Raw genomic sequence first — 57671 nt, 5'->3', positions numbered from 1 at the left:
CGACCGCGTCATCACGTTGGTGAATTCGGAGTTTCACGACGAAAATGCGCTCGATCGCTTCAACGCCGCGGCAAAAAAAGAAATCGAAAGCGCGGCACCCGCGCTGTCCACGACGGGTTCCACGGCCCGCGTGGATGCGGCTATCGAAACGGCGCTGGCCAGCCTGCAAGCCTCCCACAATGGCCGTTTCAAATCGGACACGATTGCGTACTTCGAGTTGAGCGACATCTTCCGCTTCGCTATCCGTGATGACCTGCGTCGGTTGTTTCCGCCCGATGGAGAAGTGAGCTACGCCGGCATCGGCATGGTCACGCAGTTAGGCGATGCCCGGTTCGTGACCGATGTCTATGATGGTTCTCCGGCAGCAAAGGCCGGGATCGTCATGGGCGACGAGATCCTTGCCGTCGATGGTAAGCCCTATCGCGAGATCGCCTCCTTTCAAGGCAAGGTCGGGCAATCGGTTGACATCCGTCTCCGCCGCAGGGCCGATGCGGCGCCGATAGGCGTCAAGGTTGCGGTCGAACGGCTGCGTCCGCTCCCAACATTCGAAAAGGCGATCGAAAACAGCGTCGCAGTGAGCGAACGGGACGGGCAAAAGATCGGCTATGTGAGGTTCTGGACCCTCTCGACGCGCGATGGGCTTGATATCGTGGAGCGCGAGCTTTCGACCGGTCGCCTGAGCAATGTCGACGGGGTGATCGTCGACCTCCGCGGGCGTTGGGGCGGTGGCGCTGCGGACGCCGCCGAACTGTTCGTCGGCGACACGCCGTCGTTCCGATTGATCCCGCGGCGCGGAAAGGACACGCTGGCAAATGTTCGCTGGCGCGGGCCGGTGGTGGCGCTGGTCGATGAGGGCACGCGCAGCGGGCTCGAGCTTTTCGCCTACGCGCTGAAGATCAATGGCATTCCGCTTGTGGGCGAGCGAACCGCTGGCGCGCTGTTGGCTGGCCGCGCCTATACATTGCCCGACAACAGCCTCCTTGAAATTGCCGTTTCCGATGCGGTCATCGACGACAATGTTCGGCTGGAAGGAAACGGGATCGCCCCGGACATTCGCGTCGCCCTGCCCCTCGCCTATGCCGCCGGCCGAGATCCGCAACGGGAAGCCGCAGTCTCGGAGATGCTTCGGCTTCTCGCCGACGGCACCTCGGACCGCATCGTCACGCCACGTCAACCGTCGCTGACGCGGTGACAACGAACGTGACACCCTGGGGTTTGCGGGCCATTCAGGCAGCTGCGCTCGCCCGGACGATTTCCCGGCCAAGCCGGACGACCTCGTCGACGAGCAACTTCAAGTCCTGGCGTCTGGTGCGGTGATTGTTGATCGCGACCCTCAGACAGTGTTCTCCATGCACGGTCGTGTCTGAAAGCCCCGCCGTGGTCCTCGTCCGCCTTTATCTTCGTGTTCCCGTGACAATCGTCGCAGTAGAACGTAACTCGACCTTGTTGCCGCGCATGGACTGACGCGCCAAATCAAGAACCTCATTTTTGATCGCCTCATGCGTCGCGGCGTCCGCCTGAGCCAGCCCCGCGACCACGGGCGCCGCTATTTCGGTCATGAAGGTCCAATACCGTTCAGGAGACTCGTGCACCATCATCGTTGAGATCTCCCGCTCATCGACATCTTGCAAACCTGCGTCGGCGAATGCCGCCGACATCATGCCCGCGGCTGCGCAACGAAACAGGCCGGGCGCGCCGGGCATCGGCGCGGGCAAAGTCACGTGCCGCGCGATCGTTGCCATTATTGTCGTCGCCCAGGGATTTTTTTCAGGCCCGCTCCAAACAGCAGCACAAACACGCGCGCCAGGTTTCGCGACACGACTGAATTGTCGCGCCGCCGCGCCGACATCCGGGAAAAACATGAACCCGAACCGGCATAGTACTGCGTCGAAGGATTTATCGGTAAAAGGCAGACTGCCGGCGTCGCATATCTCGGTCGTGAAATTGCTGAGACCGCGATGTCGGGCATTCTCGGCGGCCACCTGGAGCATGCGCTCGGACAGGTCTGTTACCGTCACTCGACCATTCGGGACCAAAGCGGCAGCCGTTAACCCCGGTTCGCCGGTGCCAGCCGCGACATCGAGAACATGGTCACCATCCCTAAGCTTGGCCTGGTGGATCATTGCATCGCCGAACGGAGCGAGCCAGCCCAGAACCAGTTCGTCCCATTTCTGCCAGCCGGTTGAAAACCGGTCCCAGAGATCCTTCTGCTGCTCACGGATGTGGTCGAGATTGTTGGACATGCACGTTCCTCCCGTGGATGCGCTCTCGTGTCTCATCGATCGGAACTATGAACCCTCTTTATATGGATACAATCAGTTTCATGCCTTTTGGGGCGCGTGCCGCACTGTCGTCCAGCTCCTTGTTGAATTGAGTTTTGCAGCCCGAATGCTGTTGCTTGGGCAACAGGGGCCACCCAAATTGCCTTCTGCTGATTTGGATAACGACAATCGGCGCTAGGGAGACCGGGCTCGGCAGGCTATATTTCCCCTGTGGAGATCGTGACGGAGAGATTCGCATCGATGCCGAACCCAACAAACGGCAAGAACAATGGTCGGGTAGAGGCCAACGACGAACAACCCCTTAGCGCCCAGTTACGGATGATGCATGCAGCCTTCATGGCTTCGCCACTCCGAAACCGGATCATCTGGCTCGCCCTTGGTATCCTGACCGTCATCGTCACCACTGCCTTCGGTCAGATCATCCTCAATCGATGGTACAAGCCGTTCTACGACACGCTGGAAAGACGTGACCTCCCGGCCTTCCTGCACCAGCTCGTTGTCTTCGCCCAGATCGCCGGAGCTTTGCTCGTTCTCAATGTTCTGCAGACATGGCTCGGCCAGCTTGTTCGGCTGAAGCTCCGCGAAGGCCTGACACTCGATCTCATCCACGAATGGATGAAGCCGGCGCGCGCGTTCCGGCTGGCGAATGCAGGCGCCATCGGCATCAATCCAGACCAGCGCATACACGAGGATGCACGCCATCTGTCAGATCTCTCCGCCGGGCTGACGATTGGGCTGATCCAATCCGGCATCCTGCTCGCCGGCTTCATCGGCGTGCTCTGGTCGCTGTCGGACGGCTTCGTCTTTCACATCTCGGGCATGGCCATCAACATCCCCGGTTACATGGTCTGGGCTGCCATTCTCTACGCGGGCACGGCGTCATGGCTGAGCTGGCTCGTCGGGCGGCCATTGGTCAAGCTCAACGGTGAACACTACGCACGCGAGGCGTCGCTGCGCTTCTCGCTGATGCGCATCAACGAACACATCGAGGCGGTCTCGCTGTCATCGGGCGAGACGAACGAGAAACGCCGGTTGCAGGCAGATCTCGCGTCCGTTCTGGAGATCAGCCAGAGCCTGCTGCTCGCCGTTACGCGGCTGACCTGGGTGACGGCCGGTTATGGCTGGATCACTGTTGTCGCACCGATCGTCATCGCCTCGCCGGTCTATTTTGCCGGCGATCTCAGCTTCGGCGGCCTGATGATGGCCGTGGGCGCCTTCAACCAGGTGCACGCATCGCTGCGCTGGTTCGTCGACAACATCGGTGCCATTGCCGACTGGCGCGCGACATTGATGCGCGTCGCCGCGTTCCGCTCAGCCCTGCTCGTCGTCGACGACCGGCATGAAGGCGACAAGCGCATCGAGTTCGTTACGGCTGATGGACCGCAGATGATGTTCGATCATATCGAGATTGTCTCGGCCGCCGGCTGTATCAAGCTTTCGGAGCCCAATGTCACCATCAATCCTGGTGAACGCGTGCTTGTCACCGGTGCGGCGGAGGTGGAAAAAGCGCCCTTCTTCCGCGCCATTGCAGGTCTCTGGCCCTGGGGGCATGGCCGCATCTCGCTGCCGATCGATGATGGCCTCGCCTTCGTTCCCCGCTCGCCGTATTTTGCGCCGGGCACGCTGGAAGAGGTGCTTGCCTACCCGAAGACGCCAGACAGCTTCAAGAACGGCGAACTTAGCGGCGTGCTTTCCAAGGTCGGCCTTGGCCGCCTCGCCGATCGTCTCGACCAGGACATGCGCAAGAAGCTCAATCTGAGCGAGGTCGAGATGCGTCTTCTGGCGATCGCCCGCCTTGGTCTGCACAAACCGCGGTGGCTGATCATCGACGAGGCGTTGGATACACTGGAAGACGATGCCTATCGCAAGGTGATGACGTTCCTCGACCAGGAAATGGGCAAGGCGGCAATCGTCAACATCGGGCGCAGGGAACGCGCCAACGGCTTCTTCACCCGCGTGCTGGAACTCGAAAAGGACGCCGCCGGCGGTTCGTTGCGTCTGATCCGGCCAAAGAGCCTGCGCCCCACCAATCCACAACTTGTCGATTGACAGCGCTCGCGCTGAAGGCGGGAGCGATTCCGGTAGGGGGCGAAACCCTAAGCGCCATGGCGACGCTCACACGACGGGGATATGGCCGGTTTCGCCACACAACAGTCGTTGGAAAAGCACCTTTCAGACGGCAGAGTGCAACCCTTTGCTGCCCCTCAGTCGTACCGTCCTGTACGTCGGGATCGCGCCCACGGCCTTTTCTCATGGGGTCGGGATCTCCGTTGAAGCCCCCCAAAAAAACGTCGCAAAATCGCCAGCCTGGTTGCCGTCCACCTTAGATGCCTCCTGGAATTTAGATGTTCCTTGAGATCAGTGCATTTTTTCCTCACAGGCTGGGCACTGGCACATCGAACGTTCGTCCTATATCTTTCATTCACCGGTTGCAGGCCACCGCGCCGGCGCCAATTGGAGCCATCCGAGCCGCGTTCGATTCCATAACCCGCAGGGACGATAAGTATGCCGACACGTGCCACACTGAAAGAACCGCGCGCTGAAGGGAGACGTAAAGACTCCCGGCTCGAAACATTGCTGTTCCGTCTGGAGGCTCAGCACATCTGCCTCGAATGGGCCTTCCGAGAAATAGCCGACCGTCCGGGCATTGTGTTCGAGATGGGGCTGGGTCACGGTCGTACCTACGACCACTTGCGCATCCATCTCCCGGAGCGCGAGATCTATGTTCTGGATCGCGAGATCGACTGTTTCGCCGACTGCACGCCGCCAGAGAACTATTTGCTGCTCGGCGACATCGAGGATACGCTTGGTGCCGCTGCCACCCGCTTTGACAGACAGGTCATCCTGGCGCATGCGGATATGGGTTCGTATGTCAACGCGAACAATATTGCGACAAGCGCCAAGCTGAGCCGATGCCTCCCGGCAGTCCTTGCGCCGCATGCCATCGTCCTGTCCGATTTGCCGCTCGAACTGGCGGGGACGCGTTCGCTACCGCTTCCGCCGGGCGCGCCCAAAGACAAGTATTTTCTCTACGTCAATGGACCATGGTGATCCGCTGGCGTGCCGCTACGGGAAAACTTTGACTGCGCCGGCCGCAACGAGGACGAGAGTCAGGTGCGAGATCGCGCTTTTGTCCTCCTGACCGGCGAATATTTTCGGCCCGTGAGGCAAAAGCTTGGCCCTCACCGACCCAAGGCGGCACATTAAATTGCTAACGCATCCCTTTGATTAAAAAGAAACAGCGCCTTCTTGGAAGGCGCTGTTTCGGTAGGACAATGTTGCCGCGGATCTTAGCGCGGGCGCAATTTCATGTGACGGTTGACGTCCTTGTAGAGCAGATAGCGGAACTTGCCGGGGCCGCCGGCGTAGCAGGCCTGCGGGCAGAATGCGCGAAGCCACATATAGTCGCCGGCTTCGACCTCGACCCAATCCTGGTTAAGCCGGTAGACGGCCTTACCCTCGAGCACGTAGAGGCCATGCTCCATCACGTGGGTTTCGGCAAAGGGAATGATCGCGCCCGGCTCGAAGGTCACGATGGTCATGTGCATGTCGTGCCGCAGATCGGTCGGGTCGACGAAACGCGTCGTTGCCCACTTGCCTTCAGTGCCGGGCATGGCGGACGGTGTGATGTCAGCCTCGTTGGTGAAGAAGGCTTCGGGAGCAGGAAGGCCGTCGACGTATTCATAGGCCTTGCGGACCCAATGGAAGCGAACGGGAGATTCGCTTCTGTTATGCGCCGCCCAGTTGCTGGCCGGCGGAATGAAAGCAAAGCCGCCGGGCTGCATGCGGTGCTCCTTGCCATCAAGCGTGACGGTCAGTTCACCCTCGACGACGAACAGCGCACCCTCAGCGCCCTCATCGAGTTCCGGCCGGTCGCTGCCGCCGCCTGGAGCGATTTCCATGATGTACTGCGAAAATGTTTCAGCAAAACCGGACAAAGGTCGCGACAATATCCACAGGCGGGTTTTGTCCCAGAACGGTAGATAGCTGGTGACGATGTCCATCATCACGCCCCTCGGAATCACCGCATAGGCTTCGGTGAAGACCGCACGGTCGGTCAGGAGCTGCGTTTGTTCCGGAGCGCCGCCATGGGGCGCATAGTAATTACGACCAGTCATTTCCGTCCTTCAGTTCTCAAAACAGGCACCGCCTCCTCACAAGAGCGGTGCGGTTGGGTTATTGCCAATGGAATGTCAAAGCAGTGCTGCACGCAGGTCGCGCGGCTGATCCTTCTCTTCGTCGAGATCCAGTTCCGCCTCGACGTGATGCAGATGTTCGGCCATCTCACGGATTGCCGTGTCCACATCCCTCGCCGCGATGCGGTCGACGACCGCCATATGCTCGTCCGGCCCGCAATTGTGCAGGTGTTTCGAACGGTACATGGCGGTGATCAGCGATGTGCGCGAAACCAGGTCGCGCAGGATGCCGAAAAGGAAGGCAGAGCCGGAGAGCTCCGCCAAAAGCAGGTGGAATCCGCCGGAAAGACGAACGATTGCAGAGAGATCGCCTGCCCTACCCGCAACCCGTTCCTCGTCGATATGGGAGCGCATACGCTCGATGTCTTCCACCGTCGCCCGCTCGCACAAGCGCTCGACCACCCGCTGCTCGATCGCCCTTCTCGTCACGAAGACGTCGCGCGCCTCATCCACCGACGGCTCGGATACGAAGGCGCCCCGGTTCGGCATGATCGTAACCAGCCCATCCCGTTCGAGCGCGGTCAGCGCCTGGCGGATACGGGCGCGACTGACGGAGAAAATCTCGGCAAGCTGCTCTTCCTTGAGGCGGGTGCCTGGGCGCAGGCGCCGCTCCGCAATGGCAAGCCAGATCTTCTCACAAATGATAGCCGTCGGCGCTCCGGCGGTCTCGTCCGCATTGTACATGAAATCTCCCATAGCCGTTCGCATACTCTCGTCGGCCAGCGTTCAAAGTCAATTCCACTCACTGCAGTTTGATATTGACTACAAAATTGTAGACAATATTGTGTACCGTAACTTGATATGCTGTGGCAACCACTTAAACGACGGCCATCGACCGGTGTGACAACCGACCGCGCTGACCTGAGAGCTCATTGATGGACTTTGACTTCACCGAACTGCCAAACAACTACATCACCTCCGATCGTCAGTTCGAGATGCGGACACCCGACATCGCGTCCTTTGCCGCCCTCAAAACGAAAACGAACTGATCCATGCGCATCCTTCTCGTCAACCCGAACTCCACTGCCTCGATGACCGAACAGGCGCACCGCAGCGCTGAGCGGGTTGCAGCCGCCCCGACGCTGGTCGAGTCCGTCAACCCGACCACAAGTCCCGCCAGCATCGAGGGCCATGCGGACGAAGCCATGGCGGTGCCGGCGATGCTTGCCGAAATCCGCGCCGGAGAGGCGCGCGGGGTCGATGCCTATGTCATTGCCTGCTTCGACGACCCCGGCCTTGGCGCTGCACGTGAGATCGCCCGCGGACCGGTCATCGGCATTTGCCAGGCCGCCATCCAAGTGGCGATGAATATCGCCACGCGCTTCTCCATCATCACGACATTGCCGCGCTCTGTGCCGATCATCGAGGACCTGGTCGACGCCTATGGTGCGGGCCACCGCTGTCGCAAGGTGCGCTCTGTCGATATGCCGGTGCTGGCGCTGGAGGAAGACCTCGCCCACACGGAGGAAATGCTCGTACAGGAAATCCTGCGCGCCAAGCATGAGGATGGCGCTGAGGCGATCATTCTCGGCTGTGCCGGAATGTCGGAACTGTGCGACCGGCTTAAGCTTAGAACGGGCATGCCGGTGATCGACGGCGTGACCGCTGCAATCAAGCTCGCCGAAGCACTGGTTGGCGCGGGTTATACCACCTCCAAGGTGGGCGCCTATGACTATCCGCGGGTTAAGTCTGCGGCCGTCACCCGCCTTGTGGATACGGTAGCTTAACAAACAGCTGCAACTGACTGAAAACAAAAAGCTCCGGAGGAAACTACCTCCGGAGCTTTTTCATTCTGTGCTGACGCTTGGGCTAGGCTGCCTGCGTCGGCTTTGCCATTGACGCGACAGCTTCCTCGACGCGGTGGCATGCCGCGCGGGAACCATCGGCAAAGCTTCTCATTGCCGGACGTTCGCTCTTGCAGCGGGCATCAGCCAGCGGACAACGCGGGTGAAAAGTGCAGCCCGACGGCGGATTGAGCGGGCTCGGCACTTCACTGGCCGTGATGCTGCGCTGGCGCTTCGGTTCGGCGATATCGGGGATCGTTTCCAGCAGCAGCCGCGTATAGGGATGGCGCGGATTGGCGAAAAGCGTTTCCGTGTCCGCCTCCTCGACGATGCGGCCGAGATACATCACTGCAATCCGGTCCGACATATGGCGGACGACGCTCATGTCGTGGCTGATGAAGAGATAGGTTAGCCCCATCTCATCCTGCAGTTTGCGCATCAGATTGAGGATCTGCGCCTGTACCGATACGTCGAGTGCCGAGGTTGGTTCGTCGCAGACAAGGAATTCCGGCTCACCGGCAAGCGCACGCGCAATCGAAATGCGCTGTCGCTGGCCGCCGGAAAACTCGTGCGGAAACTTCGAACCATCAGAAGGCGCAAGTCCGACGATGCGCAGCAATTCGCCGACGCGCTCCATCACCTCTGCTTCCGAATTGCGCAGCTTCAGCTCGCGCAGCGGCTCGGCGATGATGTTTTTCACCCGCCAGCGCGGATTGAGGCTGGCGAAAGGATCCTGAAAGATCATCTGGGCGGAAAGGGGCTCGCCGGAGCGACCCGGCGCAAAACGAACCTCACCCTCCGAGGCGCGATAGAGGCCGGTGACAAGCCGGGCGACGGTCGACTTGCCGCAGCCGGATTCGCCCACCAGACTAAGGCAGCCGCCCATCGGCACGGAAAAGCTGATGTCGTCCACCGCGCGCACGAACTGGCGCGGCTTGCGCTCTAGGACCCGGTTCAGCCAGGGGGCCGATACATCGAAATTGCACGTCAGATCATTGACGGTCAGGGCGTCACTCATAGAACTCCTCCTGCATTGAGCCAGCAAGCACTGACGCCCAGGCCGACCGGGGTCGGCTCCGGACGATCTTCACGGCAACGCGGTCCCGCCTCGGGACAACGTGGATTGAAGGCGCAGCCGCGCGGGATGGCGTTCAGGCGCGGCATGGAGCCGTCGATCTGGTTCAGCCGCTCGACACGGCGCCCGAGCGCGGGGATCGAGCCCATCAGCCCGCGCGTATAGGGATGGCGCGCATTACGGAGCACCTCTTCGACCGGGCCAATCTCGACCAGGCGACCGGCATACATTACCGCAACCCGATCAGCGGTCTCGGCAATCACGCCCATATCGTGCGTCACCAGCATCACGGATGTGCCGTGGTCGTCGCAGAGACGACGCAGCAGAGAGGTGATCTGCGCCTGGATCGAAACATCCAGCGCCGTCGTCGGTTCGTCGGCGATGATCAGCTTCGGCTCCGCCGCAAGCGCAAGCGCAATGACCACACGCTGCCGCATGCCGCCCGAGAACTGGTGCGGATAGTGATCGAAACGTGCCTCAGGTGCGGGAATACCCACTTCCTTCAGGAGGTGGATAGCCCGTTCCTTGGCACCCTGCTTCGACAGCTTCAGGTGAAGGCGGATCGTCTCGACCAGTTGCGCGCCGACGGTAAAGAGCGGGTTGAGCGATGTCAGCGGATCCTGGAAGATCGCGCCGATCTGTCGGCCGCGCACGCCCTGCATTTCCCTGTCGGAAAGCTGGTCGATGCGGCGACCCGAAAGCCAGACCTCACCGCCGGATATCCGTCCCGGCGGTTCGAGCAGACCCTGGACGGCAAGGCCGGTCATCGACTTGCCGGCGCCGGATTCGCCGACCACACCCAGGATCTCGCCCGGCCGTATGCTGAGCGAGACGTCGGACAATGCCGCCACGGTGCCGTGCCGTCCGGGAAACTCGACGCAAAGTCCGCGCACGTCGAGAACCGGCGAAGTTACGAGCTCACTCATGCCGCAGGTCCTCCAAGGGATAGCTGGGTGGGAAGATTTCGCTGACGGGTGGATGGGCCCAGCTGCGTTCGGGGTATTTGGCGATCAGCCCGTCAAACTGCTTTTGTGCCTGCCGGCGTGCCGCATCCATGTCGATGCCGGCGACCTTGCCTTCGTGCATGGAGAGACGGCCATCGACGAAGACTGTCTTGGTGACACGCCCCGAGCCACCGACAACCAGCGTCGTGATCGGGTCGATCGCCGGCGCCATGTGGTGATCCATCAGGTCGAAGACCGCGATGTCAGCCCGGGCGCCTGCTTCGAGCCGCCCGAGATCGCTGCGTCCCAGAGCTTTCGCACCGCCCAGCGTGGCGGCGTCGAAGAGATCGGCGCAGCTGACGGCTGCGGTGTCGCCCTCGACGACGCGGCAGGTGATGAGGCCGACCAGAAGGTTCATCAGCATGTCCGGCGGCGCAGTGTCGGTGCCCATGGCGATGTTGATGCCGCGTTCCTTGACCGAGCGGAAGGAGTTGAGCGTGCTGCCGCCGCGTGCCGAGACCATTGGGCAATGGACGATGCTGACGCCGTTGTCGGCATAGAGCTTGAGATCGTTGGCCGTTGCCTGCGTGGCATGCGGGGCGATCAACCGCGAACTCAGGAAGCCGAGGCTCGCCATCCACTCCGGCGCCGTCTTGCCGTGAAGACGACGGACCGTATCGACCTCCATCGTGCCCTGTGCGGCGTGCAGCCGGATCGAGCAATCGAGATCGCGCGCGGCATCCGCCGTTCTCCTCAGCAGCGCCTCGGTGCAGGTCTCGACGCGATCAGGGGCCAGAAGCCCGCGAACCAGGCCGCCATGACGGCCATCGTGATCGCGGATGAAGCCGATGGCGTCGTCGAGGCCTTGCAGGCCTCTCGCCTCATCGAAGACGGCCTCGAGCTGTCCCGGCGCCTCCAGCACCATGCCGCCGGAGCGGTAGGCAGGGCTCAGATAGACGCGCAGGCCGAGATCGCCGGCGGCATCCGAGGCGGCTGCAAACTCCTCGACCGTTTCGCCCCACTCGCGATAGAACAGCGACGCGATCGGTGCCGCGGTGGTGATCCCGTTGAGCAGAAGCTGAGCGAAGGAGAAGCGTTTCTGGAACGCCAGTTCCTCCTGCGTATACATTTCATAAGGCCCGCGCTCGACGTAGGAGCGCGGCCAGACCCGGCCCTTGGCCCAGCCTGGCTGATGGTCGATGGAAAGGATCGTCGTGTCGAGATCCGAGAGGGCATCGAGATCGATCAGGCCGGGGCTGATCATCGCCGCGCCGAAATCCACCATGCGTGCGACCTCGCCCTCGAAGTGCTGCCCGACATAAAGCAGGCTGCCGCCTTCGATGACCACTTCGCCGTTTGGGATGAGACGGTGACTGCCGTCGCGGTGGCCGAGAACCCATTGCGCCGTCAACAGTGTGCGGCCTTCGGCACGCGTGCCGAGTTTCAAATCCTTGAGGTCGATCATGGGATGGCTACCTCCGCGACACCGTTACGGGCAACGACACGGCCGCGCTTGACGACCAGCGGACGTGGTGCGACTTCGACGACTGCATGGGCAAGCGTTTCGCCGACGAGCAGGGTAAAATCGGCATTGCAGCCAACTTCCAGGCCGTAGCCGGCAATGTCCATGACGTCAGCGCCACCGGTGGAGCAGACATGAAGCGCATGCTCCAGGTCGACGTCGCGGCGCAGGCCGTTCTTCATGCCGAGGATGCGAACGCGGTCCATCATATCCGGCTGGCCCCACGGGCCCCAGGTGTCGCGAATGCCATCGCAACCTGCGGCCACCTTCACGCCAGCCTCCTTGAGGCGCAGGATCGACGGTACCGTCGACGACGGCGAGCCCGTCGTGACGATGCGCACATCGAGCTCGGCGATCTGCTCGATCAGGCCGGCGACCCGCAGGTAATCCGGAGCGCCGAGCGCAAAGGCGTGGCTGATCGCAACCTTTCCCTGCATGCCAAGCGCGCGAATGCGCTCGAACATCATCTCCATGCTGAAGGCGCCGAGTTCACCGGCTTCATGCAGATGAATATCGATCGGCTTGCCATGTTTTTCCGCAAGGCCGAAGACGGCATCGAGATGCCCCTTCGGGTCACGGTCGATGCCGCAAGGATCAATTCCGCCAAGGACTTCCGCGCCGTTGCTAAGAGCCTGGTCGAGAAGTTCTGTTGTGCCCGGGCGGGTCACCAGGCCCGACTGCGGGAAGGCGACGATCTCGATGTCGATGATGCCGTCAAGCGCCTCTCGCGTTTCGATGATGCCATCCATCAGGCGCAGGCCGTGCGTCGTGTCGATATCGACATGGCTGCGAATATGGCTGGCGCCGTTCGCGGCCAGCATGATCGCCTGGCGCATGGACTGGCGATGCGGATCGATGCCGATCTCAAGCCGCTTCTCGCGCTCGAAATCGATGCGTCCGCGCAGCGTCGCGACCTTGGCGTTTTCATGCCAGGGCATGCCCCAGACGGACTTGTCGAGATGGGTATGGGCTTCGACCAGGCCGGGAATGGCGATGTGGCCACGGCCATCCTCGATCGCCACGCCATCGGCCTGAAGGTTCTGGCCGATCGCTTCGATCTTGCCGTTACGGATCAGGATATCCGTCAGCGCCCCGCCGTGGGGACGGACGTTACGGATCAAAAGATTGGACATCATTCACCTCAGTTTCGGATTGAGTGCGTCGCGCAGCCAGTCACCGAGAAGGTTGACTGAGACGACAAGTAGGCAAAGCTGCAACACCGGGAACAGGACGACCCACCAGACACCGGAGAACAGGAACTGGTTCCCGAGCCGAATGAGTGTTCCGAGGCTGGGCTGGCTCGGTGGCATGCCGATGCCGAGGAAGGAGAGCGTCGCTTCCGTGAGGATCGCCATGCCGAAGTTCAGCGTGGCTGCGACCATGATCGGCGTTAGCGTGTTTGGCAGGATGTGGTTGAGCATGATCCGCCGCGCCGGCGTCTTCAGGAGGCGGGCAGCCTGGACATATTCCTTGCCGCGCTCGACGATCGTCTGGGCGCGGACGGTACGGGCATATTGAACCCAGGCGCTGAGCGTGATCGCCAGTACGAGGACAGCTGCCGATCCGACGTCGCGCAGCTCCGGCGGCAGCATCTGGCGGGCAACGGCACTGACGAGAATGGCGATCAGGATCGTCGGAATGGAGAGCAGAACGTCACCGATGCGCATCAGGATGTTGTCGACAATGCCGCCGAAATAGCCGGCGATGAGACCGAGGCTGAGGCCGACCGTCAGCGAGAAGATCACCGAGCAGACCCCGATCAGGATCGAAATGCGCGAGCCGTAGAGAATAGCCGAGAGCATGTCGCGGCCCTGGGTGTCGGTGCCGAGAATGAAGGGCCATTGGCCATCGGCCTGCCAGATCGGCGGCAGCTCCGAGTTCCAGAGATCGAGCTGCGCCGGATCGAACGGGTTCTGCGGCGCGATCAACGGCGCGGCAAAAGCCGCGGCGATGAGCACGAGCAGGATCAGCGCGCCGGCGATTGCCGACGGACTGCGGGTAAAGGACCACCAGAGATCGCTCTGACGCCAGCGCGCGAGCCGGCCGATCTTGGCTGTCGAGGTTGTTTCCTGAGCCTGGTCAGTCATGGGGCGGCCTCAGCGTGTGGCATCGCGAAGACGGGGATCGATGACCGCATAGGCGATATCGACAAGCGTGTTCAGCGTGACGAAGATGAAGGAGACGATGCACAGGTAGCCTGCCATCACCGGGATATCGAGGAAGGTCACCGCCTGAATGAACAGCATGCCCATTCCCGGCCACTGGAACACGGTTTCGGTGATCAGTGCGAAGGCGATCAGCGAGCCGACGTTCATCGCCGTCATGGTGACAACAGGCATCAGACAGTTGCGAAGCGCATGGCGGAAATTGATGCGCCACCGCGGCACGCCGCGGGCACGGGCAAACTTCACGAAATCAGAACGCAGCACTTCCATCATCTCGGCGCGCACGAGCCGCATGACGAGCGTGATCTGGTAGAGGGCAAGCGCAAAGGACGGCAGAAGCAGGGACGCACGCCCGGATGCGGTCAAGAGGCCCGTGCTCCACCAGCCGATCTGGACGACGTCGCCGCGGCCGAAGGCCGGCACTACGCCGAGCGAGACGGCAAAGACAAGGATCAGCAGGATGCCAACGACAAAGCTCGGCAGGGAAACGCCGATAATGCTGACGAATTGTAAGCCTTCCGAATACCAGCGGCCTCGATGGATCGCCGTCAGCACGCCGAGCGGAATGCCGACCAGCAGCGACAGGACGGTGGCGACCAGAGCCAGTTCGATGGTCGCCGGGAAGCGTTCGGCGATCAGCGTCATCACGTCCTGACCGTTTCGGTAGCTGATGCCGAAATCGCCCTGGGCCGCGTTGACGACGAAGCGCACATACTGGGTCAGGAACGGATCGTTCAGCCCGAGCTTTTCGCGCAGTTCGAGCCGATCGGCCTGCGACATCTGTTCGTTGGCCATCAGTTCGACCGGATCGCCGGCGAAACGAAAGATCATGAAGGCCATCAGCGCGACGGCGAGCATGACCATCACGGCATTAGCCAGCCGCTTGATCAGAAAGACAATCATTGGGTTTCCCGCTCAATGAGAAACCCCGACAGAGCAGGCTCTGCCGGGGCAATGTGGGGTCAATCGCCGATACGGGTCAGCCAGTGGCGCGGCTTGTTGTCGGCGCGGATGGTGACGTCGGTCACTTCCTTCGACATCGCCCATGCCATCGGCTGCTGATGCAAGGGGATCATGATGACCTGATCCTTGGCAAACTTCAGCGCTTCGGTCTCGATCGCCAATCGCTTGTCGCGATCCATTTCGACTGCGGCCTTCTTCACCATGGCGTCGAGTTCGGGATAGGACCAGCCGCCATAGTTGGCGACGCCGGCAGCACCTTCGCGGGTCGAAAGCACCTGGATCAGGATCGAGTAGGCATCGAGCGTCGGCTCGTTGGCCCAGCCGATCATAAAGGCATCGGACTTGCCGCCGGCGCGCTTCGGCGCCTGCACGGCGCGCGGACCAATGTCGAGCGTCGGCTTGAGCCCGACACGCGACAGCATCGACACGAGCGCACTGCAGACGTCTTCTTCGTTGACGCTTTCGTCGTTCATGCAGACGAGCGTGAACTCGGTGCCGACGGCGCCTGCTTCTTCCAGGAGCTTCTTAGACAGTTCCGGATCGTAGGTGGTCGGCACATCCAGTTCGGCGCTGTAGCCCGGGATCTCAGGCGCAACCATGGTACCGGCGACATGCGACTTGCCGCGCATGACGCGCTTGAAGATCAGCTGACGGTCGATTGCATGATCGATCGCCTGGCGGACCTTGATGTCATTGAAGAAGTTTTCGCGGCCGTCGTTGAGCTTGTCCTTGCGGTTGAAGACCAGGTGGATCGTGCGCAGGTCGGAGCGCTCGACGACCTTGATGTTCGGATCGCTCTTCAGCCGGTCGAGATCCTGCACGGGCGCACCGTCGGTCAGGTCGATCTCGCCCGACAGGAGGGCCGCGACGCGAGTAGCCGCCGACGTGATCGGGGTGAATTCGATGCGGTCGAGATTGTGCTTCGGGGTATCCCACCAGCCGTTATTCTTGACGAGCACGGTCTTGCTGTCAGGCACGCGCGACTCAACGATGAACGGCCCGGTGCCGTTGGTGTGATAGGTGGTGTAACCCTCGACCTTGCCGCCGACATCGGTCGGCAATTCGGACTTGTTCTCGATCAGCCAGTCCTTGTCGAACATGAAGATGTTGGTCATGTCGTTCAGGAACAGCGGGCTTGGCGAATTCACCTCGATATCGACCGTGTAGTCGTCCACCTTCGTGGTGGAGACATAGGCAGGAATGTTGCCACGCAGCGGCGACGTCGGGTGGCTGACGCGAGCCATCGAGGCCATCACGTCGTCGGCGTTGAAATCCGCGCCGTTCTGGAACTTCACACCCTTGCGCAGGTGGAAACGCCAAACCTTTTCGGAGACCAGCTCCCACTTGGTGGCGAGTGCCGGCTCAACGACGAAATCTGGCGTGTAGCGCGTCAGTCCCTCATAGACGTGATTGAGGAAGGCGAGGTTCGACGTGCTGCCGTAGGAATACGGGTCGAGCGAGAAGATATCCCGCGGGCTGCCCCAGCGCAGCGTTTCGGCCTGTGCCGTCGAGGCGAGAAAGGCGAATGCCAACCCCGCAAGGAGATGCTTTCTCAGTTTCATGTGGTTCCCTCTGTTTTTGCCATTCGTCGCCGTGCCGTGCCGACCCGGTCGGTCCGCGATCCCTCGATCACTGGATGGCTGACAGCGCTAGATTTGAAGTTGTTGGCGCTAATGTCAACTATTTTGTCGACAATTATGTTGGCAAGAATTAGCGATTCCGGTTTTACGGAGAAAAACCGTGCGAATTCAGCGACTTTGAAGCGGCGGCTACTTGCAATCGTGACGTGATAAACTGGGCAACAGCCCACTTTTCAAGGTGGATTGCTGTTGAGGGAGACACAATGAGCCGGCGGCAGCATGATCTTAGCAGGCCGCATGCAGGCAGAAATCTGCCGGGCTGTTGCTGCATCATTGCGCCCCGAACACCAAAACAGCCCGCCCCGTCACGGTCGGATGACCGGATGGAACGGACTGCTTTCGTTAGCAATGGCCGGCGGATTGCGAATCGACGGTTGGCTCAGCTCTCTCGGAAAGCGCGGCTGACCTGATCCATCAGCGGCTTGACGAAATAAGAAGCAACGCTTCGTTCGCCGGTCGTAATGAACGTCTCCACCGGCATGCCCGGCATCAGCGAGACATTGCCAAGCCGCTGGATCTCTGCCGGCGTGATCGCGATGCGCGCGATGTAGAAGCTCGCACCCGTCCGCTGATCGACCGACACGTCGGCGGACACCCGCTCGACGGCGCCGACAATCTCCGGCGTCGTCTTCTGGCTGAAGGCGGAGAAACGTAGGATCGCCTTCTGTCCGGAATAGATCTGGTCGATGTCCTGCGGCGCGACCTTGGCCTCCACGACGAGTTTGTCGATATCCGGCACGATCATCATGATCGGCTCGCCCGGAGCGACCACGCCACCGACCGTATGGACGGCGAGTTGGTGCACGATGCCGTTCTGTGGCGCGACGATATCGACGCGCTTCAGCTGGTCTTCGGCTGCAACCTTGCGCTCGACATATTCGCCGATGCGGGCATCCATTTCGCGCAGGTCGGTTCCGACTTCCTCGGCCCATTGCTCGTCGACCTGAATGATCTGAAGCGATGTCTCGGCGATCTTTTCGTGCACGCCGGCGACGCCGGCCAGCAGCCTGCCCATCTCGCCATCGATATCGGTTGCCTGGCGCTCGAGTGCGCTGAGGCGGCTTTTCTCCATCAGCCCCTTGTCATGCAGGAAGGTGTAGCGGCCAAGCTCCTCCTTGATCAGGATCCGCTCGCGGCTACTGGCGGTGCGCTCGGCATCCATGCCGCGGATCTCGTCGTTCAGCTGCTCCACCCGCCGCTCCAGTTGCCGCTTCTTGCTCTCGCGCACATCCCTGCGGCTTTCGTAAAGGCGTTGCTCGGCATGCATCATTGCAGCCACATCAGGATCCTCGGCCCGCGAAAGGAGCGTTTGCGGGAAGACGACCCGCTCGGAACGGTCGCGCTCGCTCTCCAGCCGCGCCTTGCGGGCGGCGAACTGGTCCAGGCTCTTGAGAATGATCGCCAGATTGGCCTTCGTCATCGTCGCGTCGATGCGCATGACGACATCCCCCGCCTTCACGTGGTCGCCGTCGCGCACCATGAGTTCGCTGACCACGCCACCCACGGGGTGCTGCACCTTCTTCAGGCTGCTTTCGACAACCACGGATCCTTGAGCGATCACCGCCCCGACGATTTCCGTACTGATCGCCCAACCGCCGAAGAGCCCGACCAGCGTCGCAAATCCGAGCACGCCGACGATCAGGTGGGTGCGGATCGAACGTCTGAGTGTCTGCCAATCATCCATGTTCATGCCTTTGCTGCTTCTGCTGATTGCACCACCTTGAGCGCACCCGGATTGGCGGTTGTCTGCCTTAGAACCTTCGAGAGAACTTCGTCCTTCGGGCCGAAAGCCTGCTGGCGGCCCGCGGCAAGCATCAGCACCTTGTCGACCGCAAGCAGCGCGCTGGGGCGGTGGGCAATGACGATGACGATGCCGCCGCGTTCACGGATCCCGAGGATCGCCGACGTCAGAGCTTCCTCTCCTTCGGAATCGAGGTTTGAATTCGGCTCGTCGAGGATGACGACGAAGGGATCCCGGTAAAGGGCCCTTGCAAGCGCGATGCGTTGCTTCTGGCCGGCGGAAAGCGGCCGGCCATTTTCCCCGACTTCGGTGGAATAGCCTTCCGGCAGGCTGACGATCAGATCGTGAACCCTTGCTGCGCGGGCAGCGGCGATGATGTCGTCGGACCCAGCGTCGGGGTCGAAGGAGGCAATGTTCTCGGCGATGGTGCCGTCGAGCAACTCGATCGATTGCGGCATGTAGCCGATATGGCGGGCAAGCGCTGCGGCCGGCCATTGGTCCGGCGTGGCGCCATCGAGCCGGATCGCGCCGCGCGCCGGGTGCCAGATGCCCACGAGCAGACGTGCAAGCGAGCTCTTGCCTGAGCCGCTCGCACCGATGACGCCGAGCCCCGCGCCAGCCTCCAGTGTGAAGGTGACATCCTGCAAGACGACGTCTGTCGTTTCCGGCGGAAGAGCGCTGACGCGTTCGACAGACAGTGCACGGCTCGGTGCCGGCAAATCCATGCGATCAGGCGCATCGGGCAAAAGCGCCAGCGTCTTTTGCAGGCGTCGGCGGCTTTGGCGGGCACCGATGAAGCCCTTCCAGTTGGCGATCGCCAGATCGACTGGCGCCAGTGCCCGGGCGGACAGGATCGAGCCAGCGATGATAATGCCGGGCGTTGCCTGCTCGTTAATCACGAGCCAGGCGCCGACCGCAAGGATGCCGGACTGCAGCATCATGCGCAGCACCTTGCTCAACACGCCGAACCCCGAGGAAACATCGCTTGCGCGGCGCTGCTCACGCGTAAACGCGCGGTTCTCATCCTGCCAGCGGCGCCTCAGATGCGGGCCCATGCCCATCACCGTGATCACATCGGCATTGCGGCGGCCGCTCTCGGCCATGCGATTGCGCTTGGAAGAATGGCGCGCAGCCTCCTCGACCGGCCGCTGCGAAACGAGTTCCGTCAACAGGGTAATCGCCGCCAGAATGACAGCGCCTGCGAGTGCCGTGACACCCAGCCAGAAATGGAAGGCAAAGCAGATGGCGATATAGAACGGAAGCCAGGGGAGATCGAAGAGCGCGGTCGGCCCGCTGCCCGAGAGAAAGGCCCTGATGGTATCGAGATCGCGCAACGGCTGGGCGTAGCGACCGCTGATCGGCACCTGCAACTGCAGACCGACGATCGCATCGTAGATCCTTGGTGAAAGCGCCTGGTCGAGCCGATCGGCTATGCGCACCAATAATCGGCCACGCAGCGCGTCGAACAGGCCCTGAAACGCGTATAGCACGACAACGATGGCGAGAAGCGCAACAAGCGTCGGCAGGCTTCTGCTCGGAAGCACCCGGTCGTAGACCTCCATCATGAAGAGCGATCCGGTGAGGTAGAGCACGTTGACGACGGCACTCATCAGGCCAATGCCGACGAAGGCACTCGCACAGCCCGCAAACACACCCTTGAACTGGCTGGAATTTCTGTTGGAAGAACTGTCGCGCATGGTCCCTGATCCGTTGAGATCGCGGCGGTAGCAGGCAGGCAACACAAGGCGATGACATGCCTGAAGTGATTGAAGCCTACGCCGCGCGAAAAAGGGGCGCACCGGATGGCGCGCCCCTCGCTTTGGTTAGGCGAAGCGGAAGTCGTCGATGACGAAGTTTTCCGTTTTCACACCGTTGAAGGTGATGGACGACCCATCGTCGAACGCGATCTGTGCACCGGCGTCACCATCGGTGAAGGCACCGGAGGACAGAAGCTCCTGGTAGTCGGCGAACATGTCCTTCGAAAGCACGACCACGTCGTCGCCCTGTGCACCCGCCTGGAAGTCCAGGACCACGTCGCGACCGTCGCCGGAGGCGAAGACGAAGGTGTCGGCACCCGCACCGCCGGTCAGCACGTCATTGCCCGTGCCGCCGTTCAGCGTGTCATTGCCGGTACCACCGTTGAGCTGGTCATTGCCGGCACTGCCGCTCAGCGCGTCATTGCCAGCGCCGCCCATAAGCACGTCGTTGCCAGCACCACCCTCGACCACATCGTTGCCGTCTCCGGCGACAACGCGGTCATTGCCTGCCCCGGCATCGACCATGTCGTTGCCATCGCCCGCCAGCACCGTGTCGTTGCCGTTGCCGGCCTCGATCATGTCCTTGCGGTCAGTGGCAACCAGCGTGTCGTTGCCGTCGGTGCCTTCGACGACGTTGTACTCGGTGTAGCCGTCGATCTTGATCGAGGCGGTGCCGGTCGATTCCCCACCCTGGGCGTCACGCACGGTGTAGGTGACGGTGACCATGGCGTTCTGCTCGTCTTCCAGAGCCATAAAGGCAGAAGACGGATCGGCGACGAGCTTGCCATCGACGATCGAGAAGGCTGTAGCAGCCTGAGCATTCGTCAGTGTCAGACCGGTCACCGCCGTGACCGCAAAACCGACGAGCGTCAGCCGGTCGCCTTCGATATCGGTATCGTTGGCAACGAGGTCGAAGGTGGCGGTCTCGTTCTCGGCAACGCCGCCGGTATCGGCAACAGCCACCGGTGCATCATTGACCGGCTTGATCGTCACACTGACGGTGCTCTCGCTGCTGCCACCCTTGCCGTCGGACACAACGACGATGAAGCTGTCCGATCCGTTGACATTGGCATTCGGATCGTAGGTCCAGGCGCCGGTTCTGCCATCGAGTGCGACGCTGCCATTGGCGGGCCCAGCGCCCGTCTTGACGGCATAGCTCAGCGTATCGCCATCGATATCGGTTGCCGTGATCGTGCCGCTGATCGACGTATCCTCGTTCGTCTCAATGGTCAGCGACGATGCAACAGGCGCGTCGTTGACCGGCTTGACGACGAAGGTGGCGCCGGCTTCGCTCGAGCCGCCGCGACCGTCGGAGATCTGATAGTGGAAGGAGGCTTCGCCATTGAAGTTCGCGGCAGGCGTGAAGCGAATGCCACCCTCCTCGACGGTGGCGGTACCACCGACGACCGAAGTGACGCCAGTCACCTTCAACTGATCGAGATCGGCATCGCTGTCGTTGGCGAGCAGGCTCGCAAACGGGATGACGAAGGATGGCGCATCCTCATCGATCGGGGCAAGCGTGTCGCTGGCGGCAACCGGACCACGGTTGACGAGGCTGTTGGCGATCGACGCGCGGTTCATGACCGTGCCATCGGCGAAGGTAACGAGTTCGACACCGCCGCCTGCCAGTTGGCCGTTGAGGGTCAGTTTTTCGCCATTGGTGAATTCGACCTCGACGGCTTCACCGTATTTATGCAGGACGGCTTCGCCGCGGGCGATGTCGTGCAGGACGAGAACGTCGCTATCAGCAGATGCAGCGGCCGTTTCGACGATTTCGTCGGAGCCTTCGCCACGTCCGTAGACGTAAGTATCAGAACCGTCACCGCCGATCAGCACGTCGTTGCCGGCACCACCTTCGATCAGGTCGTCGCCGAGACCGCCGGCAATAATGTCGGCACCCTCGCCGCCCATCAGCACATCGTTGCCCTTGCCGCCGACAAGCCCGTCACGTCCGGCACCACCCATCAGCGTATCGTCGCCGTCGCCGCCATCGACGCGATCGTCGCCGCCGTTGCCAATGAGGGTGTCGTTGCCACCAAGACCGTAAATCGTCTCGCCGGCTTCACCGCCGACCAGCATGTCACGGGTATTGGTGCCGTTGATCACCTGGCCGCCTTCAAGGCCCGATTTCAGATCGACAACCGTGAGATCGTCGAAGGATAATCCGGCATTGCCCCAGGAATAGAGGCCGAAGGTACCGGCGTCGAGACCACGGTCGCCGACCGGATAGGCAAAGAGGGCCTCATCGTTGAGGAAGGCGGTGATCTTGTCGCCGACGACTTCGACGCGCAGCTTCATTGCCTGACCCGGCTCGTACTTGCCGGGAACCTGGGCAAGAATTTCCTCGACCCCGTTCTTCATGCGCACGAGGTTGAAGATGCTGCCGGCGCCATTGCCGGGGCTGCGGTCGAGGATGCCATCGGCATCGAGTTCGAGCTTGTAATAGTTCTTGTTGTCCTTGTAGCGGAACAGGAAGCCGAGGCCGTCCTTGTCAGGCGTCTGGATCGTTGCCTCAACCGCATAGTCGGTCCAAGCAAGTGCTACCGGATCCTTGAACAAGGCATAGGTGCCGAGACGAAGGACGTTGACGCCGTCGCCAAGCGGGCTCCAACCACGCTTCCACAGATCCGCGGCAGTTGCCCCGCTCCAAGTCAGTTCGCGGCTAGCAAGCCCCGTCGTCTGCACCAGCTTTCCGTCGGCAAGCAGCCATTCGGATGCCTTTCCAACAGGTCCGATGCCGCCAAGCTCGCCCTCATCGACGATGTTGAAGCGCGACAGGGACTGCGGCGACGAGAAGTCTTCGGCAACGAGTATCTTGGTGCGGTCGACAACGGTGATATCGACACGATCGGTCGAGACCGAACCGTCCACAGCCGTCACCTTGAGCAGCAGTTTGTTGACGCCGGTGTCGAGATTGACGTTGGCGGTCTTGCCATTGGCAATGACGTTGCCGGCGAGGTCCGTCCAGACGTAGTCGAGCAACTGCTTCGGACCAAACGAGCCGGAGGCGTCGAGCTTGACGGAAGCCTTGCCGTCGCCGTCGATGTCGTAGGTCCGCTGGTCGATGCCGGCCTTTGCCGTTGTGTCCGCCTTGGTGACGACGATATCATCGAAGACAGAAGCGCGCTGGCCGCTTGAATAAAGGCCGACGGTACCGCCGCTAAGCGGCGCATTGGCGTCAGTGACCGGTCCGGCAAAGACATTCTTGTCGCCGAGGAAGATGTTGATCGCGCCGCCGGTGACAGCCACGGTCAACGGGATTTCCATATTGTAGGGCGAACCTTCGTTCACCGATGCCAATATGGTCTCGACGCCGTTGGCCACCTTGACCAGTTGGCGACGGTTGGTCTCGCCATCGAGCGTGAAGCGGTAGTGATTGTTGGCGTCCTTGTAGTAGAAGAGAACGCCGATCGCGTCGTTGTCGAGCTGGGTCAACGACGCTTCGAATACGTAGTCCGTCCAGGTAGACGAGCCCTCACCGACGAAGACCAGCTTGTTGCGGGCGGCATCGCTTTGGTCGAAGAGCGCGGCCTCAGGTGCTGCAAGGCCGGCTGCTCCGGTCGGACGCGAGAAGACCGTTCCCTTCAACAGGAAGTTTCCGGTATTGCCGTTGGCCGCACCGATATCGGTTGCCCAGCCGTTGGCATTGCCGTCGTTGAAGGTTTCGACCAACAGAGTGCGATCGCCACGGACAATTACGTCAACGGTGTCGCTGGTCTTGATGCCGTTGAAATCGGTGGTGGTCAGCGTCAGCTTGTGCTTGCCAAGCTCGAGCTCGGCCTTAGCGTCCTTGCCTTCAGCCACCACGTCGCCGTTCTCGTTGGTCCAGACCCAGCTCTTGACGCTTGCCGGCAGCAGCGACTTGGCACCGGAAAGCGCGACATTGGCGGACGAGGCACCCGCAGAAGCGTCAGCGATGATGTCGTCACCGGCTTCAGCCATGGCGCGTGCATTGCCGCCGCTGACGTCAATGTTCTCGAACACTTCCTGGTGGCCACGATAGTAGCCGGTCAGGCCGTCGCGATCGAGTTCCGGCTTGGTGCGGAAGCCGTCTAGGTAGTCGTCGAACCCGGTGAAGTAGGTCTCGGTGGAAATGCGGTTGTTGTCGGGATCGATGGTGATCAGGCGGATGGCGCCGTTGCCGCCATTGTTGCCTTTCGCTTCGTTGCCGTTGCCGGTGATCTCGCGCGACACACCATTCTGGTAGTTGACCAGGAACTGGAAGACCGGCTCGCCGTACTGATTGTAGGTGATGTCGGTTTCAGCGCCATCGCCGAAGATGTGACCGGAGAAGGTCATGACGATGTTCGGATAGCGGGCGAGCAGTTCGCGCGAAACATATTCGCCGTCGTTGGCGCCGCGCTGGTCGGTGCGCATGCCGTAGTCGTAGCCTGCACCTTCGTCGTAGAGCGGCAGGGCCAGATTGTCCTGGCGGCCGGCATAGCTCGTCAGCGAGTGGGTGGCGAGCATGACGCGATAATCGGGATGGGCCTCGATGACGTCGCCTGCCCAACGGATCACGTCGTCGCGCGGACCGAACTCGAGCGAGATCGACAGCCACTTGGTGCCATCGGGGGCCGTGAACGTGCTGTAGGTGTTGCGGGCGCTCATCAGCTCCTGATCGTAGGCGCCGCCAAAGGTGCCCGGGCTGGTTTCTGCCTGCTTGTCCGGCGAGAAACGCTGGTCGAGATAGATCGACGAGTGGTCGGCAGCACTGCCGCCATTGGCCTGGTCATGGTTGCCCGGAAGCAGGGCGTAGGGGATCTTGCCGTCGAGCTTGCGAAGGGCAGCTTCGGCGATGTCCCACTGGCCGGACAGGTTGTTCTGGGTGATGTCGCCGACATGGGTCATGAAGACGATGTTGTGGCTCTGGCGATTGTCCAGCAGCCACTGCGTCATGTCGCCGAAGAAGTGCTTGATGCCATCGTTGGACGTGTAGTCCTGCGTATCCGGGAAGACGGCGATCGTATAGGCATTCGCACCGGCGACGCGGACGCGGAAATCATCGCTGACCGCATGGCCGGCGGCGTCGGTTGCCGTCACGCGGACGTCGGAGTGACCGAACGCTGCGAAGTCCAGCACCAGCTTGTTGCCATTGGTGAGGACGGCATTCAGCACCTCGCCCTTGCTGTTCTGGACGGTGAAGGTCAGGTTTTCACCGGAGAAATGCTGCGACAGGTCGATCGTCACATCGGCCGCATCCGGCGTGACCATCATGTCCTTGATGGCGGTGGTCTTGACGACGGAGCCCGGGTTCGGCGTCGTGTCCTGGCCGACGGCCGGAATGCCGGCCGTTGCCGGCGTCGTCGTCGACACGGTGGTGCCTTGGCCGCTCAAGGAACCCTGGCCGAAGGCCGGCGTGGTCGAGCCTTCGCCGAAACGGAACTCGGTGCCGTTGGACGACAGCGCATCAGTCTTCAGCGCATCCGGAACGATGCCCTCCGGCTTGGCATTGCCGAGCGCCGACAGTTCCGTACCGGTCAGAACCTTTTCGATGAAGAGGAAGTTGCTGAGATAGCCGGAAGACGTCTCGCCGTCTTCGTCGGCGAAGATCAGGAAGCCCTTGGCCTTGTCGATGGTGAAGCGGGCGGCAAGCGTGCCGGTCATCTTCTGTTCGGCGACGAACTCGCCGTTGATGTATTTCTTCATCGAGACGCCGCCGCTGGCGTCCTTGTCGATCGTCAGGCCAATTCGGTTCCAGGCATCGAGCTTGGCCGCGCCGCGATAGTCGCTGTTGATGCCGAGGCCGAAGCTCTCGCCGCCAACCTTGCCGAAGATATCGCCATCAGACGTGTTGGTGACGTCCGTCTGCAGGAACGGGATCCAGCCGCTGGAGCCAGCCGATGGGAAGTAGACGTCATAGACTAGACTGTAGGACGAAGCATTGCCGGTGCCGCCCGGCGACACGAGAATGCCCTGCTGGGCCTGCACACGCGGGATATTCAGGAGCCAATCGGACGAAGATTGGATCGGAGTCGCTAGCGAATTGGGGGAGGAAGTCATGTCGGCTTTCTCTCTAAAGGTGAACGGGATCGGCTCTTGGCCGTGCGTCACCGTTATCCGCCACCCTTACCGCGCAGATGACAGTTGCTTAACAAAACGTAAAGCGGCCATAGCGTTTTCCGATGGCTGCCATCGGTTTCGCCCACCTCTTAGTGGACCGATCGGTGCGGTCACCGCCGGTGTCATGTGCCTGTCAGCTTTTGCGACAATGATACGCGCGCGGATCCAACAGGCCATGCCCGCAGGCAACAGAACCGGAAGCAATGTCGATCACTCAATTGAAAGCGTTTCACATCGTCGCCCAGTCCGGCGGCTTCTCCCAGGCCGCCCGAGACATGGCGATCAGCCAGTCCACCCTATCGCAGCACGTGCGGGAACTGGAGGCATTATGCGGGCAGAACCTGCTTGATCGAAAGGCGCGCGGCGTCAGCCTCAGCGCCCATGGCGAGCGCCTGTTCGAAATCACCTCGCGCCTGTTTCAAGCAGAGAAGGAAGCCAACGCCTTCCTGCGCGGCGAGGCAGGCACAACTGGCGGTCATCTGCGTGTTGCCGCCGACGGCCCCATCCTGGCGCTACCGATCCTCTCGCGGTTGAAGATCGATCGACCAAAACTGACATTCTCCCTAGCCGTCGATAATTCCGCCCGTGTGATCGACCAGATCATCGACTATCGCGCCGATGTCGCAATCACCGCGCAGATCCCCGACGACCCGCGCCTCCATGGCGTCCGTTTTCTGAGCATGCGCCTCGGCCTCTGCGTGCCGGCATCCCATCCGCTGGCATCGCGCGACGGCGTCACCATGAAAGAACTCGAAGGTCTCTCCTTCGTCATGCGCGAGCGCGGCTCGCGCACCCGCGAGATCTTCGAGAAGAATCTCGCCGACCACTCCATCTCGATCCATCAGATCGTCGAGATTTCCTCGCGCGAGGGCGTGCGCGAGGCAATCGCCAATGGCGTCGGCTGTGGCGTCGTCGCCGATCTCGAATTCGGCCATGACAACAGGCTCTCGTTCGTGCCGATCGACGACGCGAGAGAGATCATCGACGAGTACGCGATCTGCCTGGCGGAGCGCCGTCATCTGCCGCTGATCCGCGGCTTCCTCGATGAGGCGAGCCGCCTGTTGCCCGAAGTGGGCGACACGTTCAGAACGTCATTGCCTTTGCAGAAAGCGACAACAAAAACAATAATTTCTGCGTCGTTCCTAACACAATAGATTATAGCTTCAGTTCGTTGACGTAACGGCAGCCTCAGAGCTTGGCCGTCGCGCCGAAGCCCGTGAGGAAAGACGTCAGATTGTCGGACAGCGCATCGCAGAGATAGCCGCCCTCCTGAACGATGGCCGTCGGCAAGCCCAAACCGGCGATCGCCGCGCCGATCCTTGCGAAGCCTGATGTCGAGACCGACAAGCCACCGAAGGGATCGCCCTCGAACGCATCGAGCCCGAGCGCCACGACAAGCGCGTCCGGCGCGTAGGCGCGGATCCGGCGGAAGGCGACGTCGATGGCTGCGAGGAAATCGGCGTCGCCGGACTTGCGCTCGAGCGGCAGATTGAGGTTGTAGCCAAGGCCCGGCCCCTCGCCGCGTTCGTCCGCATGTCCCCAGAAAAAGGGATAGAAGCGCACCGGATCCGCATGGATCGAGACCGTCAGCACATCGGAGCGCTGATAGAAGATGCCCTGCGTGCCGTTGCCGTGATGCAGATCGATATCGAGGATCACGACGCGCGCCGCGTTCGACAGAAAACGCTGCGCCGCAACGGCGGAGTTATTGAGGAAGCAGAAACCGCCAGCAACGTCTGCAAAGGCATGATGACCGGGTGGGCGGCAGAGCGCATAGGCGGCGGGATCCCCAGCCAGCACCGCATCTGCCGCATCGACCGCGCTCCAGGCGCTCCAGCGCACGCTCTCCCAGGTTTCGCCGGAGATCGGGCATGCGGTGTCTGCCATGTGATATCCGGCCTGCCCTACTGCGGAAGCCGGGTATCGGCCATCGCGGGCCAGCGGGTGGATGTTCGGTATCACCTCGTCCGAGGCTTCGGCGATGCGCTGCCAGCGCGCGTAGATATGCTCGAGAAAGTCGAGATATTCGGGCGTGTGCACGGCGGCAATCGGGGCGAGCCCGTGGTCGCGCGGCCGATCGACGGAGCATCCGGCGTCACGGGCGCCGATCAGGAGCCTTTCAACCCGTTCGGGCTGCTCCGGGTTCGGCTGCGGCGCCCCGCTCGAAAGGAAAGCCTTCGGGTCGTGTCGCTTCTGTTCCTGTGCGTAGAAGGCTTTCATGCTCTCTCCCGTTCCTGCATCGTCAAGCTTTCAGTCCCTCGGTGAGAGCCACAAAGGCCTCGCCATAGGCGGCATGAGCGCGGTCTTTCGTCTGCCAGGTAATGCCAAGCCGCTGGTAAAGGCGCTGCGCCGGCTCGTTCTCCACATCGACTTCCAGCCGCAGGTAGTCCCCGCCCCGCGCCCTCGACCACGAGGCCACTTCGCGCAGCAGGCGCTCGCCGATACCGAGGCCGCGGAAGCGATCGCCGACATACAGATCCTGCACGAAGACGCCGGGCCGGCCGCGCCAGGTCGAGAAGATCGGAAAGAACAGGCAAAGGCCGGCAAATTCTCCCTCAACCTCAGCAATCAGACTGCCGAAGCCGGCATCGGGGCCGAAACCGAAACGACGGTAGTCATCGACCGTGCAGGTGACCTTGCCGGCCATATCGAGCCCGCGGCCCATAGCCTGGATCGCGCCGTGCATCGCCCCGGCGTCCTCAACCTCACCGGGGCGAATGCGGATGCCCGCGATCTTTCTTTGCGTTGTCGTCACTTCCGTCCCCTTTGCTGCCGATGAGCCGATGGCATCGATGACGCGCCTCTTGCCAGCGGCGTCAGAATGCCACCTGATCTCCGCCTTTGAGGCCGAGAAGATCACGTGCTTCCTTAGGGGTGGCAACCTCCAGCGACAAGGCGTCGAGAACGGTGCGGATGCGCAGAACCTGTTCGGCATTGCTGGTCGCAAGTTGCCCGCGGCCATTGTAAAGGCTGTCCTCCAGCCCCACCCGCACATTGCCGCCCATCGCAGCCGCCATAGTGATCATCGGCATCTGGTGCCGGCCGGCGGCCAGCACCGAGAACGAATAGTCGTCACCGAAAAGCTTGTCGGCGATGCGCTTCATATGCGTCAGGTTCTCCGGATCGGCGCCGATGCCGCCGAGAATGCCAAAGACGAACTGAATGAACAGATGACCGGAGACCAGACCGCGGTCGCGGAAATGCGCCAGCGAATAGAGATGGCCGACATCGTAACATTCGAATTCGAACCGTGTGCCGCATCCCTGACCGAGTCGGGTGAGGATGAACTCCATGTCGGCAAAGGTGTTCTTGAAGATCGAACTGCGCGTCGCCTCCAGCAGCTCCGGCTCCCACTCGTGTTTCCACGCCACTGGCTTGTCGAGCGCCGGAAACAGGGCGAAGTTCATGGACCCCATGTTCAGCGAGCACATTTCCGGCTCGGCCCGCAAGGACGCCGCCAGGCGGTCCTCCAGCGCCATCAGCGACGAGCCGCCGGTCGATATGTTGACGATGGCGTCGGTCGACTGCTTGATCCGCGGCAGGAACTGCATGAACAGCGAGGGGTCGGCGGAAGGCCGGCCGTCTACGGGATTTCGCGCATGCAGGTGCAGGATCGAGGCGCCGGCCTCCGCCGCAGCGATTGCTTCCGAAGCGATCTGGTCCGGCGTGATCGGCAAATGGGGCGACATGGTCGGCGTGTGCACCGAGCCCGTCACCGCACAGGTGATGATGACCTTCCTGCGCGACGTCTTGGTTTTCGTCATGATGTCGATCTCAACGGTTGACGGGAAGAGTGAGCTCAGCGGCAAGCTGCTCGAGGACATCGCCGAGGATGGCGACGATCTCGCCGATCTGCTCTCTGGTGATGATCATCGGCGGGCAGACCAGAAAATGATCGCCTTCGACGCCGCCGCGTGTCCGCCGCGAATAGATGATCAGTCCACGCTCATAGGCGAGATCAACGACCCGCTGATGTGCGTTCAATTCCTTCGGCAAGGGCTTCATCGTCTCAGGATCAGAAACGAACTCGGCGGCAAGCAACAGACCCTTGCCGCGCACATCGCCAATAAACGGGAACCGTTCGGAAAGCGCGACCAGTTCGGCCTTGAGCGCACCACCCATGACAGCTGCATTGTCGATCAGGCCCAGGCGATCGATCTCGTCGAGCACCGCAAGGCCGGCAGCGCAGGCGAGCGGATTGCCGGCATAGGTGAAACCATGCTGGAAACCACCGGCGTCGAGCACCGGCTGCACCAGCCTCGATGGTGCTGCCATGGCGCCCAGCGGGCAATAACCTGAGGCAAAGCCTTTCGACAGCGCGATCAGGTCCGGCTTGCAATCCCAATGGTCGCCGCCAAGGAATTTTCCGGTACGACCGGCTCCGCTCATGACCTCGTCATGGATCAAGAGGATACCGTACTTGTCGCAGATTTCGCGGATGCGCTTGTAATAGCTGTCGGGTGCGACCAGGGCGCCGGTCGAGGCGCCGCCGATCGGCTCCATGATGAAGGCAAGCACGCTATCAGGGCCTTCGGACTGGATCCTGTCCTCCAGCATGTCGGCATATTTGATGCCGCGTTGCTCCATCGAGAGATTGTCGCGGTCGAGATAGGCTGTTGGAGCCGGCACTTTCGGCATTTCCCGCATCATCGGCGAGAACGGATCGGAGAGCGCCGCATAACCGGTGACCGCCAGAGCGCCGAGCGTGCCGCCGTGGTAGGACGGAAACCGCGAAATCACCTTCCAACGGTCCTTCTGGCCGGTCGCAACCGCCCATTGGCGGGCGAGCTTCAGGCAGGATTCGACCGCTTCGGACCCGCCGGAGACGAAGAAGATCTTGTCCATGCCTTCGGGCAGCTTTTCGGCGGCGCGGCGGGCCAATTCTTCCGCCGGTTCGTTTTCGAAGTGGAGACGATAGGCAAACGTCACGCGATCCATCTGCCGCTTCATCGCCTCGAGCACGTTGCGATTGCCGTGGCCGATATTGACCACCATCGCACCGCTCGAACCGTCGATCACCCGGCGGCCATCCTGATCCCAGAGATAGATGCCCTCGGCCCGGTCGACCAGCGGCCGGCGAAGACGCGACTGGTAGAACAGGTGTGAAGCGGGCCGTTCGTTGGAAGCTGTCGTCTTGAGCATGTCGGGTCTCTGTCAGCGTTTGAGGTAACGGTTAAGAATATTGGCGGTGACGCGTTCGACCATCGCGTCGCCGCGCATCAGGGCGGCAACCCATTCGCAGCTGCCGGCGTGGAACACCTCGCCCTTGCCGCGTGGGAAATTGACGATCATGCCACAGCCGCGCTTGACGCGATCGACTGCCGCCTCTCCGGTATCGCCGATCAGTGTTTCCGCCACGAACTTAGCGTCCGCGTCGGAGAGGAACTGATCGTCGGCGGGTATATCGGCGCTCTCTTCCTTCAGCGATGACATGCCGAGCGCCAGGATTTCCAGACCATCCGGGGCGCCGCTGTCTTGCGTCGGCTCCGGCAGACCGCCGCGGATGATGTAGTCGAGGCCGTCGACCTCATAACCGAAGGCATGACCTTCGGCGCCGAGGATGTCGCCATAGTAGATACCGGTTCCGGCAAATGCCCAATGCTCCGGACGATAGACCGGAAACCCGCGGGCGCCGCGCGGGGCACAACCGCCCCAGCCGACATAGAGCCCGCGCGTGGCATTGAGCCCGAAGGTCGAAGCGCCGGGGCGGCCGATCTCTGCCGCCTCCCAGGAGCCGGACGTGCGCGTCTGATCGGCGGAACGGTAGGCCGGGTCCTCGGCACGCGAGCGATATTTGTAGCATACCTGCCGCTTGCCGCCGTCCTCCAGCCGCGTCTGCCACATGAAATTGCCGGCAAAGCGGGCGGCGTGGCCGCCCCGCTCGACATAGGTGTCGACCGCGTCGCGCATCTCCCAGGTCCAATACTCGTCGTGACCAACGAAGACGACGCAATCGTAGCCGTCGAGAATTTCCGGATTGAAATGCAATTCATGCTGGCTGGCGAGATCGACAGCATAACCTTCGCGCTCGGCCCAGCGGAAGAAATGACTGTCATAGCTTGCCCAGCCGGACGAGGCATATTTCTTGGAATAGCCGTTGGCATAGGCCCATTCCATGTGCGGGTAGCGTGGCGCCACTGCCATCGGAGAATAGATCTCCAGCGGCACCCGAGGCGCATCGATTGGGAGCTGGACGAAGCCGCGGCAGAACGGCCGCTCAATGCTGACAGTCGTTGCATATTGGTCGCGATTGGGGCCGGTGATGCCCTGATAATGGTTCGATCCACCCCAGGTGTTGTAAGACGTCCAGGATCCTGTCGCCGCCACCTGCAGTACGCGGCCCGGCTTGCGGCCGGCCTCGGGGCGCACGATAAACAGATGGTGACAGCGAATGGGCGAACGGTCGCGGCCCTCAGCCGTCAAGGTGACGCGATAGGCACCGGACGACCAGTCCGCGCCCACCTGGAATTCAAGCGTCGTCTCCCAGCCGCAGCCGACCACCGAGCATTGGTCCGGCGTATCCTGCCAGCGGGCGGCAATGCCGCTTCGCTTCATGACCGGTGTTTCGACGGCGCCGTCGCGTACGATCTCCAGTTCGAACAGGGCTGCGGTCGAACTCACCTGAAGCCGGACCGTTGCACCGGGCGGGTAGGCATAGGCGTCGGTGTAGCACCAGATTTCGCCGCGCTCGCCATCCATTCCGGGGTATTCGAAGTAGTGGCCGAGCACCGCTTCGCGGCGCTGCTCAGGTGTCAGGCCGAAATCGGGGAATTGGTTGCTGGTCATCTTCATCGCATCCATCACGCCGCCAGATATTTCTTGAGGAAAGCCCGCGTGCGCTCCTGTTTCGGTTCGCGGAAAATCTCGGCTGGCGCACCCTGCTCGACGACGACACCGCCATCCATGAACAGCACGCGGTCGGCGACCTCGCCGGCAAAGCGCATCTCATGCGTGACGATCAGCATCGTCATGTGCTCGGCGGCGAGCTGCTTCATCACCGCATTGACCTCGTCGACGAGTTCGGGGTCGAGCGCCGAGGTCGCCTCGTCGAAAAGCATGACCTTCGGCTGCATCGCGAGCGCCCGGGCGATGGCGACACGTTGCTTCTGACCGCCTGACAGTCGCGAGGGATAGGCGTCGACCTTCTCCGCCAGCCCGACCTTCGACAGAAGCTCGACCGCCAGCTCGCGTGCAGCCGCCTTCGCCATGCCCTTCAGGATAATCGGTCCCATCGTGACGTTTTCGATCACCGTCAGGTGCGGGAAGAGATTGAAGTGCTGGAACACCATGCCCATCTGCTGGCGCACCGCGTTGATGTGGCGCTCGAAGGCCTGGCCGCGCAGGCTCTGGTTGACCTGGACGCCGTCGAGCCACACCTCGCCGCCGTTCAGCGTTTCGAGATGATTGATCGAGCGCAGCAGCGTGCTCTTGCCGGAGCCGCTCGGGCCGATGATCGCAACGATCTGCCCCCGGGCAACCGACAAGTCTATGCCCTTCAGGACTTGAAGCTCGCCATAGGCCTTGCGAGCACTCTTGACTTCGACCATGGGTCGCTGGGCGGTCATCGTGATACCTCCACGTTCTGTTCGACCCGGCGCAGACCCGCTTCGAGCACGAGGTTTAGGATGTAATAGAGTGCGGCGACCGTGATGTAGAATTCGAACGGCCGGAAGGTTTCGCTGATCGCCAGCTGCGCAGCATGAACCAGCTCGGCAATGCCGATGATCGACACCAGCGAGGACTCCTTCAACAGCACGATCAGGTTGTTGCCCATGGCCGGAATGGTGTTGCGCACGGCCTGCGGCACGACGAAGTAGCGCAGCGTCTGAAAGCGGTCGAAACCGAGGCTGCGCGCGCCTTCCGTCTGCCCGACATCCACTGCCACGATACCGGCGCGCAGAATGTCGGCGTTATAGACGGCAAAGTGCAGGCCGAGACCGATGATGCCGGCGACAAGTGCCGGGATCTTGAACCCCAGTTGCCCCAGCCCGTAGTAGATCAGGAACAGTTGTAACAGCAGCGGTGTGCCCATGAAGAGCCACATGAAGGCGCGCACCGGCAAGGCCACCGCCTTGGGCGCATAGAGAACAACCAGGGCAAAAACGACGCCGAAGATGAAGCTGATGGCCGCTGCGGAGACAGTAAGGACGACAGTCCACCAGACCCCCATCCAGAGAATATCCGCATAGGGCGGGACGACGCTGAAATCGAGACCTTGCATGCGCGCCTCCCCTTCAGGCTATGGCGTAGCGTCGGTCAAGCAGATCGACGATCCGCGCGACGACATAGACGATGAGCATGTAGAGCACGGCGGCAACGCCGAAGATCTCGAACGGCTTGTAGGTCGAGCCGATATAGCGCTGGGCCGTGTAGGTGAGTTCGACCACGGATATCGTCGATACCAGCGCCGATCCCTTCACCAGAGCCACGGCGTTGACGCCGAGCGGGCGGATCATCAACCGTGCGGCCTGCGGCAGCACCACCTTGCGCATCGTCTGGAACCGGCTGAAGCCGATCGAGCGGGCAGCTTCGGTCTGGCCGCGGTCGACCGACTGGATCGCACCACGAATGGCTTCGGCCATATAGGCGCCGATATTGAGCCCAAGCCCGATCACGCCGGCGGCGAACGGCTCGAGATTGATGCCGATCTGCGGGCCGCCGAAATAGAGGACGAAAAGCTGGATCAGGCAGGGCGTGCCGCGAAACAGACTGACATAGGCAGAACCAAAGACGCGCAAAGGCCAAGAGCGCGACATCTTTGCCGCCGCCACGAGAAAGGCGACGACGAGCCCGAGCGCCAGCGAAAGCGCCGATATCTCGATCGTGATCCACGCCGCTTCCACGAAGAACGGGAAGACGCGCTGCACCAGCGAAAAGTCCATTGGAAAACTCCGGGGGGAGAACGCGACAATCTCCGGCCGCTGCCGTCAAAGGGCGGCCGGAGACGGGTAGAAGCCAGCGATCAGCGGATGTCGCTACCGACCCATTCCATCGAAATCTTCTCGTAGGAACCGTCTGTCAACATATCCTCGAGCGCCTTCTGCATTGCAGCCTTCAGCTCCGGATTGTTCTTGCGGATGGCGATACCGATGGCGACGCTGCCACCTTCGATGTCAGGCGTTTCCAGACGGCGAACCTTCTCACCGGTTTCTTTGACGGCCACCATGACCGGAATGTTGTCGACGACGATCGCATCAACCCGGCCGCTCTTCAGTTCCATCATCAGCTCGGGCAGCCCCTTGTAGGTGCGCACGTCCCAGCCGCCCTGTTCGCGGGCCCATTTCTCATGGGTTTCCCCGAGCGTGACGCCGAGCGTCTTGCCCTTGAGTTCGTCGAGCTTCTGAACGGCGGAGGCTTCGGCGACGAACACCGCGCGGCCGGCGTGATAATACGGACCGACGAAATCGACGACCTTCTCACGCTCGGGCGTGATCGTCATGGATCCGACGACGGTATCGTATTTGTTGGCGAGCAGGCCTGCGATGATGCCGTCCCAAGCCGTCGTCACCAGAGTGCCCTTGACGCCGACGCGCTCTGCAATCGCCTGGCCGATCGAGGCATCGAAGCCGACAACCTGGTTCTGTTCATTGACGAAGTTGAAGGGCGGATACTGCCCGCTCATCGCGATCTTCAGTTCACCCGCAGACTTCACCGCTTCGAGGTCGTCAGCGCGCACCGAAACGGCGGAGAAGGTTGCGGCAATGGTGAGCGTAGCGGCCAAAAGGCCGGAGAAAATGGTCTTCATGAAATGTTCCTTGCTCCTCTGGATGAATGCGCCTTCTCGTGCGCTTGGGACGGGCATCGAGGCGCCTTCCGAATTTCATGATTGCCTTTGCATCAGCATTGCGCAAATAGATAATGGGAATAGAAGGCATAGATTTCAGGAATGGTCACACCTCGATCCGAACGGCTCGTCTGGGAGCTCGATTGGAACCTTCTGCGCACCTTCGTGGTGATCGCCGAGGTCAAAAGCATCACGCGCGCCGCGGAACGGCTGAACCTGAAACAGCCGAGCGTCAGCAACGCGTTGAAGCGGCTGGAGGACCGTGTCGGGCGTCGGCTCGTCGAACGGGATGCGACGCGTTTCGACCTGACGGAAGTCGGCCAACTTCTCTACGAGCAGGCGGTCGAAGTCTTCGGGACCATATCCCAGCTGCCGCAATTGGTGCGCGGGGTCAGCGACGACGTGACCGGGCATGTGACGATCGCCGTCGCCAGCCATGTGGTGTCACCGATCTTCGACCGGGCGCTGATGGAATTTCATCGCAACTATCCGCGCGCGACACTGAACATCTCGGTGGCCGCAAGCGGCGAAGTCACCCGTCAGGTGCGGGAGAAACGGGCATCGTTCGGCCTCTGCCTTGTCAGCGTCCGCGACCCGGCGCTCGACTACCTCTTGGTCTTTCGCGAGTTCTTCGGCTTCTTCTGCGGTCCGCACCATCGGCTGTTCGGCAGGGAAGGATTGAAACTTGCTGACCTCAAGGGGGAGACCTCGGTGTCGTTCCACACCGACCATATCGCTGATGCATTGCGGCCCGTTGCGCTTCTGCGTAGCGAGGCCAAGCTCAATGCCAACGTCGTTGGCGTTTCTTCAAGCCTTGAAGAAGTTCGCCGGATGATTGTCGCCGGCCTCGGCGTCGGTCCCTTGCCGCTGCATGTGGCACGCCGCGACGTGGCCGATGGTGTGTTGTGGCGGCTGCCACCCTATGAAGCACCGCCGGCGATCGACATCTTCCTGCTGACGAACCCCGACAAGGCCTTGAACCGTGCAGAAAAGGCATTGCTTGCCGGGCTGCAGATGTTGATCGCCGAAACCCCTGTCGAAGAGCGGATCTATACGGACTGACGACGGACCGCGGGCGGCAGATCACGCTTGAAGCAATGCCTCCGCGCGGGCGCGGGCCGCCGGCTCCAGCGCCATTGCCGTGCGCGCCGAAAGATCGAAGCGAACGGTCACCGTTCGGTTGACGGCGTGAACAACATCATCAAGCGTGCCTGACATGATCTGCTCGAAGGTCACGGAGGAACGGCCCAGCTTGACCACCCGCGAGCGAATGGTGATCAGGGTGCCGGCCTTCGTCTCGTGCTTGTATTCCACTTCCGACCGCACGTCGGCCCAGCCCCTGCCCGGCTCGCCTTCAACCTCGATCCCGGCGATATGGCCAAGCAGCTGGAAGCTGGCATCATCGAACATCGCCGCATAGTGGCGAACGTTCATATGCCCCATCGTGTCGCACATCCACGGATGCGCAACGCCGACATAGGTGGTCAAAGGCTGACTTGGCATCGATGGACCTCGCTGATGGATTTGCCTGGACAAAGCGGATGAGAGATAGCGGATGACGAAGCCGCCTGTCCATGCCATGCGCTGATCGACGCTCCGGCAATCAGCTCTGACGGGTAACGAAATATCGGTGGGAAAGCGCCGGCGGCGCCAACACGCCCTCTAGGCGCATGCCTGCCACCTCCTTAGGCTGCCCTCCCTAGACGGACTGGGAAATCTGCAAGGAGCATGATCGTGAATGTGTATCTGGCCGGGCCTGAAGTGTTCCTGAGCAATGCCGTGGAGGTCCAGGCACGGAAGGCCGAACTTGCCCGTGCGGCCGGCTTTACGCCACTCGTGCCGGGCGACCTGGAAATTCCGCCGGCCGAAACCAAGCATGCGCGCGGCGTGGCGATCTATGGCGTCGATGAAGGCATGATGCTGGCCAGTGACATGATCATCGCCAATCTGACACCGTTTCGTGGCATCAGCGCTGATGTCGGCACGGTTTTCGAGCTTGGCTTCATGTGCGGCCGTGGCCGCCATGTCTATGCCTACACCAACACCTCGCGCAGCTATTACGACCGCATCCTCCACGGCCATTACGGCGGCGCGGCCGCATTGCGCCCGGACGGCCGCATGGCTGGACATGACGGGTTGAGCATCGAGGATTTCGATATGGCCGACAATCTGATGCTCGATGGCGGCATCCTGGCGCGCGGAGGAACCTTCGTAAAGCGCGAAGTGGCCGAAGCCGACCGGCTGACCGATCTCGAGGCATTCAAGCAATGCCTGGCGATTGCCGCCAAGCAACATCTCCGTTGAGATCGACCCCCGTTCAGTCGACCGGGCACGGCCAATTGGCCGGAGTAGATAGCCCGGCCGGCAATTTGGTGGCGCTGTCGCCGCATGTCAGGTCGACCTGCTCCTGCTCAAGCCCGGTTGCGGCCGACAGATCCACCCCTTCGATGCGCGTCAGGAACATGAAGGCATCGGTGAAGTCGATCGGGCCCTCGAAGCTAGAGCCGCTGAATGTGGCGCGCGACAGATTGGCCATCGGGAAACGCGTGCCCGTGATCACCGCCATTTCGAAGTTGGCGCGCCCGAGCTCGGCCTTCTCGAAGTCGGCGCCCGTCAACTTGGCTCCGGTGAAATTCGTTCGCTGCAGTTCGGAACTGTTGAATGAAGCGCCTTCCGCCGAGATGCCGGCAAAACTGGTTCGGTAGGCTTCAACCTTGGCGAAATTCGCCTTATCGGCCCTGGCGCCGGCCAATGACGAACGCACCAGCGTCGCCTTCTCCAGGTTTGCCGCCGTGAGATTCGCGCCCCTCAGATCCGTCAGGGTGAAATCAGTGTTGACCAGGTTCCCACCCTCGAGATCGATCCCGCCAAGCATTAGTTGTTTCTTGTTGCAATCGCTCCAGTCAGCGCCCGGCGCCGATGGATCCTTGCAGTTCGCCGCATAGGCAAGGTTCGAGAGCGCCAGCGTCACAAGAAATGCAGAGAGGCCGATGGCCGACCGTTTGCCACAGGCGCGAATGGCGCGTTTGATCCCGATTGTGTCGCTAAACCCACCCTCCCCGGTTGCGACAAACGAACGAATGGGCTTCGGCTTTGGGATATGCATGGCGCTGCTCCACGGCCCCTTGGGATGGACCGGTTCTGTTGCATTTCTCGTTTGCTGGCTTCGTCGGCGAAAACAACCATACAAAGCGCGCGTCACGGCTTAAGCGTATGACATTGTTGCCCTTCGCGCAAATGACAGCCACGCGATATGACAAACAAGATTTGCCTTGAGCGGGAAAAAGACTGAAACCTACCAGCCTCGGCAGCAACCCAAGCGGCGATGGGGTGCGGTCGCCCGGCGAGCAGTCAGGACAAATGCAACCAAATGCCTGCATCGAACGCTCAACTGTCGAGCGCCGGGTAGGTTGAACGTCGAAAAGCTTCCTAGGTTTCCGCAGTAACGGAAATGGAGCAACCGTTTGTGCCGCTCGACGCAGCGATTCGGTGGCCCCGAGCACGCTAGCCCGTCCCCGAAATACGGCGGCTTGCGCCAGCATGGTAAAACATGCAATATCCATACAATGTGATCTTGAGGTAGCGCCATGACGACGGATGCATCGGAGACGACCTGGCTGCCGGCCATCCGGAAAGCGAACGGACCGCTTTACATCGCTATTGCCGACGCCATCGCAGCTGATATCGCCGAAGGTCGCCTGTCCGAAGGCGCGCGGCTGCCGCCCCAGCGCGCGCTCGCCAGCGCATTGGGCATCGACTTCACCACGGTGAGTCGCGCCTACAACGAGGCGCGACACCGCGGATTGGTGGAAGGGCGCGTCGGCCAGGGCACCTATGTCAAGGCGAAAAGAATGAAGGGATTGCAGCCGGCAGCCGATGGCCTTGTCGACATGAGCATGAACCTGCCGCCACTTTTCGACGACGCGGCCCTGACAATGCGCCTGTGGAGCGACATCGCCAGCCTGCAGGGCGAACATGGGCTCGATCTGTTGATGCGGTATCAGGCGCCCGGCGGCACGCTTCACAATCGCGCTGTCGGGGCCAACTGGCTACAGCCGCGCCTGGGAGAAATCCCAGCCGAGCGCGTACTGATCTGCGCAGGAGCACAAAGCGCCCTGCTGGCCGCGATCAGCAGCCTTGCAAAGCCCGGCGATGTGATCGCCGCGGAAACCATTGCCTATCCCGGCCTACGGGCGCTCGCCGCCCATCTCGGCATCGATATCGTCGGCGTTCCTATCGACAAAAATGGCATTGTACCAGAACAGCTTGAAGCGATTTGCAAAAGCACGAAATTAAGAGCGCTCTACTGTAACCCCACGCTCCACAACCCGACCACAGCAACACTGCCGCTTGAGCGCCGCAAGGCGATCGTTGCCATTGCCCGAACCCACGGCGTAGCAATCATCGAGGACGACGCCTATGGAGCGCTACCAATCGCCGCGCCGCTGCCATTGGCAGCACTTGCGCCTGACCTCGTCTATCACATTGCCGGTCTCGCCAAGTGCCTGTCGCCAGCGCTGCGGATTGCCTATCTCGTCGTTCCGGATCGCCAAAGCTGCGTGCGCATCGAGGGCGCGATACGCGCGACGAGTGGCATGGCTCCCCCCTTCAACGCCGCGATCGCAACACGCTGGATTGAGGACGGGACGGCAAGGGAGGTCCTCGGCGCCATCCGCCAGGAAGTGACGATCCGACAGACCATGGTCAGCCGCTTGTTGCCAAGGGACGTTGTCCAGACGGACCAGGAAGGCTTCCACGTATGGCTACACCTGCCACTACCCTGGACGCGAGGCGATTTTTCCGGTCGGCTGCGGGCATCAGGCATCAGCGTCGTGGCCAGCGATGCCTTCGCGCTTGACCTAGCACCTGAAGCCGTGCGCCTCGGCCTTGGCGCGGCACGGACGCACGAGGAGTTGCAGCGCAGCCTGATGACGATTGCAGATCTGCTTCAGCAATCTCCGGCTGCATCGAGTCTCGTCGTTTGAGGTCTTTCGTTTGCGGCCGGCGAAATTGTCGCAGCAATGTATGCATACAATAAATTGACAATGCGTGCTTTTAGGCGTCTTAATCCCTGCAGGCCTGAGGCGGCACGGAGCATTCGTCGACCGCACCCAGGCATATCAGCTGGCGCGCCGGAATGGCTGCGCCGCAGACGCCTGAAAGGAACGCATATGTCTTCGGATCACGACTGGCCTCCCATACCTCCGATGCAAACTGGCTTGCGCGGTCGTTGTCCGCGTTGCGGCCAGGGGCATCTGTTCGAAGGCTTCCTCAAGATGCGCAAGAAGTGTGAGGTCTGCGATCTCGACTACTCCTTCGCCGATCCCGCTGACGGCCCCGCCTTCTTCGTCATCTGCTTCGGTTGCGTGCCCAGCGTGCTGCTCGGCGTATGGCTGGAGGTGCAATTCAGCGCCCCGCTGTGGATACACCTTCTGGTCACCGGCCCATTCATGTTGCTGACGTGCATTCCACCACTTCGACCACTCAAGGGATGGCTGGTCTCAAGCCAGTTTTTCTACAAGGCTGAGGAAGGAAAGCTCGTGCGCAGACAGGTCGAGCCACCGCTCGCCCCGACCCAATAGGCTTTCGTTGCCTGGCTGGCACTGAACGTCAGATGGCCATCCGTCATGGTTCGGTACCGATAACGAATATCAACAAGGCGCGAGCCATGCTCGCGCCTTGTTCGGTTGGCCTTCTTGGACGCTGATCGATGCGGCATGGCCGGACCGTGCGAGCCATCGGCACGGTTCAACCGCGGTGATGCGGGCATTTGCCGGGACCCCGCAGCATGCTTGGCCGCGCCCCTCAATATCAGATCATTGTACCGCCGGTGTCGGCTCGCCGAGCGAGAGCATCAGGCGGTTCGCCCAGTTGAAGAAGGCGGCGCCGTGGATCACGTCGGCAATCTCGAGTTCATCGAGGCCGGCGGCAGACAGGCGTTCGATATGATCGTCGCCGAATGTGGGTGGCGTCGCCGTCAGCGCCACCGAGGCTGCAACGATTGCATTCCAGCGTTCGCCGAGATCTGCATCCACACCTTCATCGAGCAGCTTCTGAACGTCGTCGCCCCGCTTGGAATGGTGAGATGCGAAACGCGAATGCACGGAGGCGCAGAAGATACATCCATTTGACCGCGATGCCGCAGTCGCTGCAAGCTCGCGCTCGGCACGCGGCAGGCCCGTGCGGGTGTTGTAGAAGATGTCCTTGTCCGTCTTCGTCCGGGCCTCCAGAACCTGGGGATCGCGAACGAGCAAGCGGAAGTAGGGCGACTTGGCGCGCGACGCCTCGACGAGACCGGTAAGGTGTGCCTCCGTCAGATCGTCCTCCGCGAGCGGTTCCAGCCACGGTGTCCAGCCGATCTCGGCCTGCGTGAACGCGACAGGACGATTTTCGATCGTGGGCGTGATGATGTGGTCAGTCATGACAAACTCCTTCTAAGGCTCAGGCGGCAGCGCGCCTAGCGGAGGCCGCAAGCAGGCCAAGGCCGGCGATTACCCGGATCTGGAACGCAACGAATGCGACAAGCTGCGACAGCGTCACGATGCCGTTCGTCGTCCAGCCGGCATCGATCAGCGCCTGAAGCGCCCTGGGGCTCGCGTCACGGAGATGGAAGACAAGCAGATGCGCATGTTCCAAGGCTGCCGCAAGCTTTGCTCCGAGCGCTTCACGCCCGGCATCAGAGACCTGGTAGATCGGCCCGGGTGCGTCCTCGACGCTCAAAGCGCCGGCCGGATATCGCCCATAGGGGCCGACGGCCTGCGCCGCGCCGATCTCGGCCTTCAACACCTCGACCACCCAGCGGTTCGCTTCGCCTTCCTCCAGTGGGCTGACGTAGAACTCAAAAATATCCGGATGCCGATGCAATCCCGCGACGAAGCTGGCAATTGCCTGCCGTTCGGCATGAGAGACGTCGCCAAAATTTTCGGGTTCGAAGAGCGCGAGATAGCTCTTCTGCGCCTGCTCGCGTGTTTCCGGCCGCTGGGTGCGGATGCGATCAAGCGATGAGCCCGGCTTGATGCCGGCCAGCAGGTCGATAATATCGGGTGTCGATGTGGTCACGGTAAGTCTCCTTCCTTCCGTTTAGCGGCGCGCCGGGTGCCGCTGCGGTGATCGGCGTTGTCAGCCGACGGCTCCGAGGCGTCGGGGGGCGAATTTCTCCTCCGGTGCCCATCCGAGCGCCGGTGCGACCTTGGTTGCAATCAGCTCGATCGAGCGCAGGATCAGCGGGTGCGGCGGATCGATGGAGTGAACCTGGAAGACGAGGTCGGTAACCCGATCGAGCGTCGTATCCGCACGGAGGCTTTCAATCACGTCGTCGGGCGTCCCGACATGGACGTCGAAAGCGGCGATCAGCTCGGCGAGCGAGTTGCCCGTCGGCTTGTGGCCGGCCGCAATCAACCGCTCCGCGCCGCGACGCAAGCCGACTTCGGCCAGGCGCAACGCCTCGGCGCGGCTGTCTGCCACGAACAGGCTACGTGAACCCAAAATTCGGGGTGCGCTGCCTGCCGGCAATCCCGCGAGATAGGCGTTGATGATCGGGTTCTGCAATTCGGCGAGCGACGCATCCGGTCGTTCGGCGGTCCGGGGCTGGGTGCGCGACAGCATGAGGCCGTCGCCGGCCCGCCCTGCCCTCTCCCCGCCGGCGGCGGAGAACGTGGCCTGCCAGATCCGGTCGAGCAATTGCGGCGCCGTCGGATAAAGCTGGTCGCCGCCTGAAAGGCTGCGTCCGGCCCAGGCGTCGAGAACGACGCGCAGATGCCGGGCGAAGATTTCTCCGCGCTCGGCACTCTCGAGGCCGAAGGCCGTAAACGAAGACGGCGTACCACCGGTGCCGAAGCCGATTTCGACCCGCCCGCACGACAGGAGGTCAAGCACAGCCGCATCCTCGGCAACCCGTATCGGATTTTCAAGCGGCAGCGTGATGACGCCAGTCCCGAGCCTGATCCGCGACGTCTGCGCGGCGACATGTGCCAGGAAGACGAGTGGCGCCGGCAAACCGCCTTCGTCAGCATGGAAGTGATGCTGGGCGACCCAGGCGGTATCGAAGCCGAAACGTTCGGCGGTCGCGATCTGCTCGGCCGCATAATGATAGCGCGCGCCGGCGGGCACGTCGTCGAGGAGACGCGTAAAGAACCCCAGTCGCTTGCGTGGCGTCGTATTCGTCATTTTCTGTCCTGTCATTCATTCCTGCGTCGTCAGACGAGGGCTGCTCGTTTTTGTCCGGGGATGGCGTTGATGAGTTCGCGGGTGTAGTCGCTGCCCGGCCTTTCGAAGACGTCCTCGACGGATCCTCCATCGACCAAACGACCGTCCTTCAGCACGGACACCGTGTCGGAGATCTGCCGAACGACCGCGAGGTCATGAGACACGAACAGGTAGGTCAGACCGAGATCGCGCTGGAGTTCGTCGAGAAGATCGAGGATGCGGGCCTGCACCGTCACGTCGAGAGCCGAGACCGCCTCGTCGAGAACGACGACGTCGGGGTCGAGAACGAGTGCGCGGGCGATTGCCACCCGTTGTCGCTGACCGCCCGAAAGCGCGTGAGGGCGGCGGCCAAGCGCCGCTTCCGGCAAGCCGACCCGACTGAGGATTGCCCGGACTTTTTCCTCACGCGCCGGTCGCGAGAGCTTGGCGAAATTCAGAAGTGGCTCGGCAACGATGTCGAACACCGTCTGGCGCGGATCAAGCGAGCCATAAGGGTTCTGGTAGACCAGCTGGATCTTGCGCCTGAACTGGCGCAGCGTTTCGCCGCGAAGTGACGAGAGATCGGTGCCATCGATCTCGATGCGCCCCGCAGTCGGTTTCTGAAAGCCGACAATCGCCCGGATGGTGGTGGTCTTGCCGGAGCCGGATTCGCCGACGATGGCATGGGTCGTGCCGCGACGGACCCGAAAACTGAGACCGTCGACGGCGCGAAAGGATTTGCCATCGCCATCGGGGCGAACGAAGTCCTGCACAAGGCCTTCGACGATAACGACATCATCGTCTAATGATGCGGGCTTTTCGCGCGCGGTCGCTGGGGCCCTGCGCGCAACGGCCGAGAACGACGGCGCGTCGGCAATCAGTTGCCGTGTGTAGGCGCTTCGCGGTGCGGCAAGCACGCCTTTGGTCGCGCCGACTTCCTGGACCCGGCCGCCCTGCAGTACGACAAGCCGGTCGGCTCGGTCGGCGGCAACCCCGAGGTCATGGGTCACAAGCAGAACCGATGTGCCGTATTCGGCGCGCAATTCGTCGATCAGGTCGAGGATGCGTTTCTGCACCGTCACGTCGAGCGCACTTGTCGGTTCATCAGCGATGATGAGTTGCGGCTTCAGCGCGACCGCTATCGCGATCAGCACGCGCTGACGCATGCCGCCCGAAAGCTCGTGCGGATACTGCTTCGCCCTGAGGGCAGGCTCGCTCAGCCCGACGCGCTCCAGAAGCGAAATCACCTGCGCTTCCAGCTCGCGACCGCTTGCAGCGCCATGGATGCGAAGAATCTCACCAACCTGCGCTCCGATCGTCTTGACCGGATTGAGCGAACTTGCCGGATCCTGTGGTACCAGGCTGATTTTAGCCCCCCGCACGGCATCAAGCTGTCGATCTGACCAGCGGGAAATGTCGGTGCCGTTGAGCTTGATGCTGCCGCCGTCGATGCGGCCATTGGCATGGAGCAGGCCGATGATCGATTGCGCCGTCGTCGTCTTGCCGGAGCCGGACTCCCCGACCAGCGCGACCACCTCGCCGGGCTCGATCCGGAACGAAACATCGTGCACGACACGGCGATGGGCGACGCCGTCATGGTAGGAGATCGACAGGTTCTCGACCTCTAGCACCGGTGGGTATGCAGCGATTGAGGTGTTCATGCGGCTACCTTGCCGAAGGATTGGCTGACACGATTGGCGGCCAGAACGACCAGAACGACGACGATGCCGGGCGCGGTCGTCAGCCACCAGGCGGTCGAGATGTAGTTTCGGCCCTCAGCAATCAGCAAGCCCCATTCGGGCATCGGCGGCGGTGCGCCGTAGCCCAGGAACCCGAGCGTCGAGATCTGCAGCACCGCCGATCCAAAATGCAGTGCGGCGATCGCGAGAACCGACGTCAACGAATTCGGCAACACATGCCGCCAGAGGACGGAGGTGAAGGTGCCCCCACTGCCGAAAGCCGCCTCGACATAATCGCTGCGCCGGACACGAACAACTTCCGAACGCGCCAAGCGGGCAAAACCGGCAACAGACGTGACGCCAACGGCGATCGCCGCGTTCACCGTGCCGAAGCCGAGCAGGATGATGATGCTGAGAGACAACAGCAGTGGCGGGATAGACAGCAAAACGTCGACAAGCCGCATGATCACATCGTCAAGCCGCCGATCGACCGAGCCGGCGACCACGCCAAGGCCCGTACCGATGACAAGACCAAGTGCCACAGCGACAAAGGCACCGGTCAGCGAATGAACCGCTCCGTAGACGATACGGCCGTAGAGATCGCGCCCAAGCGCGTCGGTACCGAGCAGATGGCTGGCGTCCGGCCGCCGAAGCTGTTCCCCACCAACCCCTTCGAGCGGATTGTAAATGGTGAAAAGCCACGGAGCGACTGCCCAGAGGAAGGCGATGGCGAGAACCAGCCAGGACAAAGCCAGGCCCACTGGCAACCGGCGGATGAAATGGGGGAGCGAGAAGCGCCCGCCCACCCGGTGTCCGTGCCCTGACGCGATGGCGTCATCGTGGATTGTATCGAACGTGGTCATGCGGTGGCTCCTGCTTTTGTCCGAAGACGCGGATCGAGCACAGGAAAGAGCAGATCCACGATGAGATTGATGACGACGAAGGCCAAGGCCGAGAGCACAACGATCGCCTGGAGCACGGCCGCGTCCTGGCTGCCGACCGCCCTTTCCGTCAGCCCTCCGATGCCGTTAAGGCCGAAGACAGTCTCGGTGACGACGGCGCCGGCGATGAGTTCACCGAAGAGCACGCCGGCAATGGTGAGCGTCGGCAGCAGCGCGTTCTTGGCAACGTGGCGCCACAGGACCCAGTGGCGGGTTGCCCCCTTGGCGCGAGCAACCGCGACGAAGGGGCGTGTGAGCACATCGTCGATGTTGCGCACCAAGACCTGGGCGAGCGGCGCGGAAATCGGCACTGCCAACGTGACGACGGGCAGGATGAGTTCCTGCCAAGGGCCGGGGTTGATGACCGGTACGAGGTTCAAACGAAACGAGAAGATCTGAATCAGCATGATGCCGAGCCAGAAGGTCGGGATCGAGATGAAGAGCGACGGCACGGACTGGAGTGCACCGCGGAGCCAGGCGAAGGGCGTGAGGCTCGAAACGAAGGCGATTGCGACGGCAAAGACAGCGGCAAGGACGAAACCAAGAGACGCGAGTTTCAGCGTCGCCGGCAGGTGGGTCGCAAGCATCGTGCTGACCGAAACGCCCGCTTGAACGGAATAGCCGAAGTTGCCGGTGAGAAACCTGCCGATCGTCTGTATATACTGCACCCAGATGGCGCTGTCGGCGGCGTAGGACGCCCGGATATCGGCGATCTGTTGCGGGTTGAGCCCGAGTTCCGGGTTCTGAAACTTGATCAGGATGGCGTCACCGGGCATCGCCTGAAGCAATACGAAAGAGATGGTAAAAGCCGCCCATAGGACGAACAACGCCTGCCCCAGGCGGTTGAGCAAATATCCGGACATTCGCCGTTCCTCTGCTTGATCTCATTGCGAGGGTCGGCCACGGCAATGGACGTGGCCGATCGGTCGATGTCAGTGTTCGGCAAGCCATGTGCTGTAGAAGCTTGGGCGGCCAACCGCCTCGAAGGCGACGCCCTGGACGTAAGGCGCACCGGCAAAGGCTTGCGGCTCCTCGAAAATCGGGATCGCATAGGCCTGGTCGACGACATAGTCCTGAACCTCGCCGGCAATCGCCAACCGCTTCTCGCGGTCCGGCTCCGAAGCAAGCGCCTCGAGCAGGCCGTTCAGCTTGTCATCGGCGAAGCTCTGGACCTTGTCGCTCTGGCCGCCCTTTTGGCGAAGGACGTCACGGTTCTTTGGGTAGTACTGGCTCTTGATCACGTCAGGATCGGCGCGCCCGACCATGGCCGGTGAAACCGGTGTCTTGAGCGGATCGAGATCGTCGACGATCCTGCTGCCGCTGTCGCCGGCAAGCACGGTCAGCTTGACGCCGAGCTTGCCCCATTGCTGGGCGACAAGCTGCAAGGTTTCCTTGTTCTGCGGCTGCGGCAGGGATTCATAGGCGGTCAGCACCAGTTCCTTGCCGTCCTTCTGGCGCAGGCCATTGGCGCCGACCGTCCAGCCGGCCTCATCGAGCAGGGCTTTTGCCTTTCCCGGATCGAAGGAAAGCTTTGCCGAAATGTCGCGATAGCCGAGCGCCGTGGAGGCGATGATTGACGTCGCCTGTGGGTAGTTGGCGGAAAACAGCGTGGTGACGACTTCCTTGGCGTCGGTCGCGTGCAGCAGCGCCTTGCGGACCCTCACGTCAGCGACGAGCGGATTGTCGGGTCGGAAGACGACGCTGTTGTTCACGCCGCGCGTCGAAGGCGCGTAGATCTGGTAATCCTGCGCTTCAACCTGTTTTTCGTCATAGGCCTGGACCTGCCGGATGAAATCGGCCTGGCCCGCCAGCAGAGCGCCAATGCGCACGCTGTCCTCGCCGGTGATGATGTATGTGATACCATCGAGATAGGGCCGCCCCTGATGCTCCAGCTTTGCCGGACCCCAGGCGTATTCTTCGCGCGCCTTCAGGTTCAGCTCCTTGCCAATCGTTTCGCTGTCGACGACAAACGGACCGGAGATCTTGGTGGCATCGCCCAGTTGTTCAAACGGAAGCGCCAGCGTGCTTGCGGCAACGAGCCCGGAGCCGATCACCGACGTGCCCTGCAGGAAGCCCGGCGACGGCTTCTTGAAGTAGAATTTGACGGTCAGCGGATCGATGACCTCGCTGCGCGCGTAGTTGTTGATGACCTCCGAGACCGGCTGCTTCAGTTCCTTGTTGCCGAGCCCGAAGACGTCGTAGTTCTTTGCGACGGCAGCGGCATCCAGCGGCGTGCCGTCGGAGAAGGTGACGCCAGGACGGATCTTGAAGGTGTATTCGGTCGCATCAGCGTTGACCGTCCACGATTCCGCGATCCAAGGCTCGATCTCGAGCGTCTTCGGGTTCTGGTAGGTCAGCTTGTCGGTGATCTGGTTGAGGATGCCGCCATTTGGGTAAAAGCCGCCAGCCGGCGGGTAGAGATTGGTATGGGCCTGCTGCTCGAGATAGATCAGCGTCCCGCCCTTGATCGGATCGCCTGCACCTTGTGCAAAAGCGCCGGGCAGGAAAAAGCCGGAGGCGGGGAGTGTCGCCAGCGTCAGCGCGAGCCGTTTCAGTTTCGTCGTCATGGGAGCCTTCCTTTGGATGTCTGTAGGCTATCGTACGACTAGGCGTCGGCTTATCAACTAAATCTAGTAAATTAATATGCTATATGTTTCGCGCGAAGCGAAAGAAGCATCTCCGCCTCAGAGCCGATGGAGATATTTCACCCGCGGCCGCCTCCCTGCCTTCTTTTGCTGGGATCAAGCGGCATGTGGATCATGGTGCGGAAAGAGAGCAGACGATCGCGCGAAACGCGCCACGAGCCATTGACAATTCGGCCATTGTTCATTGAAAACTTTGCCAATTCCTTCCAAGCCCGAGATTGAGATATTCATGACAAATAACAAGGTTCTTGTCGTCGGCGGCGCCGGCTATATCGGCTCGCACACCTGCCTTCAGCTTGCGTCCAAGGGGTTCGAACCCGTGGTCTACGACAATCTGTCGAACGGCCACGAGGAGTTCGTCAAATGGGGTGTTCTGGAAAAGGGTGACATCCGCGACCGCCAGCGCCTCGATGAGGTGCTTGCACGCCACAAGCCGCGGGCGATCCTGCATTTCGCCGCAATGATCGAGGTCGGGGAATCCGTCAAGGATCCGGTCTCGTTCTATGACAACAACGTCATCGGGACCTTGACCCTTCTGTCGGCAGCACTGTCCGCCGGCATCGAAGCCTTCGTGTTCTCGTCGACCTGCGCCACCTACGGCCTGCCGGAGAGCGTGCCGATCGACGAACAGCACCGCCAGGCCCCGATCAACCCCTATGGCCGCACGAAGTGGGTCTGCGAGCAGGCATTGAAGGACTATGGCCAGTACAAGGGCCTGCGCTCGGTCATCCTGCGCTATTTCAACGCTGCCGGTGCCGACCCGGAAGGGCGGATCGGCGAGTGGCATGAACCCGAGACACACGCGATCCCGCTGGCAATCGATGCCGCTCTTGGCCGCCGCGACGGCTTCAAGGTCTTCGGCACGGACTACGACACCCGCGACGGCACCTGCGTGCGCGACTATATCCACGTCCTCGACCTCGCCGACGCCCATGTTCGCGCCGTCGAATACCTGCTTGAAGGCGGCGACAGTGTCGAACTCAATCTCGGTACGGGCACCGGCACGACGGTGAAGGAACTGCTGAACGCCATTACCGATGTCTCGGGCCGCAGCTTCGGCATCGACTATGTCGATCGCCGTGAGGGAGATTCGACCACGCTTGTCGCAAACAACGACAAGGCTCGCGAAGTCCTTGGCTGGGAGCCGCAATACGACCTGGCGGCAATCACGCGCACGGCCTGGAACTGGCATTCCCGCCGCAACCAGGGCGCCTGACATCAGCGACTTCGACTGATCGCACCCCTGGCATAGATGGCTAGGATGCCTCGCGTACCCGGTTCAGAGGCAATCTGGAGCGGGTACGTCGAAGAAGCGGACGCTCAATCAGGAGATAGGCCGCAATACCGGCAAGCGTGCCAGCGGCCAAAGCGCAGAGCAGCGTCAGCACTGAATTCAGACCGATCATCGCAGCAGCCTTGACGACGACCGATATGGCGAAGGTGTGCCAGAGGTAGATCGAATAGGAGGCATCGCCGAGCAACGTCGGTAATGTCCATTTTTGAAACCAGCCGCCGGCTTCAAGCGCAAGCGTGCCAACGACAAGCATGACCGCCAGCGGGCCTAATATTCTTTCGTCAAACGGCAGGCGCAGGACGGCAAGGGCTGCAAATCCGGTGAATGCGCTTAAGACAAGCACAATGCCGAGGCCCGGACCGGCAACCCTGCCCCGCAGCCAGAATTCGGCGACAATCATGCCGGCGACAAATTCCAGGATGACCGGGCGCGTATAGGTTAAAAACAGCGCGTTTTGCGTATCGATCGCGAGACCCAGCAATACAAGCGACACAAACAGCGCTGCCATCACCGGTAGCCGGCGGTGTCTTGGCAGCATCAACGAAGCCGCAAAGACGACGTAGAAGAACATTTCGAAGTTGAGTGTCCAACCTTGCACGAGCACCGGCCAGATCTCGCCGCTGCTGGGCGAACGCACGGGAATGAACATCAAGGACGCCAGGATATGCCCGAGCGTCAGCACGAGGTTCGGGAAAAGGCCGGCAACGCCGCCGCCGATCATCACCAAGGTGGCGAGCCAATAGATCGGCGCAATCCGGCGTAGCCGCTCTCTAAGGAATGCCAGCGGCGTGGCCGGGCGCCGGTCACTGATCACCCACATGATAAAGCCGCTGATGACGAAGAAGACGTCGACCCCGGCCGCGCCGATCGCGAAGTGATGGCCTGTCCGTTCGGCTGCGTGAAAGAGCACGACCCCCAGCGCCGCAAGCGCACGCAGATACTGGATGCCGTGGATGGTTTTCATCGGCGTTGGTGCCATCAGAACCTCAGCTGCGGATGATGGCTCGCCAACACCCTGCCCTCTGCAAGGCGCCGCTCGGTGACGACGCGCCGGCCCTGCCTGATCGTCAGCTTGCCAGCTGCGAAGTAGAGCAGGAACGAACCGACGTGATAGGGATTCATGATGTCGATTTCGACAAACGCCCGCACGAAAAGCAGCATGGCGACGCCGAAGAGCACCGAGGATTCGGTGTGATGGTCGTAGGCCAGCAACCGTTTGATATGGCCGAAGACAGTGACCAGAAGCACGTTGCAGAGGAGCACGAGCCCGATTGCTCCGGTCTCCACCATCGCCTCGATGAAGGTGTTGTGGAAGTGGAAGCCCGAGCGGGTGGCGATGAAGAACTCTTCCCAGAGACGTTCGGGTTCGGAGAAGCCCTGGACCCAATAGGCCTGGTAGCCCACCCCGACGACAGGCGAGGATAAAGCGGCTTGTATCCCTTGCTGCCAAAGGTAGGTTCGCCCCGTAAGCGTGGAATCCTTGCCGAAGAGGCCGAGAACGAGGTCGACGCCGCCGCCGTAGGTCGCAGCGACGGCGGTGATCCCGCCGACGACAACAGCACCTAAGAACAGTCCCTTGCGATGACCGGGCGACAGCATGCCCACGGCGCGCATGCCGAGCCAGCAGCCAACGATGGCGACGGCCGTCAGAACCGACGTCGCCGATTGCGAGGCAAGCAGCGAATAGGCTGATATCAGCCCGACGGCCCCGGCGGCGGCGAGCCAAAGCCCGCGTTCCCTGAGCGCGACTGGGGCGATGAAGGCGAAGTAGATCCCGAGTGAGGCGTAAAAGCCAAGCTGGTTCTTCGAGGAAAAGGCGCCGACAAAGCTGAACGTACCGTCGAGCGGATCGAGGTGGTAGACGCCGAACAGCAGCGAATAGGTGAGCACGATACCGACGCCCGCCAGTGCGCCGCGCACGAGCGTGCGGATGTCGATCGTGCGCATGGCAATCAGCGCGCAAACGACATGCGAGAGATACTGAACTCCCGTCCTTGCCGTCATCCCGGGCGCTGCCGACCAGAAGACGGAAAGGCAGGCAAAGACGGCAAAGGCAAGGATCCAGATATATCTGCCGTAATTGCCGAGCACGCTTCGATAGTCGACGAGCACCAACGGCAGCCACAGCGCATAGTAGACAAGGATCGACGCCTGCCCGAACCGCGAGGAATAGGCAAAGACGAAGAACGATATCGCCAGCGCAAACGTACCGTAGGTCTGGTTTGCACCAGGAGAAACGAGGCTTGCCTTGGAAATCCTCATCACGATTCCTTAGAGCGTAGCCGGGTTAAACAGAGTCACAGAAACGCTCCATCTCTTTATTTCCAAGCATTTCCTGACGGAAAACCGCTTCGCACTTTTCCTTGGAAAGGCTCTAGCGCATCGCCAGATTGGCTTCGACCTTGATCACGTCGCCCGGCAGCACCGGCGTGTTCTCGTCGGCGGCAATCTGTTGCGCCTTGCCATCCTTTTCACGGACGATCGAATAGCTGATGACAGCGTCCGACATGTCGTCCTTGGACTGTGCCGCCTCGGCCGATTGCAGCAGCGCCTCGGTCATGAGGTCGCGACTGGTGCCAAGTTTGATGGACAGCGTATCGAGCTCAGCTTCGGTGTTCTGCAGGTCCTGGGCAAGCTGGGCATCCCAATCGTTGCGCAGGTTGGTATCGTCCTGGGTGGCCTTGCTGACATCCTGCTTTGCCTTCAGAGACGCCGTGTCGATATCCAGAACAGCTGACTGCAGCTCCGCCACGCGCTGTTCCAGCGCGAGCTTGCGCGCGCTCAGCGCCAGCCCCTTTTCGGCAAGCCCCTCGATCTTGTCCCGGTCCTCGATCACCAGATCCAATTGACGGTTCTGCGTTTCTGACTTTTTCGCCAGTGCCTGGATTTCGCTTTCGAGCAGAGACTTGAGATCGGCCAGCGACGCCAGCTGGCGTTTCTGCCTTTTGTCGCGCGAAACCATCAATGCAGTCTCGCTTTCAAGCAAGCCGGCGACGTCAGGCGCGTCCTTCAAGTCCTTCGGCAATTCGATCTTTTCCTTGCCGGCGATCTCCGCCTGCAGGCGCGCGCGCCGGATAAGCAACCGGTTGCGTTCGGAGACCTGCACGCTCGAATCTCCGCGTGCGTTGATGTAGTCGCGTGCGAAGCGCTGTCCGCTTTCCGAACGTCTCAACCCGCCGCCAAGGCTGACGGCCTTGAGGACCGTCAGGTTCGGCACGTAAGGGTACTCACCGGGCTTCTGGATTTCTCCGGAAAGATAGACCGGACGATACTGCGCGAGCTCGACCGACGCCGAAGGCCGATCACGCAGGCCGAACAGCGTCTGCATCTTGAGGCCGATCGCCTCGCTCATCTCGTTGGTCGTTTTGCCCGCCGCCGGCAGATCGCCGATGAAGGGGATGGAGACCATGCCGGAGGCACCAACGGTGTATTCGCCGCTGACCACCGACCAGTCGCGCACAGCACCTTCTGCGGTCTGCCATTCGGCCACGCGGATCTTCAACTTGTCCATGACGCCGAGATGGTACTCGTCGGCATGGACAGGCAAGGTGCCGAACACAGTTATGGCCGCCAGCATGGCGACCTTCAGAGAATACGGCTTTCGGAGGGAGATACGCGATCTCCCCTTGGCAATTTGATGTTTCATTACGGTTTCCCGGTTGCTGGTCGCGCGCGCCGGCGTCCGACGACGAGGTCGTCAGGCTCCGTGGCGCAGCGTTTGTCAGTAGCTGCCGCGAGAAAAGCAGACTGCGGGGATCGTCTTGACGACGATGAAGAAGTCGCGGATCAGCGACCAGTTCTGTACATAGTGCGTGTCGAAGGCGACGCGGGCGGCATAGGAAACGTCATTCCTGCCGCTGATCTGCCACAGGCCGGTAAGACCCGGGCGAGACTGCAGATAGAACACGGCTGCGGCGTCGTAGAGTTCGAGTTCGTCTTCCACGACAGGGCGCGGGCCGACGATGCTCATCTCACCACGGATGATGTTGATCAGCTGCGGCAACTCGTCGAGGCTGAGTTTGCGCAGAACGCTGCCGACAATGGTCACGCGCGGGTCGTCCTGAAGCTTGCGCGTCGCACGCCATTCCTCGTAGGCGCCCGGATTGTTGCGGAGATAGTCCTGCAAGAGCCGATCTCCGTCTGCCCGCATCGTGCGGAATTTCAGGCAGCGGAATGCACGGCCGTTATGGCCGATACGGCGGTGACCGTAAAAAACGGATCCACCATCGGAAAACTTGACGAGCATCATCAAGAGCAGGAAGAGCGGACTGAGAAAGACGAGAGCCAGTGAAGCGGTGAAAATATCAAAGCCACGCTTCGATATTCCTCCTACCGGACGAAATGCTCCCGACTCTGCGGTACTGAAAAACGGCGAATTGGCCGATCGAGTCGCAGACTTCATAGAGAAGACTCCATTTACGTTGGCGATTGGTCGGTCCCCTGTGGGGGCGCACTCGTATCCAAGAATGAGTGTATGGTTAGAATTTGGTTTTTAAAGGCGAAATGATGGCCGGTGCCGTGCCCGCGGTTCGCGGACGTATATCATCGATCGCGAATATGTAATATTTCTTCGGGACCGAAGATCATCTATTCATGGCGAGCCAAGTGGCTTCCAGTCGATTTCGATGTAGTTCGCGGGCAAACCGAATTTACTCATGAAAAAATTGGCCTTACCTTGAACTAGTGATGTTTGCTTTCGTCTTGCATCAGAAGATTTTCCCCCTCTGTAAATTGAAATCCGTCAAATTCACGGGCGCTTTTTGCGGCGCAGCATTCTTTTGCACTGCACGCACAAAACCTTCACAAACGCGAATCTTGTAACAAAAGTTGATAACAAAGTGAGAGCGAGGCCAACTTCGAGACGAGCGAAACAGGGCGAAACCCACGGAGGGTGGAATATCGAGCGACACATTTCGCCCCGTTAAACCCCTAACCAACCTCGATATGGCCGGCCGCAAACTGATTCCTTGCATCCGCCCCACGCCGTGCAATCAACGGAATTTGATTGGAGGCGGCCTGTTCTAAAGGCGACATAAACATTTTAGGGGCTATAGCGGCTTATATCGCATGTGCGGTTATTGTCGGTTGAACCGAGGGATAACCGCCAATATATTGAACCTCTGTGGTGGGAAGGGCCTTAGCTCATATGGAGACACCAACAACAGCCCCGAAGGCAAGGTAGCGCGATGTTCGCACCACGCGTCTTTGCGAGCATGATTGGCGCTTTGGCGGTCTTTGCCATCGTCACCTATCTGCTGAACGGTTCGCTTACCTCGACCCTTTTTCAAACCTTGATTTGCGCCGTCTTGATGCAGGTCGGGTATTTTCTGGCTGTCGTTTTTCTCGTCTGGCAGAAGGCCCGCGAGCGCGACAGGCAGGCGGCCGAGAACGCACGCGCAACGACCGATGAAAAACAGGCGGGTAAGGTTTCGACGGGGCGTTTGAACAGGCCGGGTCACTTCAACCCGTAGGGCACGGTGGGGAGCTCCCCTCGCCGCCCGCGATGCCTACAACAAAAATGTCAACGTTTTGACGCGGTTGCGACATGATCCCGTTGCATCGTGCGGCGGGCCGGCAAGGAATACCAATGCCGGCCATGCCCGACGTAACGCTGGAGGCCACAATGACCGCAGCTGCAACGATGGACGTTTGTGTCATCATCGCCGCAAAAAATGCCGCCGAAACGATCGCAAGGGCCGTCGCTTCGGCTCTGGCCGAGCCGGAAACGGCCGAGGTCATCGTCATCGACGACGGCTCGACCGACACGACCGCATCAGCCGCCCTGTCCGCTGCCGATGACACCGGGCGATTGAACGTCGTGCGCTTTGAAAAAAACAGGGGGCCGGCTGCAGCACGAAACCACGCGATCTCGATCAGCCGCTCGCCTATCCTCGCCATCCTCGATGCCGACGATTTCTTTCTGCCCGGCAGGCTGGCCCAGCTTCTTGGGGTTTCGGATTGGGATTTTGTCGCCGACAACATCGCCTTCATGGACGAGACGGCTGCCGCCAGCGCAGCGGCCGACGTGGGCCGGTTCCAACCGGAGCCGCGCCTTCTCGATCTCACCGGCTTCGTCGAAGGCAATATCTCGCGCCGCGGTGTCAGGCGTGGCGAGATCGGTTTTCTCAAACCCCTCATGCGGCGTGCGTTCCTGTCCAGCCATCAACTCGCTTACAACGAGACCCTCCGCCTCGGGGAAGACTACGACCTCTATCTGCGGGCGCTTGCCAAGGGTGCACGCTACAAGATCATCCACAGCTGCGGCTATGCGGCGATCGTGCGTGGCAATTCGCTCAGCGGTAGTCACCGCACCGAAGACCTGAAGCGCCTTTATGAGGCCGACCGTGCCATCCTCGCCGACAATCAATTGAGTGCAGAAGCGACGGCCGTGATCCGCCGGCATGAACGCCATATCCGGGGACGTTACGAACATCGGCGCTTTCTCGACCTGAAGCGCGAGGGCGGCCCAATGGCTGCCGTCACCTACCTGCTCGGCAAGCCGGGGGCCGTTCCGGCAGTCGCCGGTGGGATCTTTGCCGATAAGACCGAACGTATGCGATCGGGCAAGCCGGACGCTCCGGTGGAACTCGGCGGCTCGGGGCGGCTGCGCTACCTGCTCCCAGCTTCCGCTGAGTTGAGCCAATGATAGGCTAAACGGCGCCCGCTCGGGGCGCCGCTTGATCTCAGCCCTTAGAGATAATCGCGACGAACTGTATCGAGTACGTCGCGGAAGCGTGCCTTGCGTTCGGCCAGGACGCGGTCTTCGCTCAATTGCGGCTGCGCTCTGCTTGCCTGCCACAATGCCAACGTCGACGGCGCCGCCAGAAGCTGCTTGGCCGCTCCACGCAAGAAAGTTTGCCTTGGCTGGGTCGCTCCGACGACCAGGTCTCCGTCGATCTGCCGCCGGTTCGGGTCTTCACCATAGGTCTCGGCGATATCAAAACCCATGCCCCAGAACCGGGTCCCCTTGATCATCGCTTCCGCCCGGCTTGAAACCGGGACATGGCGAGGG

The 57671-nt window shown here is 61.6% G+C and carries 48 protein-coding genes (2 of these 48 running past the window's edge); 12 read left to right on the top strand and 36 right to left on the bottom strand.

The window, feature by feature from the left end:
• A protein-coding gene (locus tag ASD02_RS10300) for a S41 family peptidase (RefSeq protein ID WP_057206415.1) crosses the window boundary here: on the top strand, positions 1-1192 show its 3' portion. The gene continues 104 nt to the left of window position 1, outside the view; the window shows 1192 of its 1296 coding nt (coding positions 105-1296); its start codon lies beyond the left edge, outside the window; its stop codon occupies positions 1190-1192.
• Positions 1193-1394: 202 nt separating this feature from the next.
• On the opposite strand, the gene ASD02_RS10295 is transcribed toward ASD02_RS10300, so the two are convergent.
• Positions 1395-2243, bottom strand: coding sequence for a methyltransferase domain-containing protein (locus tag ASD02_RS10295; protein ID WP_057214469.1), 849 nt, complete (start codon positions 2241-2243; stop codon positions 1395-1397).
• A 279-nt stretch (positions 2244-2522) separates the two neighbouring features.
• Between ASD02_RS10295 and ASD02_RS10290 the strand changes: the two genes are divergently transcribed.
• Positions 2523-4331 (top strand): ABC transporter ATP-binding protein/permease, encoded by a 1809-nt coding sequence (locus ASD02_RS10290; RefSeq protein ID WP_038578250.1) that lies wholly within the window; start codon positions 2523-2525, stop codon positions 4329-4331.
• 456 nt (positions 4332-4787) lie between these two features.
• Complete coding sequence (locus ASD02_RS10285; RefSeq protein WP_063978339.1) at positions 4788-5333, top strand: class I SAM-dependent methyltransferase; 546 nt, start codon at positions 4788-4790, stop codon at positions 5331-5333.
• 239 nt (positions 5334-5572) lie between these two features.
• On the opposite strand, the gene ASD02_RS10280 is transcribed toward ASD02_RS10285, so the two are convergent.
• Together ASD02_RS10280 and ASD02_RS10275 are read right to left on the bottom strand one after the other, a co-directional pair.
• On the bottom strand, positions 5573-6400 hold the full coding sequence (locus tag ASD02_RS10280; RefSeq protein WP_057214463.1) for a bifunctional allantoicase/(S)-ureidoglycine aminohydrolase: 828 nt from the start codon (positions 6398-6400) through the stop codon (positions 5573-5575).
• Between the two features lie 75 nt (positions 6401-6475).
• Positions 6476-7162 carry a GntR family transcriptional regulator gene (locus tag ASD02_RS10275; RefSeq protein WP_025428819.1) on the bottom strand — a complete coding sequence of 229 codons (687 nt, stop codon included), beginning with the start codon at positions 7160-7162 and terminating at the stop codon, positions 6476-6478.
• Between the two features lie 308 nt (positions 7163-7470).
• On the opposite strand from ASD02_RS10275, the gene ASD02_RS10270 reads away from it, so the two are divergent.
• Positions 7471-8205: an aspartate/glutamate racemase family protein gene (locus tag ASD02_RS10270; protein ID WP_025428820.1), complete on the top strand. Its 735-nt coding sequence runs from the start codon at positions 7471-7473 to the stop codon at positions 8203-8205.
• Positions 8206-8287: 82 nt separating this feature from the next.
• Here ASD02_RS10270 and ASD02_RS10265 read toward each other — a convergent pair whose 3' ends face one another.
• The 10 genes from ASD02_RS10265 to ASD02_RS40395 all read right to left on the bottom strand — a co-directional run bounded on the left by ASD02_RS10265 (position 8288) and on the right by ASD02_RS40395 (position 26072).
• Positions 8288-9280 (bottom strand): ABC transporter ATP-binding protein, encoded by a 993-nt coding sequence (locus tag ASD02_RS10265; RefSeq protein ID WP_038577875.1) that lies wholly within the window; start codon positions 9278-9280, stop codon positions 8288-8290.
• Positions 9277-10263, bottom strand: a complete 987-nt coding sequence (locus ASD02_RS10260) for an ABC transporter ATP-binding protein (RefSeq protein ID WP_025428822.1) — start codon at positions 10261-10263, stop codon at positions 9277-9279. The genes ASD02_RS10265 and ASD02_RS10260 overlap by 4 nt, the downstream gene beginning before the upstream one ends.
• Positions 10256-11746 (bottom strand): amidohydrolase family protein, encoded by a 1491-nt coding sequence (locus ASD02_RS10255; RefSeq protein ID WP_057214459.1) that lies wholly within the window; start codon positions 11744-11746, stop codon positions 10256-10258. The genes ASD02_RS10260 and ASD02_RS10255 overlap by 8 nt, the downstream gene beginning before the upstream one ends.
• Positions 11743-12936 (bottom strand): amidohydrolase family protein, encoded by a 1194-nt coding sequence (locus ASD02_RS10250; RefSeq protein ID WP_057214507.1) that lies wholly within the window; start codon positions 12934-12936, stop codon positions 11743-11745. The genes ASD02_RS10255 and ASD02_RS10250 overlap by 4 nt, the downstream gene beginning before the upstream one ends.
• Positions 12937-12939: 3 nt before the next feature.
• A complete protein-coding gene (locus ASD02_RS10245) occupies positions 12940-13890 on the bottom strand; it encodes an ABC transporter permease (RefSeq protein ID WP_057214456.1) in 951 nt (316 codons plus the stop codon).
• A 9-nt stretch (positions 13891-13899) separates the two neighbouring features.
• Positions 13900-14871: an ABC transporter permease gene (locus ASD02_RS10240; protein WP_025428826.1), complete on the bottom strand. Its 972-nt coding sequence runs from the start codon at positions 14869-14871 to the stop codon at positions 13900-13902.
• A 59-nt stretch (positions 14872-14930) separates the two neighbouring features.
• Positions 14931-16493 (bottom strand): ABC transporter substrate-binding protein, encoded by a 1563-nt coding sequence (locus ASD02_RS10235; protein WP_025428827.1) that lies wholly within the window; start codon positions 16491-16493, stop codon positions 14931-14933.
• 457 nt (positions 16494-16950) lie between these two features.
• A complete protein-coding gene (locus ASD02_RS10230) occupies positions 16951-18255 on the bottom strand; it encodes an HlyD family type I secretion periplasmic adaptor subunit (protein ID WP_057214504.1) in 1305 nt (434 codons plus the stop codon).
• Positions 18256-18257: 2 nt separating this feature from the next.
• Positions 18258-20009: a type I secretion system permease/ATPase gene (locus tag ASD02_RS10225; RefSeq protein ID WP_057214454.1), complete on the bottom strand. Its 1752-nt coding sequence runs from the start codon at positions 20007-20009 to the stop codon at positions 18258-18260.
• 126 nt (positions 20010-20135) lie between these two features.
• Positions 20136-26072 carry an Ig-like domain-containing protein gene (locus tag ASD02_RS40395; protein WP_057220640.1) on the bottom strand — a complete coding sequence of 1979 codons (5937 nt, stop codon included), beginning with the start codon at positions 26070-26072 and terminating at the stop codon, positions 20136-20138.
• Positions 26073-26335: 263 nt separating this feature from the next.
• On the opposite strand from ASD02_RS40395, the gene ASD02_RS10215 reads away from it, so the two are divergent.
• Positions 26336-27286, top strand: coding sequence for a LysR substrate-binding domain-containing protein (locus tag ASD02_RS10215; RefSeq protein WP_082555511.1), 951 nt, complete (start codon positions 26336-26338; stop codon positions 27284-27286).
• A 34-nt stretch (positions 27287-27320) separates the two neighbouring features.
• Here the strand turns inward: ASD02_RS10215 and ASD02_RS10210 are convergent, their stop codons facing one another.
• The 9 genes from ASD02_RS10210 to ASD02_RS10170 all read right to left on the bottom strand — a co-directional run bounded on the left by ASD02_RS10210 (position 27321) and on the right by ASD02_RS10170 (position 35877).
• Positions 27321-28352, bottom strand: a complete 1032-nt coding sequence (locus tag ASD02_RS10210; RefSeq protein WP_057214452.1) for a histone deacetylase family protein — start codon at positions 28350-28352, stop codon at positions 27321-27323.
• Between the two features lie 22 nt (positions 28353-28374).
• Complete coding sequence (locus tag ASD02_RS10205; RefSeq protein WP_057214498.1) at positions 28375-28887, bottom strand: GNAT family N-acetyltransferase; 513 nt, start codon at positions 28885-28887, stop codon at positions 28375-28377.
• 61 nt (positions 28888-28948) lie between these two features.
• Positions 28949-29896: a 3-keto-5-aminohexanoate cleavage protein gene (locus tag ASD02_RS10200; protein ID WP_057214450.1), complete on the bottom strand. Its 948-nt coding sequence runs from the start codon at positions 29894-29896 to the stop codon at positions 28949-28951.
• Between the two features lie 10 nt (positions 29897-29906).
• Entirely contained in the window at positions 29907-31274 is a 1368-nt protein-coding gene (locus tag ASD02_RS10195; RefSeq protein WP_057206390.1) for an aspartate aminotransferase family protein, read from the bottom strand.
• A 12-nt stretch (positions 31275-31286) separates the two neighbouring features.
• Positions 31287-32924, bottom strand: a complete 1638-nt coding sequence (locus ASD02_RS10190) for a N,N-dimethylformamidase beta subunit family domain-containing protein (protein WP_057220655.1) — start codon at positions 32922-32924, stop codon at positions 31287-31289.
• Positions 32925-32932: 8 nt separating this feature from the next.
• Positions 32933-33697, bottom strand: coding sequence for an amino acid ABC transporter ATP-binding protein (locus tag ASD02_RS10185; RefSeq protein ID WP_057214447.1), 765 nt, complete (start codon positions 33695-33697; stop codon positions 32933-32935).
• Positions 33694-34353: an amino acid ABC transporter permease gene (locus ASD02_RS10180; RefSeq protein WP_057214443.1), complete on the bottom strand. Its 660-nt coding sequence runs from the start codon at positions 34351-34353 to the stop codon at positions 33694-33696. Before ASD02_RS10180 ends, ASD02_RS10185 begins: the two co-directional genes overlap by 4 nt.
• 13 nt (positions 34354-34366) lie before the next feature.
• Positions 34367-35014: an amino acid ABC transporter permease gene (locus ASD02_RS10175; RefSeq protein ID WP_057206385.1), complete on the bottom strand. Its 648-nt coding sequence runs from the start codon at positions 35012-35014 to the stop codon at positions 34367-34369.
• A gap of 80 nt (positions 35015-35094) precedes the next feature.
• Positions 35095-35877 carry an ABC transporter substrate-binding protein gene (locus ASD02_RS10170; protein WP_057206382.1) on the bottom strand — a complete coding sequence of 261 codons (783 nt, stop codon included), beginning with the start codon at positions 35875-35877 and terminating at the stop codon, positions 35095-35097.
• Positions 35878-36018: 141 nt separating this feature from the next.
• Between ASD02_RS10170 and ASD02_RS10165 the strand changes: the two genes are divergently transcribed.
• A complete protein-coding gene (locus ASD02_RS10165; protein WP_057214440.1) occupies positions 36019-36978 on the top strand; it encodes a LysR family transcriptional regulator in 960 nt (319 codons plus the stop codon).
• Between the two features lie 21 nt (positions 36979-36999).
• Here ASD02_RS10165 and ASD02_RS10160 read toward each other — a convergent pair whose 3' ends face one another.
• Complete coding sequence (locus ASD02_RS10160; protein WP_057214496.1) at positions 37000-37419, bottom strand: acyl-CoA thioesterase; 420 nt, start codon at positions 37417-37419, stop codon at positions 37000-37002.
• Positions 37420-37644: 225 nt separating this feature from the next.
• Here ASD02_RS10160 and ASD02_RS10155 point away from each other — a divergent pair, with 225 nt between their 5' ends.
• Positions 37645-38220 (top strand): nucleoside 2-deoxyribosyltransferase, encoded by a 576-nt coding sequence (locus ASD02_RS10155; protein WP_057220639.1) that lies wholly within the window; start codon positions 37645-37647, stop codon positions 38218-38220.
• 13 nt (positions 38221-38233) lie between these two features.
• On the opposite strand, the gene ASD02_RS10150 is transcribed toward ASD02_RS10155, so the two are convergent.
• On the bottom strand, positions 38234-39022 hold the full coding sequence (locus ASD02_RS10150; RefSeq protein WP_082555510.1) for a pentapeptide repeat-containing protein: 789 nt from the start codon (positions 39020-39022) through the stop codon (positions 38234-38236).
• 481 nt (positions 39023-39503) lie between these two features.
• Between ASD02_RS10150 and ASD02_RS10145 the strand changes: the two genes are divergently transcribed.
• Positions 39504-40901 carry a PLP-dependent aminotransferase family protein gene (locus tag ASD02_RS10145; RefSeq protein WP_025428845.1) on the top strand — a complete coding sequence of 466 codons (1398 nt, stop codon included), beginning with the start codon at positions 39504-39506 and terminating at the stop codon, positions 40899-40901.
• A gap of 186 nt (positions 40902-41087) precedes the next feature.
• Positions 41088-41498 carry a DUF983 domain-containing protein gene (locus ASD02_RS10140; RefSeq protein ID WP_025428846.1) on the top strand — a complete coding sequence of 137 codons (411 nt, stop codon included), beginning with the start codon at positions 41088-41090 and terminating at the stop codon, positions 41496-41498.
• Positions 41499-41732: 234 nt separating this feature from the next.
• Here the strand turns inward: ASD02_RS10140 and ASD02_RS10135 are convergent, their stop codons facing one another.
• The 7 genes from ASD02_RS10135 to ASD02_RS10105 all read right to left on the bottom strand — a co-directional run bounded on the left by ASD02_RS10135 (position 41733) and on the right by ASD02_RS10105 (position 49287).
• A complete protein-coding gene (locus ASD02_RS10135) occupies positions 41733-42338 on the bottom strand; it encodes an alkylhydroperoxidase domain protein (RefSeq protein ID WP_057220638.1) in 606 nt (201 codons plus the stop codon).
• A 19-nt stretch (positions 42339-42357) separates the two neighbouring features.
• Positions 42358-42975 carry a CMD domain protein gene (locus ASD02_RS10130; protein WP_025428848.1) on the bottom strand — a complete coding sequence of 206 codons (618 nt, stop codon included), beginning with the start codon at positions 42973-42975 and terminating at the stop codon, positions 42358-42360.
• Positions 42976-43035: 60 nt separating this feature from the next.
• Positions 43036-44082 carry a putative FMN-dependent luciferase-like monooxygenase gene (locus ASD02_RS10125; protein WP_057220653.1) on the bottom strand — a complete coding sequence of 349 codons (1047 nt, stop codon included), beginning with the start codon at positions 44080-44082 and terminating at the stop codon, positions 43036-43038.
• A 29-nt stretch (positions 44083-44111) separates the two neighbouring features.
• Complete coding sequence (locus ASD02_RS10120) at positions 44112-45761, bottom strand: ABC transporter ATP-binding protein (protein ID WP_057214428.1); 1650 nt, start codon at positions 45759-45761, stop codon at positions 44112-44114.
• Positions 45758-46642: an ABC transporter permease gene (locus tag ASD02_RS10115; RefSeq protein ID WP_057214425.1), complete on the bottom strand. Its 885-nt coding sequence runs from the start codon at positions 46640-46642 to the stop codon at positions 45758-45760. Before ASD02_RS10115 ends, ASD02_RS10120 begins: the two co-directional genes overlap by 4 nt.
• Positions 46639-47583 (bottom strand): ABC transporter permease, encoded by a 945-nt coding sequence (locus tag ASD02_RS10110; protein ID WP_057220637.1) that lies wholly within the window; start codon positions 47581-47583, stop codon positions 46639-46641. Before ASD02_RS10110 ends, ASD02_RS10115 begins: the two co-directional genes overlap by 4 nt.
• Before the next feature lie 69 nt (positions 47584-47652).
• Positions 47653-49287, bottom strand: coding sequence for a TIGR04028 family ABC transporter substrate-binding protein (locus ASD02_RS10105; protein WP_057220636.1), 1635 nt, complete (start codon positions 49285-49287; stop codon positions 47653-47655).
• Positions 49288-49594: 307 nt separating this feature from the next.
• Between ASD02_RS10105 and galE the strand changes: the two genes are divergently transcribed.
• Entirely contained in the window at positions 49595-50581 is a 987-nt protein-coding gene (galE, locus tag ASD02_RS10100) for a UDP-glucose 4-epimerase GalE (protein WP_057206363.1), read from the top strand.
• A 40-nt stretch (positions 50582-50621) separates the two neighbouring features.
• Here the strand turns inward: galE and ASD02_RS10095 are convergent, their stop codons facing one another.
• The 4 genes from ASD02_RS10095 to ASD02_RS10080 form a co-directional block, all read right to left on the bottom strand.
• Complete coding sequence (locus ASD02_RS10095) at positions 50622-51623, bottom strand: acyltransferase (protein ID WP_057214487.1); 1002 nt, start codon at positions 51621-51623, stop codon at positions 50622-50624.
• Between the two features lie 14 nt (positions 51624-51637).
• Positions 51638-52921, bottom strand: coding sequence for an O-antigen ligase (locus ASD02_RS10090; protein ID WP_057214415.1), 1284 nt, complete (start codon positions 52919-52921; stop codon positions 51638-51640).
• Between the two features lie 112 nt (positions 52922-53033).
• A complete protein-coding gene (locus ASD02_RS10085) occupies positions 53034-54236 on the bottom strand; it encodes a polysaccharide biosynthesis/export family protein (RefSeq protein ID WP_272502213.1) in 1203 nt (400 codons plus the stop codon).
• 144 nt (positions 54237-54380) lie between these two features.
• On the bottom strand, positions 54381-55061 hold the full coding sequence (locus ASD02_RS10080) for a sugar transferase (protein WP_057214412.1): 681 nt from the start codon (positions 55059-55061) through the stop codon (positions 54381-54383).
• Positions 55062-55845: 784 nt separating this feature from the next.
• Here ASD02_RS10080 and ASD02_RS10075 point away from each other — a divergent pair.
• Entirely contained in the window at positions 55846-56130 is a 285-nt protein-coding gene (locus ASD02_RS10075; RefSeq protein ID WP_057220635.1) for an exopolysaccharide production repressor protein, read from the top strand.
• Positions 56131-56282: 152 nt separating this feature from the next.
• On the top strand, positions 56283-57305 hold the full coding sequence (locus tag ASD02_RS10070; RefSeq protein ID WP_057214484.1) for a glycosyltransferase family 2 protein: 1023 nt from the start codon (positions 56283-56285) through the stop codon (positions 57303-57305).
• Between the two features lie 44 nt (positions 57306-57349).
• Here ASD02_RS10070 and ASD02_RS10065 read toward each other — a convergent pair whose 3' ends face one another.
• Positions 57350-57671: the 3' portion of a polysaccharide pyruvyl transferase family protein gene (locus ASD02_RS10065; RefSeq protein WP_057214406.1), read on the bottom strand. The gene runs 629 nt beyond the window's last position; 322 of the gene's 951 nt are visible here — the last part of the coding sequence; its start codon lies off the right edge, out of view; the stop codon is at positions 57350-57352.

The organism is Ensifer sp. Root1252, assembly GCF_001425885.1.
GTDB lineage: Bacteria > Pseudomonadota > Alphaproteobacteria > Rhizobiales > Rhizobiaceae > Ensifer > Ensifer canadensis.
This window is presented reverse-complemented; position numbering and strand designations above follow the sequence as displayed.

Coding starts and splice junctions, on each gene's coding strand:
- ASD02_RS10275 (WP_025428819.1), bottom strand. CDS start 7,162: ATGTACAATGCGGACGAGACCGCCGGAGCGCCGACGGCTATCATTTGT.
- ASD02_RS10160 (WP_057214496.1), bottom strand. CDS start 37,419: ATGCCAAGTCAGCCTTTGACCACCTATGTCGGCGTTGCGCATCCGTGG.
- ASD02_RS10165 (WP_057214440.1), top strand. CDS start 36,019: ATGGTCACACCTCGATCCGAACGGCTCGTCTGGGAGCTCGATTGGAAC.
- ASD02_RS10110 (WP_057220637.1), bottom strand. CDS start 47,583: ATGTCCGGATATTTGCTCAACCGCCTGGGGCAGGCGTTGTTCGTCCTA.
- ASD02_RS10135 (WP_057220638.1), bottom strand. CDS start 42,338: ATGACTGACCACATCATCACGCCCACGATCGAAAATCGTCCTGTCGCG.
- ASD02_RS10265 (WP_038577875.1), bottom strand. CDS start 9,280: ATGAGTGACGCCCTGACCGTCAATGATCTGACGTGCAATTTCGATGTA.
- ASD02_RS10260 (WP_025428822.1), bottom strand. CDS start 10,263: ATGAGTGAGCTCGTAACTTCGCCGGTTCTCGACGTGCGCGGACTTTGC.
- ASD02_RS40395 (WP_057220640.1), bottom strand. CDS start 26,072: ATGACTTCCTCCCCCAATTCGCTAGCGACTCCGATCCAATCTTCGTCC.
- ASD02_RS10230 (WP_057214504.1), bottom strand. CDS start 18,255: ATGGATGATTGGCAGACACTCAGACGTTCGATCCGCACCCACCTGATC.
- ASD02_RS10095 (WP_057214487.1), bottom strand. CDS start 51,623: ATGAAAACCATCCACGGCATCCAGTATCTGCGTGCGCTTGCGGCGCTG.
- ASD02_RS10255 (WP_057214459.1), bottom strand. CDS start 11,746: ATGATCGACCTCAAGGATTTGAAACTCGGCACGCGTGCCGAAGGCCGC.
- ASD02_RS10070 (WP_057214484.1), top strand. CDS start 56,283: ATGACCGCAGCTGCAACGATGGACGTTTGTGTCATCATCGCCGCAAAA.
- ASD02_RS10210 (WP_057214452.1), bottom strand. CDS start 28,352: ATGAAAGCCTTCTACGCACAGGAACAGAAGCGACACGACCCGAAGGCT.
- ASD02_RS10285 (WP_063978339.1), top strand. CDS start 4,788: ATGCCGACACGTGCCACACTGAAAGAACCGCGCGCTGAAGGGAGACGT.
- ASD02_RS10145 (WP_025428845.1), top strand. CDS start 39,504: ATGACGACGGATGCATCGGAGACGACCTGGCTGCCGGCCATCCGGAAA.
- ASD02_RS10170 (WP_057206382.1), bottom strand. CDS start 35,877: ATGAAGACCATTTTCTCCGGCCTTTTGGCCGCTACGCTCACCATTGCC.
- ASD02_RS10195 (WP_057206390.1), bottom strand. CDS start 31,274: ATGCTCAAGACGACAGCTTCCAACGAACGGCCCGCTTCACACCTGTTC.
- galE (WP_057206363.1), top strand. CDS start 49,595: ATGACAAATAACAAGGTTCTTGTCGTCGGCGGCGCCGGCTATATCGGC.
- ASD02_RS10105 (WP_057220636.1), bottom strand. CDS start 49,287: ATGACGACGAAACTGAAACGGCTCGCGCTGACGCTGGCGACACTCCCC.
- ASD02_RS10155 (WP_057220639.1), top strand. CDS start 37,645: ATGATCGTGAATGTGTATCTGGCCGGGCCTGAAGTGTTCCTGAGCAAT.
- ASD02_RS10250 (WP_057214507.1), bottom strand. CDS start 12,936: ATGTCCAATCTTTTGATCCGTAACGTCCGTCCCCACGGCGGGGCGCTG.
- ASD02_RS10140 (WP_025428846.1), top strand. CDS start 41,088: ATGTCTTCGGATCACGACTGGCCTCCCATACCTCCGATGCAAACTGGC.
- ASD02_RS10075 (WP_057220635.1), top strand. CDS start 55,846: ATGTTCGCACCACGCGTCTTTGCGAGCATGATTGGCGCTTTGGCGGTC.
- ASD02_RS10295 (WP_057214469.1), bottom strand. CDS start 2,243: ATGTCCAACAATCTCGACCACATCCGTGAGCAGCAGAAGGATCTCTGG.
- ASD02_RS10185 (WP_057214447.1), bottom strand. CDS start 33,697: ATGACCGCCCAGCGACCCATGGTCGAAGTCAAGAGTGCTCGCAAGGCC.
- ASD02_RS10235 (WP_025428827.1), bottom strand. CDS start 16,493: ATGAAACTGAGAAAGCATCTCCTTGCGGGGTTGGCATTCGCCTTTCTC.
- ASD02_RS10085 (WP_272502213.1), bottom strand. CDS start 54,236: ATGCTGGCGGCCATAACTGTGTTCGGCACCTTGCCTGTCCATGCCGAC.
- ASD02_RS10280 (WP_057214463.1), bottom strand. CDS start 6,400: ATGACTGGTCGTAATTACTATGCGCCCCATGGCGGCGCTCCGGAACAA.
- ASD02_RS10190 (WP_057220655.1), bottom strand. CDS start 32,924: ATGAAGATGACCAGCAACCAATTCCCCGATTTCGGCCTGACACCTGAG.
- ASD02_RS10125 (WP_057220653.1), bottom strand. CDS start 44,082: ATGACGAATACGACGCCACGCAAGCGACTGGGGTTCTTTACGCGTCTC.
- ASD02_RS10270 (WP_025428820.1), top strand. CDS start 7,471: ATGCGCATCCTTCTCGTCAACCCGAACTCCACTGCCTCGATGACCGAA.
- ASD02_RS10080 (WP_057214412.1), bottom strand. CDS start 55,061: ATGAAGTCTGCGACTCGATCGGCCAATTCGCCGTTTTTCAGTACCGCA.
- ASD02_RS10200 (WP_057214450.1), bottom strand. CDS start 29,896: ATGACGAAAACCAAGACGTCGCGCAGGAAGGTCATCATCACCTGTGCG.
- ASD02_RS10115 (WP_057214425.1), bottom strand. CDS start 46,642: ATGACCACGTTCGATACAATCCACGATGACGCCATCGCGTCAGGGCAC.
- ASD02_RS10180 (WP_057214443.1), bottom strand. CDS start 34,353: ATGCAAGGTCTCGATTTCAGCGTCGTCCCGCCCTATGCGGATATTCTC.
- ASD02_RS10120 (WP_057214428.1), bottom strand. CDS start 45,761: ATGAACACCTCAATCGCTGCATACCCACCGGTGCTAGAGGTCGAGAAC.
- ASD02_RS10225 (WP_057214454.1), bottom strand. CDS start 20,009: ATGCGCGACAGTTCTTCCAACAGAAATTCCAGCCAGTTCAAGGGTGTG.
- ASD02_RS10240 (WP_025428826.1), bottom strand. CDS start 14,871: ATGATTGTCTTTCTGATCAAGCGGCTGGCTAATGCCGTGATGGTCATG.
- ASD02_RS10090 (WP_057214415.1), bottom strand. CDS start 52,921: ATGAGGATTTCCAAGGCAAGCCTCGTTTCTCCTGGTGCAAACCAGACC.
- ASD02_RS10150 (WP_082555510.1), bottom strand. CDS start 39,022: ATGCATATCCCAAAGCCGAAGCCCATTCGTTCGTTTGTCGCAACCGGG.
- ASD02_RS10245 (WP_057214456.1), bottom strand. CDS start 13,890: ATGACTGACCAGGCTCAGGAAACAACCTCGACAGCCAAGATCGGCCGG.
- ASD02_RS10175 (WP_057206385.1), bottom strand. CDS start 35,014: ATGGACTTTTCGCTGGTGCAGCGCGTCTTCCCGTTCTTCGTGGAAGCG.
- ASD02_RS10215 (WP_082555511.1), top strand. CDS start 26,336: ATGTCGATCACTCAATTGAAAGCGTTTCACATCGTCGCCCAGTCCGGC.
- ASD02_RS10290 (WP_038578250.1), top strand. CDS start 2,523: ATGCCGAACCCAACAAACGGCAAGAACAATGGTCGGGTAGAGGCCAAC.